This window comes from Novosphingobium sp. HII-3 (genome assembly GCF_002916655.1).
Classification (GTDB): domain Bacteria; phylum Pseudomonadota; class Alphaproteobacteria; order Sphingomonadales; family Sphingomonadaceae; genus Novosphingobium; species Novosphingobium panipatense.
Genome location: NZ_PPSM01000004.1, coordinates 54796 through 110825, shown reverse-complemented (window position 1 = coordinate 110825; position 56030 = coordinate 54796). Strand labels below are relative to the sequence as shown.

General features: G+C 61.0%; 56 protein-coding genes, 4 pseudogenes and 1 other annotated feature. Of the genes and pseudogenes, 25 read left to right on the top strand and 35 right to left on the bottom strand.

Features of this window, described 5'->3' with window-relative positions:
* Nucleotides 1-17: 17 nt before the first annotated feature.
* Nucleotides 18-395, top strand: coding sequence for a hypothetical protein (locus C2R25_RS00635; protein WP_146049588.1), 378 nt, complete (start codon nucleotides 18-20; stop codon nucleotides 393-395).
* Between the two features lie 473 nt (nucleotides 396-868).
* Nucleotides 869-1279, top strand: a complete 411-nt coding sequence (locus C2R25_RS21230; RefSeq protein ID WP_103727366.1) for a GFA family protein — start codon at nucleotides 869-871, stop codon at nucleotides 1277-1279.
* Between the two features lie 12 nt (nucleotides 1280-1291).
* Here C2R25_RS21230 and C2R25_RS00625 read toward each other — a convergent pair whose 3' ends face one another.
* From C2R25_RS00625 to C2R25_RS00575, 11 genes and pseudogenes are all read right to left on the bottom strand, one after another.
* Nucleotides 1292-1870, bottom strand: a complete 579-nt coding sequence (locus C2R25_RS00625) for a UPF0149 family protein (RefSeq protein ID WP_103727365.1) — start codon at nucleotides 1868-1870, stop codon at nucleotides 1292-1294.
* 30 nt (nucleotides 1871-1900) lie between these two features.
* A complete protein-coding gene (locus C2R25_RS00620; RefSeq protein ID WP_158250590.1) occupies nucleotides 1901-2338 on the bottom strand; it encodes a hypothetical protein in 438 nt (145 codons plus the stop codon).
* A gap of 48 nt (nucleotides 2339-2386) precedes the next feature.
* Entirely contained in the window at nucleotides 2387-3388 is a 1002-nt protein-coding gene (locus tag C2R25_RS00615) for a tyrosine-type recombinase/integrase (protein WP_103727363.1), read from the bottom strand.
* Nucleotides 3389-3390: 2 nt separating this feature from the next.
* On the bottom strand, nucleotides 3391-3783 hold the full coding sequence (locus C2R25_RS00610; protein ID WP_233203688.1) for a type II toxin-antitoxin system VapC family toxin: 393 nt from the start codon (nucleotides 3781-3783) through the stop codon (nucleotides 3391-3393).
* Nucleotides 3767-4015, bottom strand: coding sequence for an AbrB/MazE/SpoVT family DNA-binding domain-containing protein (locus C2R25_RS00605; RefSeq protein WP_103727362.1), 249 nt, complete (start codon nucleotides 4013-4015; stop codon nucleotides 3767-3769). Before C2R25_RS00605 ends, C2R25_RS00610 begins: the two co-directional genes overlap by 17 nt.
* Before the next feature lie 388 nt (nucleotides 4016-4403).
* Nucleotides 4404-4517, bottom strand: a sequence feature (AL1L pseudoknot).
* A pseudogene (locus C2R25_RS21225) lies at nucleotides 4446-4588 on the bottom strand (IS3 family transposase); the annotation flags it as partial. It overlaps the preceding feature by 72 nt.
* Before the next feature lie 234 nt (nucleotides 4589-4822).
* The gene (locus tag C2R25_RS20105) at nucleotides 4823-5212 is read right to left on the bottom strand and encodes a hypothetical protein (RefSeq protein WP_146049586.1); all 390 of its coding nucleotides are present in this window, start codon (nucleotides 5210-5212) and stop codon (nucleotides 4823-4825) included.
* Between the two features lie 16 nt (nucleotides 5213-5228).
* On the bottom strand, nucleotides 5229-6455 hold the full coding sequence (locus C2R25_RS00590) for a hypothetical protein (protein WP_103727360.1): 1227 nt from the start codon (nucleotides 6453-6455) through the stop codon (nucleotides 5229-5231).
* Between the two features lie 2 nt (nucleotides 6456-6457).
* The gene (locus tag C2R25_RS00585) at nucleotides 6458-8665 is read right to left on the bottom strand and encodes a GumC family protein (RefSeq protein WP_103727359.1); all 2208 of its coding nucleotides are present in this window, start codon (nucleotides 8663-8665) and stop codon (nucleotides 6458-6460) included.
* 11 nt (nucleotides 8666-8676) lie between these two features.
* Nucleotides 8677-9294 carry a polysaccharide biosynthesis/export family protein gene (locus C2R25_RS00580; protein ID WP_233203687.1) on the bottom strand — a complete coding sequence of 206 codons (618 nt, stop codon included), beginning with the start codon at nucleotides 9292-9294 and terminating at the stop codon, nucleotides 8677-8679.
* Between the two features lie 168 nt (nucleotides 9295-9462).
* A complete protein-coding gene (locus C2R25_RS00575; RefSeq protein WP_158250589.1) occupies nucleotides 9463-10827 on the bottom strand; it encodes an O-antigen ligase in 1365 nt (454 codons plus the stop codon).
* Between the two features lie 412 nt (nucleotides 10828-11239).
* Between C2R25_RS00575 and C2R25_RS00570 the strand changes: the two genes are divergently transcribed.
* From C2R25_RS00570 to rfbA, 16 genes are all read left to right on the top strand, one after another.
* Nucleotides 11240-12322, top strand: coding sequence for a sugar transferase (locus C2R25_RS00570; protein ID WP_158250588.1), 1083 nt, complete (start codon nucleotides 11240-11242; stop codon nucleotides 12320-12322).
* A gap of 88 nt (nucleotides 12323-12410) precedes the next feature.
* A complete protein-coding gene (locus C2R25_RS00565; protein ID WP_103727356.1) occupies nucleotides 12411-13454 on the top strand; it encodes an SDR family oxidoreductase in 1044 nt (347 codons plus the stop codon).
* Entirely contained in the window at nucleotides 13451-14734 is a 1284-nt protein-coding gene (locus C2R25_RS00560) for a nucleotide sugar dehydrogenase (protein WP_103727355.1), read from the top strand. Before C2R25_RS00565 ends, C2R25_RS00560 begins: the two co-directional genes overlap by 4 nt.
* A gap of 130 nt (nucleotides 14735-14864) precedes the next feature.
* Nucleotides 14865-16106, top strand: a complete 1242-nt coding sequence (locus C2R25_RS00555; protein ID WP_158250587.1) for a lipid II flippase MurJ — start codon at nucleotides 14865-14867, stop codon at nucleotides 16104-16106.
* Between the two features lie 26 nt (nucleotides 16107-16132).
* Nucleotides 16133-17050 (top strand): glycosyltransferase, encoded by a 918-nt coding sequence (locus C2R25_RS00550; protein ID WP_233203686.1) that lies wholly within the window; start codon nucleotides 16133-16135, stop codon nucleotides 17048-17050.
* Nucleotides 17050-18966, top strand: coding sequence for an asparagine synthase (glutamine-hydrolyzing) (gene asnB, locus C2R25_RS00545; RefSeq protein ID WP_158250586.1), 1917 nt, complete (start codon nucleotides 17050-17052; stop codon nucleotides 18964-18966). Before C2R25_RS00550 ends, asnB begins: the two co-directional genes overlap by 1 nt.
* An 11-nt stretch (nucleotides 18967-18977) precedes the next feature.
* Nucleotides 18978-19727 carry a hypothetical protein gene (locus tag C2R25_RS00540; RefSeq protein WP_103727351.1) on the top strand — a complete coding sequence of 250 codons (750 nt, stop codon included), beginning with the start codon at nucleotides 18978-18980 and terminating at the stop codon, nucleotides 19725-19727.
* Nucleotides 19712-20710: an EpsG family protein gene (locus C2R25_RS00535; protein WP_233203685.1), complete on the top strand. Its 999-nt coding sequence runs from the start codon at nucleotides 19712-19714 to the stop codon at nucleotides 20708-20710. Before C2R25_RS00540 ends, C2R25_RS00535 begins: the two co-directional genes overlap by 16 nt.
* Nucleotides 20707-21498, top strand: coding sequence for a glycosyltransferase family 2 protein (locus tag C2R25_RS00530; RefSeq protein ID WP_103727349.1), 792 nt, complete (start codon nucleotides 20707-20709; stop codon nucleotides 21496-21498). Before C2R25_RS00535 ends, C2R25_RS00530 begins: the two co-directional genes overlap by 4 nt.
* Nucleotides 21438-22556 (top strand): glycosyltransferase family 4 protein, encoded by a 1119-nt coding sequence (locus C2R25_RS00525; RefSeq protein WP_103727348.1) that lies wholly within the window; start codon nucleotides 21438-21440, stop codon nucleotides 22554-22556. The genes C2R25_RS00530 and C2R25_RS00525 overlap by 61 nt, the downstream gene beginning before the upstream one ends.
* Before the next feature lie 2 nt (nucleotides 22557-22558).
* Entirely contained in the window at nucleotides 22559-23284 is a 726-nt protein-coding gene (locus C2R25_RS00520; RefSeq protein WP_103727347.1) for a glycosyltransferase family 2 protein, read from the top strand.
* Between the two features lie 31 nt (nucleotides 23285-23315).
* Nucleotides 23316-24533, top strand: a complete 1218-nt coding sequence (locus C2R25_RS00515) for a hypothetical protein (protein ID WP_103727346.1) — start codon at nucleotides 23316-23318, stop codon at nucleotides 24531-24533.
* Between the two features lie 65 nt (nucleotides 24534-24598).
* A complete protein-coding gene (gene rfbC / locus C2R25_RS00510) occupies nucleotides 24599-25156 on the top strand; it encodes a dTDP-4-dehydrorhamnose 3,5-epimerase (protein ID WP_103727345.1) in 558 nt (185 codons plus the stop codon).
* A gap of 14 nt (nucleotides 25157-25170) precedes the next feature.
* Nucleotides 25171-26223, top strand: a complete 1053-nt coding sequence (gene rfbB, locus C2R25_RS00505; protein ID WP_103727344.1) for a dTDP-glucose 4,6-dehydratase — start codon at nucleotides 25171-25173, stop codon at nucleotides 26221-26223.
* 33 nt (nucleotides 26224-26256) lie between these two features.
* Nucleotides 26257-27153, top strand: a complete 897-nt coding sequence (gene rfbD, locus C2R25_RS00500) for a dTDP-4-dehydrorhamnose reductase (RefSeq protein ID WP_103727343.1) — start codon at nucleotides 26257-26259, stop codon at nucleotides 27151-27153.
* Entirely contained in the window at nucleotides 27150-28019 is an 870-nt protein-coding gene (rfbA, locus tag C2R25_RS00495) for a glucose-1-phosphate thymidylyltransferase RfbA (RefSeq protein ID WP_103727342.1), read from the top strand. Before rfbD ends, rfbA begins: the two co-directional genes overlap by 4 nt.
* Nucleotides 28020-28022: 3 nt before the next feature.
* Here the strand turns inward: rfbA and C2R25_RS00490 are convergent, their stop codons facing one another.
* The 11 genes and pseudogenes from C2R25_RS00490 to C2R25_RS00440 form a co-directional block, all read right to left on the bottom strand.
* On the bottom strand, nucleotides 28023-28316 hold the full coding sequence (locus tag C2R25_RS00490; RefSeq protein ID WP_103727341.1) for a ribbon-helix-helix domain-containing protein: 294 nt from the start codon (nucleotides 28314-28316) through the stop codon (nucleotides 28023-28025).
* A pseudogene (parA, locus tag C2R25_RS00485) lies at nucleotides 28313-28978 on the bottom strand (ParA family partition ATPase). Before parA ends, C2R25_RS00490 begins: the two are co-directional and overlap by 4 nt.
* Before the next feature lie 212 nt (nucleotides 28979-29190).
* The gene (locus tag C2R25_RS00480) at nucleotides 29191-30063 is read right to left on the bottom strand and encodes a helix-turn-helix domain-containing protein (RefSeq protein ID WP_233203684.1); all 873 of its coding nucleotides are present in this window, start codon (nucleotides 30061-30063) and stop codon (nucleotides 29191-29193) included.
* A gap of 426 nt (nucleotides 30064-30489) precedes the next feature.
* On the bottom strand, nucleotides 30490-31461 hold the full coding sequence (locus tag C2R25_RS00475) for a replication initiator protein A (protein WP_103727340.1): 972 nt from the start codon (nucleotides 31459-31461) through the stop codon (nucleotides 30490-30492).
* 192 nt (nucleotides 31462-31653) lie between these two features.
* The gene (locus tag C2R25_RS00470; protein ID WP_103727379.1) at nucleotides 31654-31968 is read right to left on the bottom strand and encodes a hypothetical protein; all 315 of its coding nucleotides are present in this window, start codon (nucleotides 31966-31968) and stop codon (nucleotides 31654-31656) included.
* 376 nt (nucleotides 31969-32344) lie between these two features.
* Nucleotides 32345-32797 (bottom strand): hypothetical protein, encoded by a 453-nt coding sequence (locus C2R25_RS00465; RefSeq protein ID WP_103727339.1) that lies wholly within the window; start codon nucleotides 32795-32797, stop codon nucleotides 32345-32347.
* Between the two features lie 355 nt (nucleotides 32798-33152).
* On the bottom strand, nucleotides 33153-33425 hold the full coding sequence (locus tag C2R25_RS00460) for a hypothetical protein (RefSeq protein WP_103727338.1): 273 nt from the start codon (nucleotides 33423-33425) through the stop codon (nucleotides 33153-33155).
* A 12-nt stretch (nucleotides 33426-33437) separates the two neighbouring features.
* Nucleotides 33438-33728: a type II toxin-antitoxin system RelE/ParE family toxin gene (locus C2R25_RS00455; RefSeq protein WP_103727337.1), complete on the bottom strand. Its 291-nt coding sequence runs from the start codon at nucleotides 33726-33728 to the stop codon at nucleotides 33438-33440.
* Nucleotides 33721-33966, bottom strand: coding sequence for a type II toxin-antitoxin system ParD family antitoxin (locus C2R25_RS00450; protein WP_103727336.1), 246 nt, complete (start codon nucleotides 33964-33966; stop codon nucleotides 33721-33723). The genes C2R25_RS00455 and C2R25_RS00450 overlap by 8 nt, the downstream gene beginning before the upstream one ends.
* Before the next feature lie 108 nt (nucleotides 33967-34074).
* Nucleotides 34075-34509 (bottom strand): hypothetical protein, encoded by a 435-nt coding sequence (locus C2R25_RS00445; RefSeq protein WP_103727335.1) that lies wholly within the window; start codon nucleotides 34507-34509, stop codon nucleotides 34075-34077.
* A gap of 594 nt (nucleotides 34510-35103) precedes the next feature.
* Nucleotides 35104-35328 carry a hypothetical protein gene (locus C2R25_RS00440; protein WP_103727334.1) on the bottom strand — a complete coding sequence of 75 codons (225 nt, stop codon included), beginning with the start codon at nucleotides 35326-35328 and terminating at the stop codon, nucleotides 35104-35106.
* Nucleotides 35329-35452: 124 nt separating this feature from the next.
* Between C2R25_RS00440 and C2R25_RS00435 the strand changes: the two genes are divergently transcribed.
* Entirely contained in the window at nucleotides 35453-35773 is a 321-nt protein-coding gene (locus C2R25_RS00435) for a transposase (RefSeq protein WP_369825679.1), read from the top strand.
* A gap of 206 nt (nucleotides 35774-35979) precedes the next feature.
* On the opposite strand, the gene C2R25_RS00430 is transcribed toward C2R25_RS00435, so the two are convergent.
* Entirely contained in the window at nucleotides 35980-37005 is a 1026-nt protein-coding gene (locus tag C2R25_RS00430) for an IS110 family transposase (protein WP_103727333.1), read from the bottom strand.
* Nucleotides 37006-37100: 95 nt separating this feature from the next.
* Here C2R25_RS00430 and C2R25_RS00425 point away from each other — a divergent pair.
* Nucleotides 37101-37529: pseudogene (locus tag C2R25_RS00425) on the top strand (IS5 family transposase); the annotation flags it as partial.
* Complete coding sequence (locus C2R25_RS00420) at nucleotides 37499-38632, top strand: acyltransferase family protein (protein WP_369825678.1); 1134 nt, start codon at nucleotides 37499-37501, stop codon at nucleotides 38630-38632. The pseudogene C2R25_RS00425 and the gene C2R25_RS00420, both read left to right, overlap by 31 nt.
* A gap of 155 nt (nucleotides 38633-38787) precedes the next feature.
* Here the strand turns inward: C2R25_RS00420 and C2R25_RS00415 are convergent, their stop codons facing one another.
* The 4 genes and pseudogenes from C2R25_RS00415 to C2R25_RS00400 all read right to left on the bottom strand — a co-directional run bounded on the left by C2R25_RS00415 (nucleotide 38788) and on the right by C2R25_RS00400 (nucleotide 43452).
* Entirely contained in the window at nucleotides 38788-39336 is a 549-nt protein-coding gene (locus C2R25_RS00415; RefSeq protein ID WP_255400285.1) for a LysR substrate-binding domain-containing protein, read from the bottom strand.
* 67 nt (nucleotides 39337-39403) lie between these two features.
* Entirely contained in the window at nucleotides 39404-39853 is a 450-nt protein-coding gene (locus tag C2R25_RS00410; RefSeq protein WP_103727331.1) for a hypothetical protein, read from the bottom strand.
* Nucleotides 39850-40500, bottom strand: coding sequence for a UPF0149 family protein (locus C2R25_RS00405; RefSeq protein WP_103727330.1), 651 nt, complete (start codon nucleotides 40498-40500; stop codon nucleotides 39850-39852). The genes C2R25_RS00410 and C2R25_RS00405 overlap by 4 nt, the downstream gene beginning before the upstream one ends.
* Before the next feature lie 43 nt (nucleotides 40501-40543).
* Nucleotides 40544-43452 (bottom strand): annotated as a pseudogene (locus tag C2R25_RS00400) (Tn3 family transposase).
* Nucleotides 43453-43547: 95 nt separating this feature from the next.
* Between C2R25_RS00400 and C2R25_RS00395 the strand changes: the two are divergent.
* From C2R25_RS00395 to C2R25_RS00385, 3 genes are all read left to right on the top strand, one after another.
* Nucleotides 43548-44177, top strand: coding sequence for a recombinase family protein (locus tag C2R25_RS00395; protein WP_103727329.1), 630 nt, complete (start codon nucleotides 43548-43550; stop codon nucleotides 44175-44177).
* Nucleotides 44174-44734: a hypothetical protein gene (locus tag C2R25_RS00390; RefSeq protein WP_103727328.1), complete on the top strand. Its 561-nt coding sequence runs from the start codon at nucleotides 44174-44176 to the stop codon at nucleotides 44732-44734. The genes C2R25_RS00395 and C2R25_RS00390 overlap by 4 nt, the downstream gene beginning before the upstream one ends.
* A gap of 107 nt (nucleotides 44735-44841) precedes the next feature.
* Entirely contained in the window at nucleotides 44842-45411 is a 570-nt protein-coding gene (locus C2R25_RS00385; protein WP_233203683.1) for a hypothetical protein, read from the top strand.
* Between the two features lie 185 nt (nucleotides 45412-45596).
* On the opposite strand, the gene C2R25_RS00380 is transcribed toward C2R25_RS00385, so the two are convergent.
* The 7 genes from C2R25_RS00380 to C2R25_RS00350 are packed head-to-tail and all read right to left on the bottom strand — an operon-like array spanning nucleotide 45597 to nucleotide 53786.
* Nucleotides 45597-46367 (bottom strand): CsgG/HfaB family protein, encoded by a 771-nt coding sequence (locus tag C2R25_RS00380; RefSeq protein WP_103727327.1) that lies wholly within the window; start codon nucleotides 46365-46367, stop codon nucleotides 45597-45599.
* A gap of 34 nt (nucleotides 46368-46401) precedes the next feature.
* The gene (locus C2R25_RS00375; RefSeq protein WP_103727326.1) at nucleotides 46402-47196 is read right to left on the bottom strand and encodes a hypothetical protein; all 795 of its coding nucleotides are present in this window, start codon (nucleotides 47194-47196) and stop codon (nucleotides 46402-46404) included.
* Nucleotides 47186-47707: a DUF2726 domain-containing protein gene (locus C2R25_RS00370; protein WP_103727325.1), complete on the bottom strand. Its 522-nt coding sequence runs from the start codon at nucleotides 47705-47707 to the stop codon at nucleotides 47186-47188. Before C2R25_RS00370 ends, C2R25_RS00375 begins: the two co-directional genes overlap by 11 nt.
* The gene (locus C2R25_RS00365; RefSeq protein ID WP_146049581.1) at nucleotides 47700-48029 is read right to left on the bottom strand and encodes a hypothetical protein; all 330 of its coding nucleotides are present in this window, start codon (nucleotides 48027-48029) and stop codon (nucleotides 47700-47702) included. Before C2R25_RS00365 ends, C2R25_RS00370 begins: the two co-directional genes overlap by 8 nt.
* 11 nt (nucleotides 48030-48040) lie before the next feature.
* Nucleotides 48041-51070: a MobF family relaxase gene (mobF, locus tag C2R25_RS00360; RefSeq protein WP_103727323.1), complete on the bottom strand. Its 3030-nt coding sequence runs from the start codon at nucleotides 51068-51070 to the stop codon at nucleotides 48041-48043.
* Nucleotides 51071-51073: 3 nt separating this feature from the next.
* Nucleotides 51074-53497 carry a type IV secretion system DNA-binding domain-containing protein gene (locus C2R25_RS00355; protein ID WP_103727322.1) on the bottom strand — a complete coding sequence of 808 codons (2424 nt, stop codon included), beginning with the start codon at nucleotides 53495-53497 and terminating at the stop codon, nucleotides 51074-51076.
* Nucleotides 53490-53786: a hypothetical protein gene (locus C2R25_RS00350; RefSeq protein WP_103727321.1), complete on the bottom strand. Its 297-nt coding sequence runs from the start codon at nucleotides 53784-53786 to the stop codon at nucleotides 53490-53492. The genes C2R25_RS00355 and C2R25_RS00350 overlap by 8 nt, the downstream gene beginning before the upstream one ends.
* A gap of 522 nt (nucleotides 53787-54308) precedes the next feature.
* On the opposite strand from C2R25_RS00350, the gene C2R25_RS00345 reads away from it, so the two are divergent.
* Nucleotides 54309-54563, top strand: coding sequence for a hypothetical protein (locus tag C2R25_RS00345; RefSeq protein ID WP_103727320.1), 255 nt, complete (start codon nucleotides 54309-54311; stop codon nucleotides 54561-54563).
* A gap of 80 nt (nucleotides 54564-54643) precedes the next feature.
* Here C2R25_RS00345 and C2R25_RS00340 read toward each other — a convergent pair whose 3' ends face one another.
* The gene (locus tag C2R25_RS00340; protein ID WP_103727319.1) at nucleotides 54644-55207 is read right to left on the bottom strand and encodes a hypothetical protein; all 564 of its coding nucleotides are present in this window, start codon (nucleotides 55205-55207) and stop codon (nucleotides 54644-54646) included.
* Nucleotides 55208-56030 lie beyond the last annotated feature (823 nt).

The window sequence follows — 56030 nt, the reverse complement described above, 5'->3', positions numbered from 1 at the left end:
GTCTCGGTGCCGTCGTCATGGTGGTGATGGTCGCCTTTCAGATGACCATGGAGAAGTTCATCCCGAGCGAGTTTAACAATGTCGACATCTCCTCGTTAGGGACGGACATCATAGGCTTGGTTGGGTTTGGCGCCATCGCACTGCATGCGCGGCGCATGTGGCCACTTTGGGCAACTGCATTGCAAATCGTCTGCTTAGGCGCGCACTTCTCGCGGTGGGCCTCGATCACGATGTCTCCCGTCGCCTATGCCCTGATTAGGAGCGTGCCGACAGCTGTCATCTTGCTGCTTTTGCTGGCAGCGACGGTTCGCTGTGTTGTGGCAAGGCGGCGGGGGCAGGTCGATGTACCCTGGCAAGATTGGTCGATGCTCGCGTGGCATCGTGGTAGGAACTAGGCAGCGCGTTTGCTGGCGGAGGTCTTAATGCGCAGGGTAGGGCTCATAGTTTCCTTGGCGCTTTTAGCCGGGATTGTACCAAGGGCATCATACGCTGCTTCCGTCGATGATGATCCTTGCATCAATAGCATCGACAAGGCGAACGCTCGCCTGTCTGAAATCATCGCGGAACTTAAGGCGGAAAACGCCTATCAACTCGCAAATGGCGGCCGACTATCCCCTGCGATGGAGCGCCAGTTCATACGTTGGTACGTGGTGGAACAATCCAGGCCAGGTAGCCTTTTGCCAAGCCTCCAGGAAACCGCTCCGACCCCAGCTCAACTCAGGCTAAGGACTCAGGCTGTCGAGCGGTTTCACAAAGATTGGACAGCCCGTATGAAAGCCGAAGGCAAAGCTGCTTTTGACGACGCCAACCGCACTTGTGCTTCCCAGTGACTCCTGAGGTCGTAGGCGCCAGTGGTAGAGTTTAGGTGATGATCGAAACCCAATGTCTATGCGGCGAAGTGAGCCTGCAGATCAGCGGGGAGCCAATGGCGCAGGTTTACTGTCACTGCAGCGATTGTCAGATCGCGCAGGGTGCCGCCTATGTCGTCAATTCCGTTTATCCGGCCGAGGCTGTGAAGGTGGTTAGCGGAGAGCCGGTAAAGATGGCGGTCAAAGGGACGCCGAGATTGCGGTGTGCCTCGTGTGGAATAGCACTTTTCACGGAGGTAGCGGCAGCCGGCTTGCGAAGCCTCAATGCATATCTTCTACCCAAGGGCTCTGTCGCTCCTCAACTGCATATCCATTGCGCCGACGCGGTGATGCCTATTGTGGATTCACTGCCCCACTATGCCCGCCTTCCAGCATCCTTCGGGGGCGATGATGAGTGTGTCGAATGGTAGGGTCGATGTGCTTTAGGCGGCAAGCATTCCGAGCGCAGATCTGCGTGCATATAGCGCGGCAACGAACTGGCCGATGTACTCCCATGCCTGATCTTTAAGGCTGGCCAGGTCCGCTGCCTTCGCATGGCTCGAAAGTAAGGATCTGGCGGCGTCTCCTATGGGACCGGCTGCGTGCGCTCCCAGGACCCCAAAGAGACCGGCTTCGCGCGTGCCGGCAAGGTGATAAAGCCATATTTCGAGGTCGGGGCCCGTCGCTTCGACGAACCCTGTTGCCCAAGCGGCGACGTCGAATTCGCCCTCTGGCGAGACGCTCAGAACGGGAGCATACGACGTCTGCGATGAGGCCAGTTGTTCGCGGGCTTCGGCTAACCGGACTTTCAGAACGTCGCGGGCCTTGCTCCGTTCGTCAGGCTCGACGGTTCGATCCCTGCTCCAGGTGCTGGCATCTCCGAGGATATCGGCGATCCAGAGATCGTCGGATTTCTCCTGTAACGACACCACGGCGCCGGCAAGGTAGCCGTCTGCGAGAGAAACCTCAGGTCGATGCTGCGGGTCCTGGGACTGCCAGTCGCAATAGGAGCTCCATTCCATGCCTTGGTCTCGCGGCGGCAGCCCGGACGGTCAACCCCCGGCGGGGTCCCGCTCCAGCTTTCGGCGTAACCATCGAGTGGCTTGGTCGCGCAGATCATCCCACGGCGTCTTCGTTGCGAAGGCGATCAAGCCGACCCAAAGCACCAGAATCCCGTGCACCAACTGCTCATCCTCAGTGCCAACTGGGAAGGATCCTACTGCGCTCTTCAAACCGTCCAGCATGACCATTCCGACGACGATGATCGTGATTCCCATCAAAGCATCGCTGAACCGCCCATGCGGTTTGATCCAAGCATTCCAAATTGCCGAAGCAAGCAGCGAGCACGCCATCGCGAGCAGAGCCACAGCAGCCACTCCGGCAGCGACAGGCAGGTTATAGTGGTCGAAGAACTGGAGAATATACGGGGGTGAGATGACAAGCATTGTGTAGGCTATGAGAAAACCAACCAAGGGCAGGAGGCCATTCACCCTGTCGGACCTACCGAGTCTCTCCAACACGCGATTGACCTCCCCGATTTACAGAAAGCCGTCGCCGGCGTGATCGTCGAACAGTGCCGCATCGCGGACATAATCGGCAACCGTATCGAGCGACTTGTGCCGGCTATGATCCTTCATCTTGAAGAGGTTAGCGCGGCGCGCCGCCGCCTCGGTGAGGAACCCGGCTCGGAGCGAATGCGCGGAATAGAGGGCGGGATCGAGGTCGGCCGCGGCGGCGGCCGTCTTGACCAGGCGCGCCACGGTCTTGTCGGTGACTGCTTGGGTCGTGGGGACGTCCGAGCGGGTAAGCCGCAGAAACACGGGCCCGGTGCGCGGCTTGCCGGTGGCGGGGTCCGCAAGGTGGAGATCGGCCGCATGAAGCCAATGCCGCAGTAGGTTGACCGGGCGAATGAACCGTCCTTCGGGGATGGCGATGACCTGGCCCTGGCGCTCCTGGTCGCGCTTGGATTTGGGAATGGTGATCCTCAGCCCTGTATTCGTGAACTTCAGATCCTCGAGGCGCAGCGCCGCGAGCTCTGAGCGCCGAAACGCGCCTGCCATCCCCAACGCCAGGATCGCCCGGTCGCGCCTGGCGCGCACCCCCATGCCCTCGATCGTCCCCAACATCGCCTTCAACACATCGGCCTGGACCGGCGACTTCTGCTCTTTCTTCCGCGCATACTTTCGCCGCACGCCGGCGAGCATCGCCGCGATCACCCCGGCGCCGTCGCGTGCGCTCGGGGAGGCAAGACCGGCATCGCGATGATGGTGGGTGATCGCCGCGATTCGGCGGCCGATCGTCACCGGCGCGATGCCCGCTTCAGCCTCGACGTGCACGAACAACGCCACCACGTCAGGGTGCGCGGGCAGCGCCTCGACATTGCGCGCATCGCAGAAGTCGCAGAACCGCCGCCAGTCCGAGGCGTAGGCTTTTTGCGTCGACGCCGCCTTGGCCGCCGCAAGAGTGTCGCGCGCGCCCTCGATCTCGGCGCGCAGATCCGCAGGCAACTGCGGGGAGATCGGCAGCAGGTCGCGCGCCATCGTCAGCGGATCAGCTTGATCGCGGCGGCCACGTCGAGCTTGATCCAGTCGCGATCGGCCGTCCACACGGTCAAACCGGCGACCAGCCCGGTCGCGATGCACGCGCAATCGCCAAGGCCAATGCCATGCGGCCGCGCGAGGGGAATAAGGCGGCCGGCCGCATCGGCTTCTGCTGCTCCGAACGGCAGCACCTTGAGGTTGAAATCGCGCAAGGTGGCCTCGACCTCCTCGGCCGGAACGGTCTTCTCAAGCAGCTTGGAGCGAAACTCCGCGACACTGACGGCCGAGACCGCCGCGCGCGACAGCAAGGTGTCTTCGTCGACCTGGTGGCGTTCGCCTTGTGCGAAGGCGAGCAGCACGGACGTATCGAGGATCGCATCAATCACGCTGCGCATCCTCGATCCGCTGCGCTTTCAATTCGGCCACCAGATCGGTGCCCGGCTCGATGTATTTGGACAATCGGGCGCGAATGCGCTCCAAGGCCTTGGAAGGACGGCGCACCACAAACTGGCCGTCCTGCATTTCGAGGTCGACCGTATCACCGGGCAATAAACCCAACTCACGGCGTAGCTGCGCAGGTAACTGGATGCGCCCGTCAGCGGTTATCCGGGTGCGATGTATCGTCATGCGAAATCCTTTGCGACCGTCGGCGATGGAGCGAACGCGGCATCTTAGCAACTCGGCTCTGATCGTGCTATATGCACTCCGGATTCAGGCCCCCTTCTATGTCCGAGAATCCATCTTATCGGACATTATGTTGATCAATGCAGATGGTATGCCGAGTAGCCAGTTGCAGGGCAGGTCGCGTTGTTAAGGGAGGTTGCGGATGGCTAGCAGGTACTAGTAGATGAGCGGCCACCCCGTTCACTTATGCTACTCTGGGCCTTGATCGAGCGCGCAACGCATGATCAGCTTGCTCGTGTGTGCAGATACGTAAGATCGACCACCCACAAAGCGTTTGGCCGGGCGACACGAAACTCCCGATTGATCTTCAAGCGGGTGCGGTGCCTTGGGACGGCGCGATCGCCAGTTCGCGGCAGATCGGCTAGATACCCTATTCCGCGCGATGCGCGTCGATGAACGACATCATCTCTCGCGGCGGTCGAGCTCCGCCATCGCAAAATACGTCAAGGCCTTGCGCAGTATTTCGTTCATGCATAGCAGCTTCTTGATCTCGTGCTCGAGCAGCTTGATCCGCACCTACTCATCGGCGATCTGCTAGAACGTCATCGCTCCCATTCCAATGCGTGGTCGACGCGATGCTCATGCGGCCAAGTTCTTCAGATTGCCAACTTCAGCACCGCAAGCCGAGCGACCTTTCCGCGGATCGCCACGTTCTGTAACCGGTCCGAGCTAGCGAAGTTGATAAGCCGGATTGGTGGTACGATCAGAAGGTACAGCCGATTGTACGGGGTTCACTCCCGATCATGTTGATCAACGGAGGGGGACACCCGTACGTGCTTGGTCCTCGGCGACGACCAGAGAGTCGGTCGCGTTGCTCTGCGGATCGTAATATCGATCGATCCGGTTGCGGATGCGGTTCTGAACACGGTTCTGGATTCGATTTGAAACCCGTGCCATCGGCTTTACGCCGGTTTTCTGCGCAGTGGTGTCTCGCGTCATCCGCTGGCCGGCCTCGCCTACAGACGACTTTGCTGTACGACCGGTTGGGTTAGTTTCTAGCGGGGTTTGCGTCCATTGTTGGGCGCCAAGTTGGTCGTCATTTTGGCTGTCGGCGGTCGATGTCGCGCTTTGTGACGCCCGCGCGTGAGCAACCGCGGGCGACATTGCCAGCACCAAGCTTAGGCCGATCAGTTCTGACACGCGCACTCTCATCTCCTTACCGCGCCGGCATCAGTTCGATTTGATCGATCTGGCCCGCGCCCCCCCCGACCTTGTACGATGGTCGAACCACAAGCATCAGAGTCTGAACCGGGCAGTCAGCCGGAACTATCAGTTGGCCAGTGAAGAAGCCACCTGCCTGATCGGAATTGGGCACATCGACGTTCCCACGTTCTTCGCCGTCCCCACAAGCCAGCGCCCAATAAGGTCGGGCATCCTCGGGCAGATCGATACCGATGCTATGCCCTTTCAGATGATAGACACCCGGGGCAAGCAACTGCCGCTGGCTCAGCACCACGCCTCCTACACCGGAAGACACCACGAAATCGAACAAACCAGCGTCATTATTGCGCTGGATTGAGCTGGAGATCCCGGTGCCATTTACGGGGACCCAATCGAATGGCGTGGGGTGATCGAGCAACAGGGCAAAGCGCGGGTCTCGTGCGCGATCGCGCCGAGCGGATGGGCGTATCTCACGATACAATTGCCATGCTGCATCATGATTGCCCCGGGCAATTAACGTATCGATCACCTCCGCCTGCGCCCCTTGTGACGCTTCGACGCCGATGCGGTGGAGCGCTACATAGAGCTCGGCCGTGGCGGCCTGGTCCGGCGCGGTGCCTGCAATATGATCCAAGAAGGATGTGCTCCATGCCGGCCGCGCGGCCAATGTCCGAACCAGTGCGGCACGAACGGTCGGATCAGCAATCGACTTCTCAAGGACAGGAAATAGCAGATCAGGCGCTTGGCGCGACGTTCGCAGGGCGATGTCGTAATGTCGCAGAGCTTGGCTGATATCACCCTTTGCTACTGCTTCTTCTATCGCCCAGAGTTGGGTCTGCAAATGCCGGCGCGACAGACGCTCGGCATAAGCAAGCATGCGCTGAGCCCCTGCGGCGTCGCCCCGCGTCTGCTTGATGATGCCCAATGCCGACGCTGCGGCTACTGCTGTCGGATCCTGCCGCAATGCCTGGACAGCGAACCGTTCGATCGTGCGCACATTGTCAGCGGTCACGCCCGACTGAAGCAACGTTTCTGCCTTCAAAGCGGTAATGCGACCGTCGCTCGGCGCCATGACATGAGCGAGCGCAAGGTCTTTTTCACGCAGTGCATAGGCCGTGGTGCGCGCAATACCGAAGAACGCAATTGCCGCGAGCAGCAGCGCCAAGACAACCCGCACGCCCCATTCCGCCGCCGATCGCTGCAGAAGCGGTTGACGGGACATTGTTAGCCCCGGCTCGCGCTATCGTTACGGCCATAGCCGTAGCCATATTCATAGCCATAGCCGTGGTGCGCCCGCTTTGCTTCAAATTTGGTCAGGACACCGCCAATGATCCGGGCATTGGCGCTCATCAGGCGAGCTAGGGCGGTCTTGACCATACTCGATCGGATACTGTGCGACTCAACGGCGTAAACCACGCCTTCCACCCTGCTCGCGATCAGCGGCGCGTCCGCCAATCCCATGACTGGTGGAGAATCGATCACCACATGATCATAGGTCTGAAGCAGCCGCTCCACTAGCACTGAAAGGCGATTGCCCGTCAGGAGCTCCGCCGCGTTAGGCGGGATGGGCCCGGCCGACATGGCGGTGAAACCGAAGTCGGGCATTGGAAATGTCAGGATCTCGAGATTGTCTTCGCCCGACAAGAAGTTACTGAGGCCACGGTCGTGATCAACTCCCCCCAAGTGATGCACTGACGGCGAACGCATATCGCCGTCCACAAGGATGACCTTCTTCTGGCCACGGGCCAGCGTCGTTGCGAGCGCCAGCGCGGTGGTTGACTTGCCTTCCGCAGGGCGCGTCGAGGTGACCACGAACGATCTAGGAACCCCATGCTCGGTGGTGAACGCTAAGTTGGTCTGCACCGATAGATAGGCGTCGACTATAGCTGACTTGCGATCAAGCAGCGCCTCCTTAGGCGTGCCCTCACTCAGCTTGGGAACCGCTCCAAGCAGCGGCAAGCCGAGACGGCGCTCCACCTCCACTGGATCGGCGATCGCCTCGTCGATCTGCTCCAAACCAAGCGCAACGAGCCCGCCCAGGCCTACGCCCAGCACGAGTGCTACCATCACGTTGATCAGCATGCGCGGGCTAGACGGGCGCTGAGGTGTGTCGGCCGGATCGACGATGGAGACGTTGTTCACGCCCACGCCACCTGCCACGCCAATCTCTTTGAAGCGCTGGAGAACTCCATCATACAGTGAGCGATTGGTATCCACTTCCTGCTGATAGATATTGTACTGGATGCTCCTGCGGCGGAGGTCGAGATAGCTGGACTTGAGTTGATTCACGCGCGCTTGCAGCGCATCCTCGCGTTCTTGCGCTTCCCGGAATTCGGCGAGAAGGGAGCCCGATACCCGTCCCTCTTCCCGCCGGATTGACCGGTCGATCTGCTCGAGCTGCGACTGGACAGCCTTAGCGGCCGGATATTCCGGTTCGAACTGCGACATCAAACGCTGATATTCCGCAGCAAGCTCGGCCCGCTTCTGCCGCAAGCCATTGATAGCAGGGTTACGCAACGCCTCCGTCGAAGCCCCGGCCCGGCCCGCCTGCTCATGGCGCGCTCCCGCCTGAATGCGATCGGCCGTCGCTTGCGACAGCGCGGCATTAAGCGCAGCCAGATCATCCGCGACAATAGACCGTTCTGATGCCGATCGCCCGTCGCCTGATTGAGACGGCAAATTGATGATACGCTGCGCTGACGCATAAGCGACTAGCTGCCGCTGGGACTCATCTAACCGCTGTTTCAATTGCCCAAGCTGCTGCTGCAAAAGATTACGGCCATAGGAGGTGGCTTGTATCTTCCGCTCGAGATTAGCTTGGATGAAGTTATCCGCCCATGCGTTCGCGACGTTTCTCGAAAACTGCGGGTCCGAACTGGTGAAATGGATTTTGACCAGCCTCGACAGACGAACCGGCTCGATGCTGACATTCTTCAGCAGGATCTCCCCAGCCGTACGCAGCCGAATGGCGCGACCGGCTGCGGGATATCTACCCCCCACTAGCTGAAATGCGGGATTGCCGCTGCTGAATCCCATTCGCTCATAAAATTTAGGATCGTCAATCAGACGAAGCTGGGTTGCAACGCGTTCGGACAACGAACGCGCCTGCAGAAGCCCGTATTGCGTCTGGTAAAACTCCTGATCTGCAACACTTGCCTCGCGTTCCACGCCCTGGAAATCGGTAACCTTATTGGCTTCCCGCGTTATCTCGATTGTCGAGCTCGCGGTATATTTTGGCGCCATCAACAGGGTGACAATAAGGCCCAGCAGCACGCATGCCACCGTAACTCCAATAATGACATACCGCCAGCGCATCGCAATGCGCAGATATTGCCGCAATAAGGGGGTGCGGTCACCTCCTTCACGAGCGTCACTGTTAGCAGCCGATCCGGACAAAGGCAGTCCGCCCGGTAAGGTGTGAATAACGTTCATAATGGCACGCCTTACTGCAGGAACGCGACGAGCGGCGCTGCGAGCAGCGGCGACAGTGAGATGAAATCACGGAACAGACGCCGCTGTGGCGAGTCACCGACAACAACGACATCATTGGCGTAGATCGCCGGATCGTCATACATGCCGCGGCGGATCGCTGCGATGTTGTATAATCCTGCCATTTTGCGCCCGTTCACAGTGCGCAGAATAACCACGTCATCCTCCCGGGCAAATTCTGACAGACCCTTGGCCGAGGCCAATGCCCTCATGAGGGTCATCTGGTTGGTGACAGGATACAACCCAGGCTCAATTACTTGACCATCGATAGTAACAACTTGGCTGACCGAACTCTTGATGTTGACCGTCACCTCCGGATTGCGGACGTAGCGACCGCGCAGCGCGGCCTCGACGGCATCGGCAAGTTCTCCGGCAGTCTTGCCGCGGGCTTCAATCGTACCGGCCAGCGGCATGGAAATGCGGCCGCTAGCATCTACCTGCATCTCGCGGCTGAGGTCCGGAACGTTGAACACATCGACTTGGATCGTATCCAAGGGGCCAATCAATGACGGGCGGTCCGCCGCCGTCAGATCGTTGCGATCGGGTGCGGGCAACCCCGTGCTGTCGGGCACCACCGTTAGGTGCGCCGTCGACTGCAACGGCTCCCTACCGGCACATCCAGTTGCGAGGGCCACAATCGCCAAAACAAGGCAAATCTCACGCATGTACTTCAAATTCCGGGTGCAGTGGGAGGCGAGCCGCCGCTATAGGTGTAGATTGGACGGGGGTAAAGCTGACCACTAATGACCGACTGGTGCCGCGTCGCTAGTTTCCCCGCTTAGCCATATGGCGGCGATGACAATCATCACCATCATCATCGGCGTGCGAGCCGGATAATCAACGATACTGGCAAGGAAAATTAGCAACAGCATCACTGATCCGACGTGTGAAAGCCGATACCTATTTTTTGAAGGAGCACGCCAACAACGCACACTGGCCATCCCCCACCAGACCACTGCGCCGACCAGCAACAGCAGTCCTCCAATGCCAGCCTCAAGCACCACTTCCAGCCAGTCGTTGTGGGCGTGATTAAAATAGGTTAGCTTCAACAGCTCAAACGGCTCGCGCATGCGAAAAAGCGGATCAAACCCGCCAAATCCGGCGCCCATCGGGAAATAATCGCGCACCATCGCCAGCACGATCGGCAGCGCGCGGACGCGCATGTCCTGGCTTGGGTCGTTCTCGATCATCCGATCGATAGAGAGGGCGCGCCCTGCTATTATCGCCCCCAGCCCCAGAACTAAGATGACGGTGATCAAAGCCACGATCAAAGCCGGCAACACCCATCGTGGATAGCGCCGGAACACCTTCCTAATATCTTTGCGCGTCAGGAACACTCCTGTGGCCGTCGCGAGCACGCCCAACAACATACCTACTCGCGAACCACTGGCAAGGATGGTCAGCATGAACATGATAACCAGTCCCAGCGCCAGCGGCCCGCGCCATTGGGGCGAACGGCCGCCAAGGAAGGCCCAGACCGGCGTGAGTAGGCAGCCGAACGCCAGTAACAGGGCAAAGTGATTACGGTTCGCAAATGATCCGCTAATCTGGCCAGGCGTGTCGTTGATCAACGGATTGTCGAACCCGGCACCTGACAATTGCAGTAAGCCCAGCAGCATCGAAGCGGTGACCAGCCCCAGCACTACGCCGGGCACCCATAAACGCTCGCCAGGGCGGAGCGTCGCCAGCAGCACGAAAGCCGTACTTGGCACGATCAGTGATACGGCCGCGTTGAGTGCACCACCCGGCACGATTGCCAAAGGCCGCCACGGCTGCTCCGCTCCAGCAGCAGCAAGCGCAAACAATTCCCGACCGGCCAGGGCCTGCCAGATAACGGGCGGCAGCGGGATCAATTGCAGCAGCACCAGCATCAAGCTCATCAACAGGAATAACGGCACGACTCTGAATTGTAAGGGCAACGAGCGGTCGACCAGCAGAATGGACAGAATAAGGGCGATCGCGGACGCCACGCGAACGATCGCCTGTCCAGGCTCGTCGGCACGCGATGCGCCGCCTGCAAGCCACAGAATCGCGAGAAATAACACTAACAATATGAAGGAAAGACTGGGCCGGTGCAGCCCAACCGCTCTGTGAGACACCGACATTCCTCCCATCTACAGGCGCAACCCCGTTATCGCCTTCTTGGATGGGCGTCCACCTTCTCCAAAGCCCGGCAGCGATCTGCGATGCCGCGAATGGCATTCTGGATTGGCGATCATATTTACCATTGCCCCGTTCTTACCTATAGCTCCCGTCTCAACCGCTCGAGAGCATCACGCTAGGCCATTTGGTCAATTAAGGGAAGAATTGGATCAATTTATGGATGCAAATTATTGGTCCTCCAAAAACATCCCCTTAATTAGTCAAACTAATTTTCAAATATTTTTGGCAATTTTCATATTGCTTATGCAATCTATGTTTTTAGTTTGCATTTATCCTCCGGCCGCCAATCACGAAGAACTCATATATTCTACGACTGCAGGATGTCTTATTGCCACTTTATTTGGAATATTATTAATGAAGGGCATCACTAAATATCCTGGCGTAGAGCAAACCTCTTATATAGCCCCGGCTTTTTTTGCTTCTTATGGCCTGCTCCTGATCATCTATGTTCTAGGGCGGTTGGAATATAGCAGAATCTTAATAACCAGCAGCTTTCTGATTAACGTATTGCTGTTCTATTGTCTAAATTCGACATTCCTCCGGCGTAGAAAAATGCACATTGGCATCGTTCCGGAAGGAGAATACCTCGCGCTATCAAAAGTTAAGGGTGTTGAATGGACGATACTTCAATCGCATGATGCAAATGTCGCTCATCTCAATGCCATTAGCGTAGATCTGCGCTCTGACGTATCGAATGAATGGGAGCGCAGACTGGCGAATTTTGCGTTGGAAGGCCTCCCGGTCTATCACTCCAAACATCTTCTTGAATCGTTGACTGGCAAGGTCGCAATAGAGCACCTTTCCGAAAATAGTTTCGGAACGCTCAGCCCACTATATGCCTATATGCGGATCAAGCGGGTGGTCGATTTTATTGCCGCTGTGTTGGCGTTGATCGCCCTATTTCCTGCACTGCTGGTTATCGGCATTATGATCGCTGTAGACTCGCGTGGACCGATATTGTTTCGGCAAGTCCGCATCGGATACCAAGGGCGTCCGTTCCGCGTGTTCAAGTTTAGGACCATGGTCGCGGAACCAAAAAATGAGCCGGTCACAACGATCGAGGCAGCCAAGACGAAGGATTCCGACAAGCGGATCACCAGGATCGGAGGTTTCCTTCGCCAAAGCCGGCTTGATGAACTGCCGCAAATCTTGAACGTCATCAAAGGCGAGATGAGCTGGATCGGCCCCCGTCCTGAAGCGGAGGTCCTGTCCCGCTGGTACGAAAACGAAATCCCTTTCTATCGCTATCGCCATATCGTTTACCCAGGCATCACTGGTTGGGCTCAGGTGAACCAAGGGCATGTATCAGAAGTCAATGAAGTAACGTCAAAACTGCATTACGACTTCTACTACATCAAGAACTTCTCTCCCTGGATAGATGTTTTGATCGTCATGCGAACCATCCGTACGATGCTAACCGGTTTTGGGGCGCGCTAAGCGCGCCTCCTTGCACGAGATTGGGGCTAGCTGATGTGTCCGCAATCCTCTAGGGGCACCCGCGAACTGGCCTGTGGAGACGGCTGACATGAATACTGGCTTTGCCATTTATGATGACGGCGTTTCGTTTCACGATGGCGATCTATGGCTGATTACTGGCGTAGCGGGGTTCATCGGTTCCAATCTTCTGGAATATCTGCTCGCCCGCGGCCAGCGCGTGCGCGGCCTCGACAATTTCGCGACCGGGTACCGGGCCAACCTTGATGAAGTGGCGCGCACCGTCGGGCCAGAAGCTTGGTCGCGCTTCGACCTAATCGAAGGCGACATCCGCGACCCGGCGCAATGCCTGGCGGCCGTGGAAGGTGTATCGATCGTCCTGCATCAGGCCGCGCTTGGCTCAGTTCCTCGGTCCATTGCGGATCCCATCACATCACACGACGTCAATTGTACCGGGTTCGTGAACATGCTGGACGCTAGCCGACGCGCCGGCGTTCGGCGGTTTGTCTACGCTGCGTCCAGCTCCACCTATGGCGACGAACCTAATCTCCCGAAGATCGAGGAGCGCGTCGGACGACCATTGTCGCCCTATGCCGCGACCAAAGCTGCCAATGAAAGCTATGCCCACGCCTTCAATCAAGCATATGGCTTGGCATGCGTCGGCCTTCGCTATTTCAACGTGTTTGGGCCTAGACAGGATCCAAATGGCGCCTACGCGGCGGTAATCCCAAAGTGGGTCGATGCTATGATCGCCGGCCAACCGGTTGCGATCAACGGTGACGGCCAGACAAGCCGCGATTTCTGTTTCGTAGCCAACGCCATCCAAGCCAACGTGCGTGCCGCGCTCGCGCCTGCCGAGGTGACGCACGCCGTTTACAACGTGGCTGTCGGCGAACAGACGTCGCTAACGGAATTGTTCGACCTTTTGCGGGCCGGACTGGCAGAGCTCGATATCAACTACGCCCTGCCGCCTTGCTACCGCAGCGAACGGCCGGGCGACGTCCGCCATTCGTTGGCTGATATCGGAAAGGCAACTGCGGCGCTGGGCTATACTCCATCCCACACGATCCGGGACGGGCTTTATGCGGCACTTCCTTGGTACGTTTCACACCAAAAATCGGTTGCGCAACTATGAAAACCTCTGAACGGCCTGCAATCATAGGGCTGGGATATGTAGGGCTGCCGGTGGCAGTCGCCTTGGCCGCCCGCTACGATGATGTATTAGGATTCGACATTTCCGCCCGGCGGATCACGCAGTTGCGTGAAGGGCATGATGCCACGGGCGAGATTGATGACGATGTCCTTCAGGCCAGCCCCCTACATTATGCTTCCGATGCGACGGCACTCGCGGACCGTACATTCTTTATCGTCACGGTACCCACACCGATCGACAGCGACAAGCAGCCAGACCTCAGCCCCTTACGCTCCGCGTGCGAGATCATCGGTCCGGCGCTGCGTACGGGCGCAACCGTAGTCTTTGAGTCCACGGTCTATCCTGGTGTGACTGAGGATTTCTGCGGCCCGCTGCTGGAGCAACATTCCGGCCTCATACGGGGACGCGATTTTTTCCTCGGCTATTCACCTGAGCGCATTAATCCTGGTGATCGCGAACATCGCTTGGAAACGATCACCAAGATTATCGCCGCAGAGGACGAGGCCACGCTGGCACGTCTGCGTGAGGTGTACGGTGCCATTGTCGATGCTGGCCTACATGAAGCGCCGACCATCCGTGTTGCGGAGGCCGCTAAGGTGCTCGAAAACACCCAGCGCGACCTGAACATCGCGCTGATGAACGAATTGTCGCTAATCATGGACCGCATGGGCATCCGCACCCTCGATGTCCTTGAGGCAGCCGGGACGAAGTGGAACTTTCTGCCGTTCCGTCCCGGCCTGGTTGGTGGGCATTGTATCGGGGTAGATCCTTATTACCTCACGCACGCGAGCGAGGCGCTAGGCTACCGCCCCGAAGTGATCCTGGCTGGTCGCTCTATTAATGACAGTATGGGGCGCTTCGTCGCCGACAAGACTGCCACACTGCTGACGCAGGCCGGTATCACGCCGGAAGGCGCCAGGGTCGCGGTACTGGGCCTCACGTTCAAGGAGAACGTTCCCGACATCCGCAATTCGCGGGTACCCGACGTCGTTGACGGGCTTGCCGCGCACGGCATGCACATTCTAGTCCATGATCCGCTCGCCGATGCCGCAGAGACGGTACATGAATATGGCATCGAGCTGGTGGGAGACGACATGCTGACGGATCTCGATGCCCTGGTACTGGCGGTCAACCACCGGCAGTATGTTGACCAGATCACATCCTTTACATCGCAGTTGCGAGCAGACGGCGTGTTCGTAGATGTGAAGTCCGCGATCCACGCCGATCTCCTGCCCACGGGCACAAGCTATTGGTCACTTTGACCCCATGATCTGGCAGCTGTCGGAAACAGCCTAAGTGACACCGGTGAATACGCCTGTCCCCATGCCAGTTCGCGCTAGTCGGATTAAAGCCGTCTTGGCGCATGGCCGGCAGCTACGCACCGAAGGCGTGGTGGCGCTGCTCAACTTGGCAACGGTGGCGACTAGTTTCCTGCTTCAGATCATTGTCCTGCGATTCGCGGGCGATGTGCGCGATGCGGACGCCTATTTCGCCACCTCGGCCATTCCACAGGTCGCTTTATCTATTGCCGTGAATGCGGTGACCGGCGCCTTACTGCCACAGCTTGCTCGGATCGGAACGGACGAGCGCCCGGCCGCGGTCAGGGCGCTCGTCCTGCTGGTCATAGCAGCAGGACTACCAATCGCTACGGTGCTGTTCTTTCTGGCGCCTTGGTGGACCCTAGTGATCTTTCCCGGCTTCGTAGGAAATGCCAGTCAGGATGCCGTGACCCTGGCCGGGCTGGCCGCGCTTTCCACACCGTTCGCGATCACGACATCGGTTCTTTCCGGCTATCTGTACGCCGAACGCCGATTTGCCATCAACGAGGGGATTGCGCTCGGCTCGGCGAGCGGCCTTGCCATTGCCGCTGCCCTGCTGATCCCAGTTGCCGGCATTACGGCTCTAGGATGGCTTTTACTGGCACGGTTCGTCTTGCAGGGGCTGCTACAGGCGCTGTTCCTACCGCGTACGCCGGTGCGCCAGGGCTGGGCAGCGCTGGCACCGGTGTGGCGCCGCACAAGGGCGCTGCTGGCTGGTGCAATTTATTTCAAGAACGACATTTTGGTCGATCGCTACCTTCTGTCACTCGCCGCGGCGGGCGCGCTGTCCAAGGTTGTCTTCGCCCAGTCGATTTTCACTGCGGCAGCCGGTGTCTTGGGACAAGCGCTTGCCAATACCGCCTCACCAACCCTGTCACAAGCACACCATGTCCGCGACAAGGCGCAGTTCCAGGCGGCATTGCTCCGCAATCTTGTACTGCTCGGGCTTGCCTCAGTACTGCTGTTCTTAGCGGCAGTTGCGCTGGTTCCACCGATCGCTGCGCTACTGACGAAGCAGTCGGTCATGCACAACGGCGTGAACCTGCGCCTTGTTCTACTATTATTCGGCGGCGTCCCAATTGGTGCCTGCATAGGCGCGCTGCTGGCAAATGCCTTTTACGCCATGGGTGATACACGCACGCCGACCATGATGACCATCGGGACCTTTACCATATTCCTGGTCGCCAAGGTGATTGTGTTCAGCCAGGTCGGAATCTATGCCTTTTGCGCGCTAACTAGCGTTTATTACCTTGCCAATTGCGGGATCATGGCAGGGCTGCTGCGTCGCAAGATGCGCCAAGAGTTCGCCGCATGACGGATCAGGCACAAACCTCACCCTTGGTGAGCATCATCATCCCGACCTACGAGCAGGAAGAGCTGGCTTTCCAGGCAGCGATGAGCGCGCTGTCGCAAGATTATCCGCATCTCGAGGTGGTGGTCGTCGATGATGCTTCGCCAAGCGCTCGTTATGCCTCGATCCAGGCGATCGACGATCTGCGGCTGCGCTTCGTCCGCCGCGACAGCAATGTCGGTCGTACCGAGAACTACCGGCGCTCGCTACGTGATCTGGCGCAAGGCGACTGGGCCATGGTTCTTGATGGTGACGATTACCTGACAGATGCCAGCTTCATTTCCGCAGCGATTGCTGCCGCCGCTGCGGATCCTGGAGTCGTCATAGTCGCTGCTCGAACGGAAACCCGCACCAGCGACCGATCCTTTGTGACAGACCATCCGGGTGATAGAACGGTTACCGGGCTGGCATTGCTGAGCGCTTTGCCAGACACCCGCTACTTCTTCCAGCATCTGGCAGTGCTCTACCGCCGCCCTCAGGCTGTTGCGCTCGACTTCTATCGCTCTGCAACGATCAGTTCGGATTGGGAATCCCTATATCGGCTCGCTAGCCACGGCAACGTTCGGTTCCTAGACCGCGTCGTCGGCGTGTGGCGCATTCATAGTGGCAATGCGAGTGGCAGCCGCGAGCGGCAGGCCATGATCGACAATCTCGACATCTGGGAACCGGTCTATACCGAAGCTGTGGCACAGGGGCTGCCCGCTACCGTTGCGCAGCAGCGATGTACCGCCATGATCCGTTACATGATGCGGCAGCACATTCCTCGCGTCGCCCGATCTTGGGCAGACTTGCGAGATTATCTTGTCGCGCTTCGGCGACAGCATCCCTCGGCACTGATGGGTATGGCGCACTGTCCGACACTTGTGCGGCTGGCGCTCGCCATGACAGGCTACTATGGAAAACGCTGATGTGTGGCATTACAGGCATTTTCACGCCCTACGGGGGCAACCTGCCGCGGCGCGATGTCATCGGGGGGCAGATGGCCGCCCGGTTGCAACACCGCGGCCCCGATGCTGACGGGTTCTGGTCGGACGATTACGTCCTACTCGCGCACCGTCGACTCGCCATCGTCGAACTGTCACCGCTTGGGGCTCAACCCATGGCCTCGGACAGCGACCGCTACATCCTGTCGTTCAATGGCGAGATTTATAATTTCGTCGCTCTGAGGGACGCCCTAACGGCAGCGGGACACCGCTTCCGCAGTCATTCCGACACCGAAGTACTGCTGGCTCTGATCGATCGGGACGGGCTGGCAGGCGCGCTGTCTGCCTGCGTCGGCATGTTCGCCATCGCTTTGTGGGATCGTCAGGAACGTCGCCTCAGCCTGGCACGCGACCGCATGGGAGAAAAACCGCTCTATTATGGCTGGTGCGAGCAATCCCTGCTGTTCGGTTCCGAGCTGAAGGCGCTGACGGCGCATCCCGATTTCGATCGGCGGCCCTCGCCCGCCGCGCTCGAGGATGTGTTGGCCAAGGGGTTCGTTGGGCCGGCAGACAGCATCTATGCCGCAGTTTCACAGGTACCCCCGGCGACCATCGTGTCCTGGGACATGGCAGAGACCGGCGCCTCTGGCTGGAACGATGGGCGATTCCATTGCTATTGGGACCGCGAAAGCGTTGCGCGCGATGGCCTCGCCAATCCGTTCGCCGGTTCAATCGACGATGCTGCAGACGCCTTACATGCTACGCTGGCCGATGCGATCGCGCTGCAATCGCATGCGGATGTGCCTGTCGGCGTCTTCCTGTCGGGTGGGGTCGATTCATCGATTGTCACGGCATTGATGGCCGCTTTGGCACCCGATCGAGTGCGCAGCTATTCGATCGGTTTCCTCAGTAAGCAATATGACGAGGCGATCGCCGCGCGCGCGGTTGCCGATCATCTGGGAACGCAGCACCGCGACCGCTATGTCAGCGAACAGGAAGCGCTGGCCCTCGTGCCCGACCTTACCGGGATCTACGACGAGCCTTTCGCGGATTCCTCGCAAATCCCGATGGTAATCCTGTCGCATCTCGCGCGGGAGGACGTGACGGTCGCGCTTTCAGGCGACGGCGCGGACGAACTGCTGGGCGGCTACAATAAATACGCTCGCGGTGATCGGCTGTGGCACGCCCCAAGTCGGCCGTTTCTGGCGTCGGCGCTGCGCGGCGCTGATCTGATCGCGGGGCCGATAGCGACCATGGCGTCACGCATCGATGCGGCACGGCGCATCCCCTGGCACAGCCTGGCCTCCGCCTCCGACCTCTACCAGGCCGATGACCGCGATACGTTCATCCGCTCTCTCGGCACACTCAATCGCCGGGCCGCGCAGTTCATGGCGATTTCGCCCGCATCCGTCCCGGCCGGCCTCCCTTCTTCGACCGACTTTTCCTATCGTCGGGCAGCGATGCTCGACGACGTCCGTTCGTACCTGCCCGGCGACATCCTGACCAAGGTCGATCGGGCGACGATGAATGCTTCCTTGGAAAGCCGCGCTCCGTTCCTGGACCACCGGCTTGTGGAGCTATGCGCGCGTTTCCCCGACGCGCTGCTGTTCGATGGCGATGGTGGCAAGCGTGTCGCGCGCCACCTGCTCTATCGCCTAGTCCCGCGCCCGCTGGTGGACCGTCCCAAGGCCGGGTTCATGGTGCCGCTTGGCGAATGGCTGCGCGGCGACTTGCAGCCCTGGGCGCGCGATCTGCTGGCATCACCTGCCACGGCGTCGGTGCTGGACGTCTCGCGCTGCCGCAGCTTGCTCGATCAACATTGCCGTGGCCCGCATGACCTGTCAGCCAGGATCTGGCCGATCCTCTCGGTCGCGGCCTGGGCCGTCGCCACCTATTCGTGACGGGACGCTCCATGACCGAGCCTGCAGTCTGCTACACGTGCGTCACCAACGGTTATGATGCCGTCGCGCCAGTTTCCCCGGATTGGAAGACTCGCTTCATCCTGTTTCACGACAACAGCGTTGCGGTTCCGGAAGGATGGGAGGGGCGAGGTCTGTCGATCCCCGGCATCACCGGAGTCAGCCTCAATCGCTATGTGAAGATGCTTCCGCACCGGCTGGGCCTGCCCGCATCGCGATCGATGTACGTCGACGGCAACATGTTCTTCCGCCAGGATCCTGCGGATCGGATTGACTCGGTGCTGTCGCAGCACGCGATCGCCGCCATGTCCCATCCAGAACAGGATTGCGCCTATGCGGATATCGAACGCACGCTGCGGCTTGGCTTCGTCTGGCCGCTGGCGGCGCGCAAGGCTGTCGCGCTGCTGCGGAATAACGGCGTTCCCGCACATGCCGGCCTGTTCGAATGCGGGATCCTGTATCGTCGCCATGATGACCCTTCAGTAGTCACCTTGTGCGAGGCCTGGTGGCAGGCATGGCAGCTCGGCTATCGTCGGGATCAGGCGCTGATGATTGCCGCCGCGTTCCAGACCGGCATCATGCCCGTCTCGCTGGGGCGCAACGACGTTCGCGACCCAGATAATCCACTGATGGGAATGCGACAGCACAAGACCAATCGCGCAACGAACCGCGGCCGGTGGGAACGCCTTCGCCGGCGCCTCGCCTCGGAAGCGCTGCTATACCGCCAGTGGGTTCGGCCATGATGCCGGACGTGCTCCATGGTGATCCACCGCCGCGACAGGCTTCATTCGGGCACGGTGCGCTATGGCTGCTCGCTTATGTCATCCTCGCAGCCGCCATCTATGTCAGCGGCGTTAAGCCGATCGGCATTTCGGCAGACCTGCACAATTACGAGCTGCTCTACAACGCCTCGGCAATTAACGACTGGCCGACGATCCTCACAGGCGGCGACCTTGGCTATTTCGCCCTAGCTAAGCTGGCGGCAGCTGCAGGCTGGTCGTTCGATCTGTTCACATTCGTTCTCGCGGCCGGTACCTGCCTGTTGCTGTTTGTCGTTGCGACGCGCCTCGACACCAACCGCATTGTCCTTGTCGCGATCTACGGATCCTATCTGTTCTGGCTGCACGAATATACGCAGATCCGCATCGCAGCGGCGATCGCGATCGGCCTGTTCGCTATCTATGCCGCCCGCCCCGCAATTCGCTGGCCGCTGTTCGTCGTTGCGGTCCTGCTGCACAATTCTTTCATCCTTGCCGTAGTCCCTTATGCGCTGCTGAAGGCACGGCGGATCGATGTCGTTGCCGCGCTCGCGGTGGGTGTGCTGGCCCTCTTCCTCAGCCCGCTGGGCGCAGGGCTGGTGCAGCGGGTCGTGTCCTATCAGGATCTCGCCTCGTCCACTGGCCAGTTCACCGACATCAACCTGTTCAGCCTGATGCCGCTGGTCCAACTGTGCGGGATCGGCTGCGCCATCCTGCACTTCAAGGAACTGTCAGACCTGGGCAAGGAGGAGACGGTTCTTGCGGCGATCGGTGCGGTGTCCTTTTATCTGCTGTCGCCGATCCCGGTGCTGGCTTTCCGCACCTTTGAACTCTTCATGCCCTTTTTCGTGATCCTGCTGTCGCGCCTTTGGGGCGTGTCGGTGGTCATCCGGGGCATAATCTTGGTATGGATGATGCTTGGTTTGCGAAGCGCCTTCTTCACCGCTGACTCTACGGTGATCATGTGACCGAACGATCCCTCAACCTAACGATCTGCGTGGTGCTGTACCGCTCCGCAGAAGTCTCCCGGCGTTTCGCGCGCGAAATATCAGCGTCGCTGCAGGAACACAGCGATTGGGAGATCATTCTCTACGACAACTCCCCCACCGACGAGTTGGCGGATCTGGCCGCGTTTGGAACCTATCGCCACGATCCCCGCAACCTCGGCTTTTCGTTCGCGAACAATCAGGCAATCCTATCGGCCCAGTATGCAAACATCGCGCTCATCAATCCCGACGTCTTCGGCTTCAGCGCGGATTTCTGGGATCGCCTTGCCCAGCAAGCGCTCGGCCGGGGGGACGTCCGCTTCATCAAGCTGTTGAACGAGGACGGCAGCCACCAGGATTGCGTGGGCGAGGTATCGAGTCTGTCGCGTGCCTGGCGAGCCCCCGTCGATTACGCTTCGCTCACTACCGAACAGCCGGTCGGCATGGGGATCATGGCCTTCATGCTGACGACGCGGGAGATCTTCGCACGCGTCGGCCTGCTGGATTGTGACTATTCGCTATATGCCGAAGACATGGACTGGTGTTTTCGCGCGAACCGGAGCGGCATAGCCGTTCTATACGATCCCACCTTCGTCCTCACTCATCTGGGCGGGGCATCGGCAAGCGATCGCTGGGCGACCTATCAAAGCCTGCGCCGCAAATATGCCGCGGAGAAGGTGTTCATCGACAAGCATTACCGCGGCTTGAAATGGCTGGGGATGCGCGCGCTCAACAAGGTAAAGCCTGCGATCAGAGCGCGCCGCACATGAACCGGAATAGCGCGAGGCGTTTCTTCATCACGCCTTCACTCAAGATCACCGGCGGAAACCTCGAGATCATCCGGCTGGCACGCGAGCTTTCCGATCAGGGGGTGAAAACTGGCTTGATCGCGATGTGGCGCGCGCCTCACGAAGCCGACACGGGCGCCCTCCCGATCATCCGCTTGTCAGACGCGATCATATCGCCTCGTACCGTCGTGACGCAGCTTCCCTCCGTCGCACGCAGGTTTCGCCGCCTTATGGCGACGGGCGTCGCGGCAGTGGTATTCAGCCATTATGTGACCTTCGCTTTGTCATGGCTGGTGCCCCGGTCGGCGCGCTGGTTCTTCGTGCAGGACACCGAATGGCTGTTCGTCCACGGCGCGACGAAACAGGCCGTTCTCAAACGTTTCATCCTCTCAGCGCTGCGCAGCGGAAAGGTCATATCGGCCAATCGTTATCTGAGCCGCCAGATGCAGAACAACGACGTGCCCGTCGCCTGCGAGGCGCTGATCTGGGCCGACCCGCTGTTCACCTCAAATCGCGAAGCGGTCCGTGACATCGACGTCGCGGTCATGCTGAGACGCGGCGCACACAAGAGAGCCGATCTTACGCTGTCACTGATTGATGAACTGGTCTCGCAATCGCCGGGCGTGAAGATTGCAGCCATTTCCCCCGACGGCACGTATCGTGCGGCGATTTCCCCTGCCGTCCAGTACTTGGAGCGTGCGTCAATCGACGATATGCGATCATTGTACGAACGCACGAAGATCTTCGTGTTGCTCTCCGATCACGAAGGCTTTGGCCTGCCCCCTCTCGAAGCGATGGGAGCGGGCTGCGTTCCAGTTTGCCGGGATGCTGGCGGCATAAACAGCTACATGACAGGCGAACTGTCGGCGAATGTCGTCACGCCCGAGATGCCCATCAGGGATATCTCTGGAACTGTCCTGCAATTGCTGCACGACAAGGCGCGTCATCGCGATTTGTCGAAGGCGGCACGCGCCACATTTCTCCAAGGCCAGAAAGCCGCGACCGAACGCTTGGCGGCGTTGTTGGCGGCTGGATTTTGACCATGCAGGAAAGCCCCCGCGTCACCCTCTCGATCGTCAGCCACGGCCAAGGCGATCTAATCCGCCATCTGCTCGGCGACCTGCGTCGACTGAACTTGCGCGGCATATCGATCATCCTCACCTTGAACATCCCCGAGGACGAGGGCTGGCTGGCCGCGGCGGACGGGCTGCCGATCCGCATCATCCGCAACGAACGGCCGCTCGGTTTTGGCGCTAACCACAATCAGGCGTTCGCATGCAGCACGGACACTTTGTTCTGCGTCGTCAATCCGGACATCCGCCTGCCGGATGACGGCCTGGTGCGGCTACCGCCTTATTTCGCGGACCAACGGGTCGCCGCCTGTGCGCCGCTAGTGGTGGGTTCGGACGGAGAGGTTCAGGACAGTGCCCGACGGTTCCCTAATCTTTTGCGATTGGCCCGTCGGGTGGTGCTACGTCAGCGCGAGGCGGACTATGCACCCGATGCGGCAGCGGATGTCGATTGGGTTGCCGGCATGCTGGTGCTGTTCCGTCGTGAAGCCTTTGCGCAGGTTGGAGGGTTCGACGAGGGCTATTTCATGTACCTGGAGGATGCGGACATCTGTCGCCGCCTGCGCCGCGCTGGCTGGAAAACCGTATACCAGCCCTCCGTCACAGTGGTGCACGATGCGCGGCGCGACAGCCATCGCAGCCTGCGTCACTTGCGCTGGCACATGCGCAGCATGATCCGTTTCCTAACCGGTTTCTGACGTCGCCTTCGCCATGTCTGGAGAACCGCCGATGACTCTTGATCGCCGAACGCTGCTCGTCACCGTGGGTGCAGGTGGCGTTGCCTCCCCCATACCCGCGCCGCAAACCGCGCGTCCGTTGTCGGGCAGCACGCCCGACGCAAGCGAGCCACTGCGGTTAACCGATTTCATGACGCCTGAGATGCTGGCTGATGTGCGCAGCGGCACATTGCGCGTCGATTGCGCCCCTGCGTTGCAGGCGGCGTTGAACGTCGCGTCGGGACGGGATCGCTCCAGCCTGCAGAATGGCCGAAGGCTGCTTATCCCGGCCGGGCGCTATCTTCTGGCCCAACCGGTCGCAATGGAGTGGCGCAACGCGCAGAAAATATCCGACGATGGCGACATGCGCCGCCTGACCATAGAGGGCGAGGGGCAGGCCAATACCGTCCTATTCTATCGCGGCGATCCGACGCAGCCCGCGATCCAAATTCGCGGCTTCAAATCCGGGCCTGGTCAAGGCGACGGGGTCTCTCTGCGGCTGTCGATGCAGGGCTTTCAGCTCATCCGCGATCTGTCGACCCGCCATCGTGGCACCGGGCTGGCGCTCAATGGCGCCGCGCTGATCCGCTTCGTCGACATGGAGGTGTCGTCCTTCGATGTAAACATCGAGATGGTCGACGTGCTACGCGTCTATATGGAAAGCGTCCATATCAACGGCGGGAAGATCGGGCTGCGGGCGCGAGGAGGCAATTTTTCTAACCCCAACGTCTACAAGCTGGTGCATTGTTCGATCAGCGGCAACCTGACTCATGGTTGCCATGTGATCGGGGGCTGCAATATCTCGCTCGACAGCTGCGCGCTGGAAGGAAACGGCCATAGCAGCCTTCGCGGCGCTGCGTGTGTCCTGTTCGAAGATGGTCCCTCGCAGGGCGGCGCAGCCGGACATCTCGACAATTGCTATTTCGAGAACAATCATGTTGCAGCCGACGTTATCCTGGATTGGAAAGACGAAGCGCCGGGGACGATCAAGTTTACCGCCTGCACCTTTCAGCGCACAAGTGCAGCGCGGGCCGCGCTCCATCACATCATGCTACAATCCCAGAAGTCCGCGATGCTCGCTCATGTGGATTCATGCGCATTCAAGAGCTTCGGTGATTATGCACCGACTTCCAAGCGCAGCGCGGTGCAAGTCATTGGCCCGCACGTGACGGTGCACTGGACAGCCAATCTATTTCAAAACCCTGAAGAGGCCCCCACCCCCGGACGATAAGTCGCCACAATGACCCAGCTACAAGCTTGATTGCCGTTCTTCAAACTAACCGGTAAGCGCTATATATGCCCGTCCAACTAATCACTCCCAAACGCTTCGGCGACGCCCGAGGCTGGTTCACCGAGGTGTATTCGGAACCGACCTTTGCCGCGCTCGGCATCGACTGCACGTTCGTACAGGACAACCACTCCCTCTCGGCACCCGCCTTCACCCTGCGCGGCCTGCATTTCCAGACGCCGCCGCGGGGGCAGGATAAGCTGGTGCGGTGCATACGCGGCCGCATCTTCGACGTGGCCGTCGACATCCGCAAGGGATCGCCGACGTATGGCCACTGGGTAGGCGCCGAGCTTTCGGCCGAGAACGGCCACCAACTGTTCATTCCCATCGGCTTCGCGCACGGTTTCTTGACGCTCGAGCCAGACTGCGAAGTCACCTACAAGTGCTCGGACACCTATGCGCCCGAGCATGATGGCGGCATCCGGTGGGACAGCGTGGGGATCGACTGGCCGATGCCGGCCGGCACCACGCCCGAACTGTCGGCAAAGGACAAGGTGCAGCCCACGCTCGCCGAGTTCGACAGCCCGTTCCCTTATGACGGCCGCCCGCTGGCGCCGCTCGCCTGAAGGACCCAAGACCCATGCGTATCTTCGTCACCGGCGGCGCCGGCTTCATTGGCTCGGCCCTGGTTCGGCACCTGATCGAGAACACCGAGCATGAGGTGCTCAACTTCGACAAGCTGACCTACGCCGGCACGCTGTCGACGGTCGAGCGCGTGGCATCGTCCAACCGCTATCGCTTCGTGCAGGGCGACATCTGCGATGCCGACGCCGTTCGCGCCGCAATTGCCGAGTTCCGCCCCGAAATCATCACCCATCTGGCGGCCGAGAGCCATGTCGATCGTTCGATCGATGGCCCGGGTGCCTTCGTGCAGACCAATGTCGTGGGCACCTACACCATGCTCGCCGAGGCACGCGCCTACTGGCTGGGCCTGGAGGACGAAGCCAAGCAGGCGTTCCGCTTTCACCACATCTCCACCGACGAAGTCTACGGGACGCTGGGCGACACCGGCCTGTTCACCGAGGACACGCCTTACGATCCGCGCTCGCCCTATTCGGCATCGAAGGCCGGTTCGGACCATCTCGTCAGCGCCTGGGGTCACACCTTCGGCCTGCCGGTGCTGATCACCAACTGCTCGAACAACTACGGGCCTTATCACTTCCCCGAGAAGCTGATCCCGCTGATGATCGCCAAGGCGCTCGATGGCGAGCCGCTGCCGATCTACGGCAAGGGCGACCAGGTTCGCGACTGGCTCTATGTCGAGGACCATGTCCGCGCCCTGCAGGCCGTGTTCGAAAAGGGACAGCCGGGCCGCACCTACAACGTCGGTGGCCATAACGAGCGCCAGAACATCGAGGTGGTGAAGACGCTCTGCGCCATCCTCGACGAGCTGCGCCCCCGCGCAGACAGCAAGCCCTATGCCGAACAGATGACGGAAGTTGCCGACCGTCCCGGCCACGACAAGCGCTATGCCATCGACGCGTCGCGCATCGGTGACGAGCTGGGCTGGACCCCGGCCGAGACGTTCGAGACCGGCATTCGCAAGACGGTCGAATGGTATCTGGCGAACGAAGCCTGGTGGCGCCCGCTGGTCGCTGCCAAGGCCGCGGAACGTCGCGGTGTCGCCGCGTAGAACTGTCGACACATCGACGCGTCGGAGAAGTTCGTGACCTCACCTCGTACGATCCTCATCACCGGTGCCGGCGGCCAGCTCGGAACCGAGCTTCAGCGTTGCGCCTGGCCTGAAGGCTGGGAAGTGGTCGCGATCGGCCGCGACGAGCTCGATCTGGGCGACACGGCCGCGATCGCCGCCAAGATGGCGGAGCGTGAATGGGCCGCCGTCATCAACGGCGGCGCCTATACCGCGGTCGACAAGGCCGAGAGCGATGTTGTCACCGCCTGGACGGTCAACGCCATGGCCCCGGCCGCCTTTGGCGAGGCCTGCGCCAAGGCGGGCATCCCGCTCGTCCAGGTATCGACCGACTATGTCTTCGCCGGGGACAAGGCCGGGGCATGGGAGGTCGACGACCCGGTAGCGCCGCTCGGCGTCTACGGCGCGTCCAAGCTGGGCGGGGAGCTGGCGGTGCGCACGTCCGGCGCACGCCACGCGATCGTGCGCACGGCATGGGTCGTGTCGGCCCACGGCCACAACTTCATCAAGACGATGCTGCGCGTCAGCGAGAGCCGCGATACACTGAGCGTCGTTGACGACCAGCACGGCTCTCCCACAAGCGCGGCGGACCTCGCGCAGGCGCTGATGGCGATCACCATGCGCCTGGTCGAGGATGAGGCCGCCCCGAGTGGGACCTTCCACTTCAGCAACGCAGGCGCAGTCACCTGGGCAGGTTTCGCGGCCGAGATCTTCCGCCAGTCGCGCGAGCGCGGCGGTTCTACGGCCAGCGTGACGCCGATCACGACCGCCGACTACCCGACGCCCGCGCGGCGGCCCGCCAACTCACTGCTGAGCCACGACGCAATCGGCGCTGCCTACGGCATCACGCCCCGACCCTGGTCGGAAGCACTTAGCGACATTCTCGACGAACTTATCGGAGCACGTAAATGAAGGGCATCATCCTCGCCGGCGGTTCCGGCACGCGCCTCCACCCGGCCACGCTGGCGGTGAACAAGCAGCTGCTTCCCGTCTACGACAAGCCGATGATCTATTATCCGCTCAGCGTCCTGATGCTGGCGGGAATCCGCGACATTCTCATCATTTCCAGCCCGGAATTCCTGAACAACTACCAGCGCCTGTTCGAGGACGGATCGGCGTTCGGGCTGAACATCGAATATGCCGAGCAGCCCAGCCCCGACGGCCTGGCGCAGGCTTTCACCATCGGCGCGGACTTCATCGGCGACGACAATGTCGCGTTGGTGCTGGGCGACAACATCTTCTTCGGCGCGCACCTGACCGACCTGCTGGCGAACGCGGTCGCGCGCAAGTCCGGCGCCACCGTCTTCAGCTACCGGGTCGAGGATCCGGAGCGCTATGGCGTGGTCGAGTTCGGCGAAGGTGGCCAGGCCATCAGCCTTGAGGAAAAGCCGGCTCAGCCCAAGTCCAACCACGCGGTGACCGGCCTGTACTTCTACGACAATCGCGTCGTCGAGTTCGCCCGCAACCTGAAGCCCTCCCCGCGCGGCGAACTGGAAATCACCGACCTCAACCGCCTCTATATGGAGGCCGGCGACCTCTACGTGGAGCAGATGGGCCGCGGCTATGCCTGGCTCGACACCGGCACGCACGACAGCCTGCTGGAAGCCGGCGAGTTCGTTCGCACGCTCCAGCACCGCCAGGGCGTGCAGGTCGCCTGCCTTGAGGAAATCGCTTACGAGATGGGCTTCATCTCAGCCGACCAGGCACGCGCCGCAGGAGAGCGGTTCAAGAAGACCGCGTACGGCCGGGCGATCCTAAACGCGGTATCTGGACACTAAAGCCTACTCCCCGATCGGGCTTTCTCCGTGTTTGCGTAGTACGTCGTTGAAGGCTTCTGCCATCAGGGCCTGCAGGCTGCGGCCCTGACGGCGGGCGAGCATGTGCATGGCGAAGCTCATTTCGGGAGTGAAGAAGCCGGCGATCTGCTTGCGGCCGACGCGGCTTTCAGGGCGGCCTTGTGCGGGCTTGTCCTCGGCAGGCGCGGGCGCGGGTGCCGGTGCTGCCTGGGGCTCGTCGGGTACGGGGGTGGGCCTGGCGGCGGTACGCAGGTTGGCGAAGCTGGGCTTGCGGCTCATGCGGGGGCCTTTCGATTTTCCTTTGTAGACATGTCGAGTTGTTGGCATGTCCACTTGTACAGCTCGCGGATTTCCTCGGCGGCACGACCGGAGGGATCGGCTTCGGTGACGGTACGCCCCTCGGCGCTGGCGTGGCGATAGGCGGCACGATCAGGCAGGATCACTGGGCACGGCGGCGTACCGTAGCTGTCGACCAGTTCGCTCGCCTCGGCATAGATGCGCGGCGCATTGGGCGGACCGGCGGTGAACACGACAAAAGCGGGCTTGCGCAGCAGCTGCACCAGCTTGGCCGTGGTCTGGATAGCTGCCAGATCGAACGCGCTTGGCCGGCACGGGATCAGCACGAGATCGGCGACTTCTACCGCGGCGCGCGCGGCGCTGTCTGCATGGGGCGGCGTGTCGATCACGACGAGTTCCGCGCCTTGCCCCTGTGCGGCGGCGACCTTGGCGGCAAGCCGGGGCGGCGGGCTGTCGATCACTTCGGGCGGCCGGTCCTCGCGCCAGGCGGCCCACTGGCTGGCGGTCGCCTGAGGATCGGTGTCGATGATCAGCGAGACGCGGCCGGCTTACTGCGCAATCGCGGCCAGGTGCAGGGCCAGAGTGGTCTTGCCCGCCCCGCCCTTCTGGCTGATGACCGCGATGGTTCTAGGTGTGTTGGACATGACGACCTCCATACATGTCTACACGTCCATTTGTCGAGCTGTAAGCGCGATTTTCCAGGGCAGACCCCTTCCCCATGAATGCCGTCTGCCGGCAAGAGATGACGAAGCGACCTGATCCCCCTGGGGAGCATTGCGGCGGCGAAAGCCGACGCTTCGAGGCTGCGTCTTATGTGATGTTTCAGGTGCGAGAGGCATTTCAGGGCTTGTCGCCGTCAGGCGAGACGTGTCGGGCGGCTAGCCCGACGCCATATCGGCGTGAACGAAATTGAATCGGGTAGCGGTTGAGGCTGGATTTGAGACTCGCACTGAGGCTGCATGTCGCGACGGTCGAGAGCAGCACCCAGCTTGGCGAGAACGCGGCCAAGCGCGCCACCCACAACAGTTTCGGCGAGCTCTCGGCAGGTCAGGCTGCGATGCATCTGCTCCAGCTGCTCGGCGCGCTCGGTCTGGCGGTATGCGGCATCGTCGGGGATCGGCGCCGGGGTCATCCAGCGCGGCAGGAGGCGCAGCAGGCGCTGGGGCGCTGTCGGGCGATAGGCGTTGGAGGTCTGGGCATAGCGAGGCCCCTCCCCTTCCACGCGCTTGAACCGGCGCTGGCGGACCAGAAAGCCGGCACGCTCGAGCGCTGCAAGCGCGCGGGCCACCGTGGCCCTGCCCAGCGCAGTCGCTTCGGCAAGGCGGTTGTAGCTGGGAAACACGCGGCCGGCATTGAGCCGGGCCAGCGTGCAGATCTCCTCGAACACGCGCACGGCCGCGGCGGTCATGCCGGTGAGCGCGGCTTCGGCGGGCGAAAGGACGTGCCCTTGCGTCCGCACCGCGCGCTTCAGGCGCCGTCCGGTGTCGAGCGCCGTGCGCGCCATACGCAGCAGACGGTCGGTCTCGCCCTTGGCTGGCACCGCGAAGAACTGCTCCTCGAAGGTCCCCGCCTCGATGCTGTCGCGTCGCACGGGCGCGCCAGTGCGATGCGGAGCGCCGCTACGGCCAGGTGCGCGCGGGCGTAGGCCGGCGCGGGCTCCCGCAGGCGCAGCCGTCGGCACGCGACCGAGCGCAAGCGCCGCCGCTTCGCCCAGGGTAAGCATCGTCATCTTCCTTCCCCCTCAGGGGCCGGGACGCAGGCAAAAAGAGGGTGTGGCGCGAAACGCGCATCCTTGAACCGGCGCGGGTTCTGGGGTATCGGGAGGGAACGTGCTGCTTATTTCACGTTCCGGATCGGCGTTTGGCGACGTCGCTCCATCTACCCTTTTCAGGGATGCCCGGCCTTCGTGCCGGGCTTTCTTTTATGTGGTCACGGCCGCCTTCATTTCTGTCGAAATCACGGCACTGGCCCCACGCCAGTGCGGGGGCCATTTTCGCAGATAAAATCCAACACCGGAAGAACTTACAGTTCGTGCTTTCGAGTAGGAAATGCAGAAAAAGTTCGTGCTATCGAGTAGGAATTCGCAGTTTAATTCGTGCTTTCGAGTAGGAAATGGCTCGCAGTTCGTGCTTTCGAGTAGGAATTAACTGGCGGCTCAAGCCTCCTCGCCAAGCTCCTCTTCTCCTGATTCGCGCGATTCGCTTCCCTGCTCCTGCCCCGCTTCCGGCTCGGCCGCGCGGCGAGTGATGACGACGTTGACAGGCGCCGACTTGCGGCCGCGCCCGCGCGTCTCGACAGGGGCCTCCCCTTCGACCAGTTCGACATCGTAGTCGGGAATGCTCCCGGTGCCGGCGACCTGCTTGAGCGCCGTGCGGAAGTTCGACAGCGGGTTCTGATAGCCGATCTGCAGGCGGAAGGTCTCCAGATCGACGCAGAATTCGCGACCAGGGACATCAGGGCCGCTGGCGCGCGCAACCTCGTAGATCCGCCGCTCGATCGGCCCCAGCTGGAAATAGGTGGAGGCATAGTCCAGCACCTGCCGATCGCGCAGGATCGCGCGGTAGAGCCAGTCGCACAGTCGCACCTGCACGGCCTTCAGCCGCTTCTCGCCGGTCCGGGTCTTGGAATAGTGCAGCCGCGCCTCGGAGAGCCAAGAGAAGAAGCCCTCCTCCCCTTCCCCGCCCGCCTCGATGTTGGTCTTGATCTGCGTGCCCTGCAGCCGCTCCAGCGCGTCGGACAGGCGCTTGTAGGAGCGGGCAGACTGGTTCGACCCGGTGACCGCGAAAAGGTCGTGCGCGGTGAAGCGGAAATCCTGGCCTACCTGCTCCCCCGCCTCGATCTTCGCGGCCATCAGGCTGGCGATGTAGAGGACGATTTCCTTGTCGTAGATGGTGGCGACGCCATTGGCCGAAGGGCGCACCTCGATCGACACCGGGCCGTGGTGGTAGGACACTGGCTTCATCCACGCGCTCTTGGCCAGCGCGAAGAAGGGAAACGCCATCAGCGAGCGTTCGCCGCGGATCTCGCCGATCAACGGGCTGTCGAGCTGGAACAGGTCGCGCTGGGAGGCGTCCGCACGGCGCGAAACGGCAGTTTTGCGGGGGGTTTTCGAAGCAGGCTGGGTCATGTTGGATTTCCTACTCGAAAGCACGAACTTTGGGGAGGAAAAGCCGGTTTCCCGTGGTGGACAGGCGTTGAGCGGTGTTGGATTCGTGCTTTCGAGTAGGAATTCGCGCGCTGCCCGAGAGGGCATTACACGTGGATTGCCCGACGTGTCGGTGCGTCGATATGTCTACATGTATGCGGGTGGGGGAAGGGTCTAGTGGTCGTGCCGGGCCATGGGGCGCAGGCGCACCGCCAGGCTGATGACGAAAGGCCAGAACAGCGTGTTGGCGATATCGGACAGCGTGTCCTCCACCCGCAGGCCATAGTTCAGGTAGTCCAGCAGCTCGTTCCCGAACTCGGCCAGGACCACGACCGCGAAGGCGATGAAGGTTCCGAGCGATCGCCCGCTCACCAGGCGCACGAGGAGGAGGATCGTAAGCCCCGCATGGATGTGCAGGATGGAATCGGGGAGGCCTGTGCCATCGCCGATCCATATGATCCAGTCGTGATAGATGCGGGGAATGTCCATGGACCGCCAAATGCCCATCCGTGTGATGAACGCAAGCTTTAGCGCGGGCTCATCGTGAACACGCGCAGAGATGTCTACATGTATGATTTAAGACATAACGACATTTTGGGGGGTAACGCCTTGGGCTGCTTCCGCTGCTGCTGCGGCGGCGAGCCAGATGGAGGATCGGGGGCAGGAGACCTGCGCCACCGACCAACAGCCGCGCTCATCGGCCGCGACATGTCGACATGTGTAGGATCATACACCCGGGTCCGGATCGCACCATCAGGCAGTAGTCGCTAATCTGCGCTTCGTGGCTGCTTCCTCGCCGAGGCGAAATGGCACCGCCCGCTTTCCTACGCGAAGCGGTCTCGCCGCCCCGCCACCCCGACAGCCCTCAGAAGTGGATGTCGATGTAGTCCGTCAGGTCGTCGCACCATTCGAATTCACGCAAGCGATAGTAGTGGCGGTTCTGGGTGATCGCGAAGTGCCAGGTCTTTGTCTTGTCGCACGTTCGGCCGCGGTCTGGCGTGTCGGTGATGGCGATGCGGCCCTCGAACGTGAAGTAGTCCGCGCCGATCTCGGTTATCGTGCCCTCGAGGAACAGCCGGCCCGGTCCGCCGGCCTCTGCCTGGGTGCCCCGCAGCGTCCACACCTCGCCATCGCGCCGCACGACGGCGGTGCCTCGCGTGTTCCAGTCGATCCACTGGAGCGTCACGCCCTTGTTCGTCATCAGACGCTGCGCCCCCTTCGCGCTCAGGACGCGAGTGGGCTCGGCCGCGACTTGGGCGGGAGCGGGAACCGCGAGAGGGGCGAGCAGGGCTGCAAGGAGGAAAGGCCGGATACGCATGGCGCCACGGTATGGCACCGGGCCGCCCGATGGAAGCCGGATGTCTCACGCCGACGCACCGACGATCATACTTGTAGACATGAACACACGTAGAGGCGCAGACATTCCGACGTACCGTCACGCATATGGCAGCAGGACGCCATCCAGCGGCTTCGCTCGGGCGGGCGTCCGGCAGATCGGAAGCAGGGAAGGGGGGCGCGGTGCCGGCAGTCGCGCCGGTCTTATCGACGACACTGCGGGGCAAGGCTGGGCTGGGCAGCGCACCTTCGACCGAGCGCGCGATATCGTCGGTCGCGGCGAGAGTGTCGGGCTTGCCGGTGCTGTCCCGCCCCAAAGCCAATTGCCAGAGACCGGGCTACTTGCGGTGTCCCATCATGATGCGGACACCCGGGGCTTTCTCGCTTCCCGTCATTACTAACTCCACTATGTGGCCTTCGGGAAACCAGTACGCCGGTATCGCCTTGCCGTTCTCGACTTTCCGGTCCGTCTTGGGGGCGCGGTTCAGGGCCTTGGCGATCCCAAGGACAGCAGGAACAGGAACATCTGGAATTGCCGCCATGATGGCGCCGTGATTGTAGAATAATCCTGGGTTTGCCGCCTGCCACTGCTGGGTGACTGGCGCCTGCATGTTGGCCAGAGCCTACAGGTGACGGCTCGGATCCATGCGCTGATGCAGAATACGGATGACGGCGATCCCGTAGCTGGTCGGACGGAAATAGATGACGTGCTGCTCGACGCCGCGCCGTCGATAGCCGGGCCGAATATTCGCGCAGCCCTGCGCCTGCTGCGGCGCTTCAGCCAGATCGGCGCAAGCGGCTTCGATCAGGTCGGTGTAGCGCATCGCCTGGTCGAGATCCCAGTGCGCCACGGTGTAGTCGAATATCGCGTCGAGGTCGCGCTGCGCCCTCGGGCTAAGCCGGTATTCAGCCATGCTGCTCGGCTTTGCGTCGCTTGAAAGCGGCAAAGTCGAACAGCTCCGGATCTCCACTCTGCTCCCCCTCGATCAGCGCTTGCCGGATGCTCTCCACCTCAAGGCCTCGCTCCTGCTCTCGCCGGATGAGGTCGCGGATCGCCTCGCTGTCGTTGGTGTAGCTACCGGCCTCAATCTGCGCGGCGATCCACGCATTCTGCTGTTCGGTAAGGGTGATGGTTTTGCGTACGGTCGCCATAACAGCCTCCAGGGGTCGTCATACTATTGGTGCGTTTTAGCGCATCAGGAGTAGCAAGTGAAGCGGGCTGTGACAATCGATCCCTTCGATGACTGGCGGGAGTAGATCCTAGCCGACCCTGCCCAACCTGGCGGAATCGATGTGCCAATTTTGTTGGGCGGGTGGGGCGCCGACGCCCTCAACGACCCGGCGCAGCCGATAACGACCGCGGAAATGCTGGCGCTGGCCATTCTTCAGGACTGCGTAGACGTCCACCGGTACGTCGATCCACCGCTGGCTCATGCCGGCATCGCCGTCGACCGGCGCCCCAGCGATCACCTTACTGTGCGCCGTGGCGGCAAAGCCCTGACGAAACGCCGCGAAACTCTTGCCGCTTGCCTGACCGCCCCGATCCCAGAGGCGATACGCCGTGCGGAAGTCACCCCCTTCGATCGCCGCATAATAGCGCTGCACGACTTGGCGTGCGGCCGCCGGGCTGGTGTGCGGCGCGGCCTGGGCGGTCGCCGGCAAGGCTGCGAAAACAAGCAGAAGAGCAGGGCGCATGGTGATCCTCTTTCTAAGCAGGGGTGCCAACGCGTCACGCTTTCCTCTGGCACCATGGCCCCCCGGAGGAAGAGGATCGAAGCGTTCCAAAACTGCGGCTAACTGTTTGATCCCAAGGTTTCACTCGAGGGTGAAGTTGGCTTCGGCAGACTGGACAAGGCGCCGCGCGATGGTGCGATCCCTTCGATAGAATGGAGGGAAGCGCATGCTCGCCCGCTCCCGCTGCTGACACCTCTCGCCAGCAATAGCGCGCTCCCGGCTAGCCGCCTTCTTACTGCCTAGCGGTTGGCGGCAAAGGTGGCGTGTCGCGCCAAAGCGCACGCCAGCGGATTGCCGTCGAGGCGGAACGCCTACTCGCGCTGCCTTGAATCTGACCTGTTTCCCCCTTAGCGCCGCCAAGTCTGCGGGCTGATCTCACAGCCTGTCGGGGGAAAGGCCTGAATGTTTCTCATTTCGTTTGCTGTCGCTGCCGGGCTAGCGGGGATGATCGCCGTTCTTCTCGGTTATATTTTTGCTAGATCTGGATTCCCTCTTCCTAACGGCGGCAGACGACTAGGCGGCGTGGACAAATTTGCGGAGCCTGCCGGGTCGTTTTTACTGAAAGAGTAGCATGACGCCAGCACAGCCAATGAGCAGGCCCCAGCACAGCCCGAAGGCGGCCAGCGTCATTACGATCCAATACATGATCGGAGTGGAGGATCGCGAGTAAGCGATACCTTTGACGTTTATTTGCCGCTGGCCGATGCCGACGTAGAGGCGGTTCACCATGAAGGCGGCCAGACCGAGCCCCGTCAGTGCAAGCAGCAAATTTCCGAACATCGGCACTCCCTATAACGGTTGACGTAGCACATGCCGGTTGATTCAAGGCTGCTTTTTGGAGGTAGGCTTGAGCAGGGGCGATCTGACTGAAGCGGAATGGCGCGTTCTGAAGGCTCTCCTGCCCATTGAGCCAGAGAACCGTGGTCGAGGCAGGCCGCCCGAGCAAAACCGCTCAATCATCAACGGTATCCTCTGGCGGCTCCGTTGCGGCGCTCCATGGCGCGACGTGCCGCCCAAATATGGCAGTTGGAACACCATTTATCGGCGGTTCCGGCGATGGAGCGAAGCCGGGGTCTGGGAGACCCTCGCCGTGACGCTGGCCGAAATCATGGCAGATAGCGGTCACTACAGCATCGACAGCACCACGGTTCGCGCCCACGTCTCGGCAGCGGGCGGAAACGTATGGCTCGCCCCGTCGGCAAGCGGTTTGTTTCTGACGATCTGAGCAGTCTGCGAAAACGTATCCGGCCTTTCAGCATGGAGCCGTTGGCCAAGATGGAGATCCGCGCGTCCTGGTCCTCATAAAGGGGCCGGCATCAAGTGCCATTTTACGCCGTAGGGTTCCAGGACACCGGTCGACTGTCAGGCCATCTGTCACTCACCTCCCGCAGACATCATCCGGCCGGTGCACGCCGCATCAGCCGATCTCGCTCACGCCGCTTGCGCGACTGGTTCGTAGGTGCGTTCGTGACGCAGCAGCGCCCAGACGATGCGCGCCATCTTGGCCGCCAGCGCCACGACGACGGTGTTGGGGTGGGAGCGCGACAGCAAGCCCCGCAGCCAAGCGCCGAGCCGCGTATCGCTCTTGCTCATCGTCGGCAGCGACGAACGGGCGCCCTGGATCAAGTTCTTGCGCAAGTATCGGCTGCCGCGCTTGGTGATTCCGAGCAGCCGCGGTTTGCCTCCGGTGGTCGCCTGCCGTGGCACCAACCCCAACCAGGCGGCAAGATCGCGACCACGCCCGAAGGTCCGGGCGTCTCCGACAGCTGCCACCAGCGCGGTCGCGTTGAGTGCACCAATACCGGGTATGCTCAGCAGACGCCGCATCCGCTCATCTGAGCGAGCAGCCTCGGTGAACTCGGCATCGAGATCTGCAATCCGCTCATCGAGGGCGATCCAACGCAGACGCATATCGCTGACGAGCCGGTGAATGCGAGGACCAAGCACTGGCTCGTCGTCGTCCAGCATCTCGCCAAGGCGCGCGGCAAGCTTTGCGCGCCCTTGTGGAACGATATAGCCGCGCTCGAGGAGAAGACTTCTGATCTGGTTCATCAGCGAGGTGCGGTCGCCGACCAGCTGGTCGCGAATGCGGTGCAGCGTCTGCATGTCGAGTTGCTCTTCGGTCTTCAGCTCCACGAACCGCATCGTCGGGCGTGTTGCCGCTTCCGCGATCGCCTCGGCATCGCGATCGTCGTTCTTCTGCGCCTTGACGTAAGGGCGAACATATTCCGGCGACATCAACCGCACCGCATGACCTTGTCGTGCCAGCGCCCGGCCCATGTGATGAGCGCCGCAGCAAGCCTCCATCGCCACGACGCAGGCCGGCAGGCTCGCCGCATAGGTAATAACCGTCTCGCGCCGCATTCGTCGTCGCACAACGACCTTGCCCGTTACATCCAGCCCAACCACGCTGCAGCTGTTCTTGCCCAGATCAATCCCGAGAACCGATATGTCCATGACCCTTGCTCCATCCTCAAACGGCTTGCTGCCGTGAGGCAACAACGCTCAGTTAAGGGGCGAGCCATCCATAAAGGGGGACTCATCGACGCGCTCTTGGCCGCTCGCGGGGCGGGTTCACCAGTAAACTTCACTGCCTGGCCGATGCCCTTGGACGACCACTCGCCTTCCATTTGACGGTCGGCGAGGCAGCAGATTGCAAAGCCTATGATGCCCTGATCGGTCTGCCCGAGCGCGCACCTGACGCTTTGCTCGCTGACAAAGGTTACGACGCCGACGCGATCCGCGCCGACCTTGTTGAGCGGAAAATCGAGGCCGTCATTCCTGGCCGGTCAAACCGCCGCGTGAAAATCGAACATGATCGGGCGCTCTACAAACAGCGCAACCGCATCGAGCGCATGTTCGGCCACCTCAAGATCAACCGCGCCATCGCTACCCGATATGACCAGCTTGCCAATAGCTTCCTCGGAATGGTTCATATCGCCACCGCCAGATACTGGCTCAAATTTGTCCACACCGCCTAGGAAGCGTTGATGGACTGAGGGGTTGCCTGGCCCTATCCGTGATGGTTCATCATTTCTACATCTGGACTAACATCAAGTACTTCAACGGCACATGGGACGCGCCGGATGTTAATTTTATCGCACAGATGGGTGCCGGCGCCGTCGCATTGTTTTTTATGACGACAGGATTTGTATTTTATCCTAGAATCTTAAACGGATGGAAAAGTACATCCTGGATTACTGTTTATATAACACGAGTATTTCGAATACTGCCACTTACACTATTATCTGTAATCTTAATCACCGCCGTTATATATTATCGCGCAGGCGGAACGTTCAACGCGACCTATGCTTATGCCGCTGCCCATTGGCTGAGCGGCTTTGGTGAGCCGGATCTTCTCGGATACACTGACAGCGGACGAATAAATGCGTATGTCCTTTGGTCGCTTTGGTATGAGTGGGTATTCTACATCGCAGTACTACCGTTGTCCGCCATCGCAATGGATATAGTGAAGAACCGTAGGCTACCCTCTTGGACCTTGCCAGTCGCTCTTTTATGTTTAGCATTCGCAAGCCGCATTTTTAGCAAGGTCTTCAATCACGACCTCGAATTTCTACGTATGCTGCCGCTTTTTGGCGTAGGCATGCTCGCATACGAAATACAGGCACGCGAGAACCTTAAGAACCTTCTTTGCTCTAGAATGTGTTCTGTTATCGCAGTTGGCTGCCTCGTTATAGCAATGACAGCGACCAGAAATCCTTACGGCATCTCCCTGCCGCTATTTGGAATATTTTTTATCTGTGTTGCTGCAGGCAATAACGTGTGGGGACTTTTGGACACGCGTCCTGCTGGGGTTCTAGGTGAGATATCGTTCAGTATATACCTTCTTCATGGTATCGTCATCGATGTGCTGTTTGTTGACGCCAATAGCTGGATGAGCAAACTCGGCTTTGCTGAAGCAAATCTAACTCTTTGTGCCGTATCGCTGATTGTCGTTGCTGTATCGTCACTTTCCTTCCTGCTCGTAGAAAAAAGAGCAATCGCCATTGGGAAGGCAGTTGCCCGGTCGTGGGACGGACGCAAGCTGCGGTTGAGCGCCCATGAGCTAGATGTGGCACCGTAATAGTTGCAAGTGAAAGCCATCCCGGTTCGGCCTGGAATGATCGCCACGGGGCGCTCTCCGAACCGGCTGAGCTTTGCCCGTGAAAGGTGACAGCGGTCAGGCGGGTTCCGGGGTAGAGAACATATCGTCCTGCGGATGGGGCCAAGCGCTCCCGATCAGGCGAGCCGCGCTTTCAGGTCCTGCAGCAGCCAGCTGCCGGCGCGGCCGAGGACGCGGCTGCGCATGTGAGCGGCATAGATCGTCAGCGGTTCGGTGGGGCGCGCAGGGTCGCTTTCGATCGCCAGGGCGACCAGTCGACCGTCGGCCAGGTGCGGCGCGACGAGGGGCTCGGGCATCCGGCACCACCCCAGGCCCGCCAGCAGGAAATCCAGGCGCCGGGCAAGGTCCACGAAGCGCCAGGTCCTGGTGCCGATGATGCCATGGCTCGGACCGTCGGGCGCGGCAGGGTCCGAAAGGACGAGCTGGACATGCTCCTCCAGATCGGCCGGCGCCGCCGGGCGGCCCAGCGCCGCCAGCGGGTGGCTGGGCGAAACCACCGGCACGAGGTCGACACCCAGCAGCGGCAGCGCGGCGACGTCCTCGGGGACGCTGGGCAACAGGATACACAGCGCGAGCGCCGCATCGCCGCGGCGCAACCGCCGCTCGGCCCCGCCCAGCCCCTCGGTGGAGAAGCTGACGGGCAGGAAGGGAAAGGCCGCGCGCAGGGCATGGAGGGGGTCAGTTCCGGCAGGGGGCGAAATGACACCCTAAGCGATCGGTCAAGAATTTTTGCTATCGCAGCCGCGCAGGTTCAGCGATTTCATCAGCTTCTCCCGGCGTCGCATAGACCTCCTCGCGGATGATGCGATTGGTGATTTCGAGCAGGTGCGCGGAAAGGGCATCGCTGAGTTCCTCGAACTCGGGCCACAGAACCTGATTGATGAAACTGACGGGCGCATGGACGATCACGGTCTGGCGATGCATGCGTGAATAGCGGAACGGCTTGAGACCATAGCGCCTGCAGAGGGCGGTAAAGAGCTGTCGGGACCACGGGTCGGGAATGGAGAACTTGAACTCTTCCGACGTTTCGCGGCGGCTCGTTTCGGTGAACTGGCGCCTGATACGTTCTGCGGCGGCACCAGCTGCGGCCTTTTCACCTGCCGTGGCGGCGCCGGCGAACAGGGCTTCGATCTTGCGCAGCTTTTCGCGAAGACGCAGCTCCGCATCCGAATTCTGGTTCAATGCCGCGTTCCTAACGGCGTCGTGATACCGGGGAGGCCTTGGGCGCGCGCCCGCGTACAGGCCAGAACCGCTGCATGGATTTCGGTCTCCATGATCTCTGTCATCACACGCAAATGCTTGATCGTCTCTTTAATCTGCCTGCGATCTTCAGGTTCATCCTTCGTGCGTTCGATGAGATCGGCGACTCCGGCCATCATTGCTCTGATTTCTCCGAGGTGCGTAACCGCTTCATGTGCGCGTTCGGGTAGCCCGGCTTCCTTCTCGCCATTGAACAGCCCTTCGACGAAACCTTCGACTTCCTGCGCACGGACCATGCCCAGATTACCGAGATTGGCGCTGGTCGGTTCCAGCGGAACACGAGTAGCTCGAAATGGCTTCTTTGGGTCCTGATGGTCGGCCAGTTCATTCCACAAACCCATGACCAGGGCGTTTAGCAGCGTATTGGCGTCATCCACGCTGTCGAACTCGGGCAACGCTCCACCCCACAGGCCGGCGATGACCGCCATGGGTTGCACGGCGGGATCGGGACAGGCGATGTTGCCCAGCAACCGCGTCCTCACTTCGTGGTAAGGAACCGGACAGTCATGCTTGTCGAGCAGGGCGCGGATCGCACGTTCGGTTGGCGGTTTATCCTTGGACTGGCCCATCGTACTTTCTTGCAGATACAGATCATAGATTTACCGGACAATTTTATACCGGCTCAGCTCCCTTGGGCCAGCGGTATTCGCCGGTGAGAAGTATATGAGCCCATCCCAGCGGCGAGATGTGCGCGAGCAATTCAGGCGGAACATCGAGACCATCCCGGAGGCGCAGGTCGACAGCCTCACCAAGGTGGAGCGTGTTCCAGTAGATGATAATGGCCGCAAGCAGATTGAGCCCCGCGATCCGATAGTGCTGGCCTTCGCTGGTCCGATCCCGGATCTCGCCCTGACGGCCGATGCGCAGCGCATTCTTGAGGGCGTGATGCGCCTCGCCTTTGTTGAGGCCAATCTGCGCCCGCCGCTGCATGTCAGCGTCAAGAATCCAGTCGATCAGGAACAGCGTCCGCTCGACCCTGCCAACCTCGCGCAGCGCGAGGGCCAGATCGTTCTGCCGGGGATAGGACGCCAGTTTGCGAAGCAACTGGCTGGGGGTGATCCTGCCGCCGTTGACCGTTGCGACGCTGCGGAACAGATCGGGCCAGTTGGCGACGACGATGTCCTTGCGTATCTTACCGGCGACGAGTTTTCGCAGCTCCGTTGGCGTTGCCCTCGGGTCGAAAACGTAGAAGCGCCGGGAGGGTAGATCGCGGATGCGCAACACAAGCCGACGATCGAGAAGCGCGCTCAGTCCAAAAACATGATCGGTATAGCCTGCGGTATCCGCAAACTGTTCCGTCACCTGCCTGCCGGCCTCGTTCATCAACAGGCCGTCCAGAATGTAGGGAGCCTCGCTCACCGTGGCCGGGATGGTCTGCGAGGCGAAGGGCGCGAATTGGTCGCTGACATGGGTATAGGCCTTGAGACCCGGCTCTGATCCATACTTGGCATTGATCGTATTCATCGCCTCGCCATGCCGTGCGGTCGGGAAAAACTGGCCGTCGCTGGACGCGCTGGCGCCCATGCCCCAGTGCGCCGCCATAGACAGTTTGCCCTGCGCAGCGACGACCATGGCCAATGCCTGATTCATGGCCTCGCTTTCAACGTACCAGCGGGCAAGCCGCGACAGTTTCCAATAATCATGAGTGTTTGAAGCCTCGGCCATCTTACGCAAACCGAGATTCAGGCCTTCGGCGAGCAAGACGTTGAGCAGGCCTATGTTGTCCTCGCACGGTGCACCGGTTCGCAGGTGAGTGAAAGCCTCCGTGAAGCCGATCGCCGCATCGACCTCGAGGAGGATGTCCGTTATTCTGGCCGGAGGCAGACGGCGATAAAGGTCGAGGATGAGTTCCTCGGCTTCATCCGGGACAGCGGCGCTGAGCCGATCGATCCGAAGTTCACCGTCCTCGATACTTCCGTGGGGGATCGTGCCGTCACGGGCGGCGGCTCCGAGCCGCTTCAGGCCCTCTTCCAGTCGCCTCGTTCGATCTTCAAGCCACGCATGAGGATCGCGTGGCAAGGTCAATCGACCCATTTGTTCCTGCGCCATCGTCAAGGGCACCAGCACCTGCGTGATATCGCCGTAGCGTCGGGAATGCGCCAGCCACATGTCCCCGGACCGGAAGGCGTCGCGCAAATGGAAGAGAACAGCGACTTCCCGAAGGTGGCCATCCCCGGCCTCCTGAACCTTGAGGTGCCGGCGCCATTTCGAATTGGGGCGCAGAAAATCGATGTCAGGGTGAACTGACGACCGCGCATTGCCGATTGCCATTGCCGCCGCCAGAAGCGGCTTTGCTATCGGGGCGCAACCAATCCTGAGGCATCGTAGCATGCGCGGGGCATAGCGGCGGAAACGATGGTATCCGCGCCCGACATGGGCGAGCGGTTCTTCAGCCATTGTCGAACTCAACTGCGCTGCGATAGCCACCCAGTCGTCGAGCCTGGCCCATTCCGGCGATTGCGTCAGTGCCGTCTCTATCGGCACGCCATCGTTGCGGGCCTCGATCATGGCCGTGCCCAGCGTGGTGAACGCGCGCAGCGTATCGGTGACGGTTGTTCGGGCGTCGCCGATGCGGGCTTCGTGCACCTGTTTCGCTTCCCGCCAGGTTTTACCCACGATGCGGTCATGGGTTTCCACGACCGCATCGGCGATAGCCGCTTCCCATTCAATTACACAGGCGGCGAGGATAGCCAGGCGCCGGTTTACGCCGATATCGCGTACACCATCGGTGAAGTAACGTTCCCCCTGCCGGCGTAGCCGCGCAACCCGGTGGGTCGGAACCCCGGCCAGGCTCTCTACCGACAAACCTATGCCCTGCAGGAATTCAAGTCGGTCCAACAGACGGTTCGCTGCCGTCGAGTTATGACCCACCGCGAATTTGCGCAACCAGACGAACCGGCTGACATTGCCGGGCATGGTCTCGATCAGCAGCGCGTTCAGACGTTTACGCGTGTCGCATCAAGCCGACCAGCGATGCGCGTTTCAATGTGGCCCTCCGCTGCAACCAGTGCGTCAGCGCATAATCGCTCGATCGTCGATGTCGCCGGAAGGATGACCTTCGTTTCACGACAACGTGCAATGAATCGGCGCGCCAGATCCTCATTCGAATGGGCCTGCTCGGCTTCTGCGACCAGCCACTGCCGAAAGGCTCGTGCATGGGGGCCTCGTCCTGGGAACATGCGGTAGCCATAGATGCGACGCAGCGCTTCCATGTGTTGCTGCCGGGTCTGACGACGGGCGGCATAGTGAACGAGCGCTTCACCCGGGATGCCGAGCTGGGCACCCAAAAAGACCGAGATGGCCTGTGGGATCAGTTCGCCCGGAGCGAGGGCGCGTCCGGGATAGCGCAGCGCACATAGCTGAAGGGCGAAGCCGATCCGGTTCTCCGGCCTCCGTCGCCGGTCGATGTGGATCAGGTCATCGTCAGCCAAAATGTAATGGCGGAGCAGCGACGCATCGTCGGTCGGGAGATCGAGCAGAGCCGAGCGCTGACGCGCCGTCAGGATATGGCGTCTTGACACAAGCGCATTGTCCCAGTTGATCAGAAGTCTGTTTTGGACAACACTGACCCCACGCAAATCAAGGCTTTTCGGGGCCTGATTTCAGGAAGGTTCAATTGGGACAGCGCGCCGCAATCTATGCCAGGGTCTCGACCGGTGACCAGTCGTGCGAGCGGCAGTTGCGCGACCTTGCCGCCTTTGCCGAGCGGGGCGGCTATGAAGTGGTGGAAGTGTTCCGTGAGACAGCCTCCGGCATGAAGGCGAACCGGGCCGCACGGAACCAGGTCATGAAGCTGGCACAGGCGCGACAGATCGATGCGATCCTCGTTACCGAACTCAGCCGGTGGGGACGTTCGACCCAAGATCTGCTCGATACGCTCAACCGGCTGTCGGGCTGGCGCGTGTCGGTGGTAGCGATGAGCGGCATGACGTTTGAGGTCGACACGCCACATGGGCGGATGATGGCCACGCTGCTTGCCGGCATCGCGCAGTTCGAGCGTGACATGCTCAGCGAGCGTGTCCGTTCCGGCCTCGCGGCAGCACGGGCGCGGGGGCGCAAGCTCGGACGGCAAACGGGGCAGCGCCCCAAGTCCGATCGGCTTGGACCCAAAGTGCTGGCGCTGGTTGAAGAGGGACGCAGTTATCGTTGGATCGCTCGCGACCTTGGCCTGAGCAAGAATACAGTCGCTGCAATCGTCGGGCGGGCGAGAGCGGATGGCGCTCCTGACGAGGAAATAGCGGCATGACAAAAGCGCCGCCACGCCTGCCGCCTGATCCACGGCGCAAGGTACGCTTCCGTGAGATCGCTCGCGGCATCGTCGCCAAAGATCGCCATGACCGCAAATATGGTTACACTGTCGACACCGCTGGCGCTATCGCACAGGCGCTGGAGCGCGCCTATCGTGAAGGTGTGCGAGACGGTCCAACAATTAGCACCACGGTGCATGAGCAGCCCGATACAACGGGTCCTCTCGAATGGGCGATAATCCCTCCCCGACCCAGGGATGCCTTCTGGAGCATCTGCTTGTTTTTTCTTGGCCGGGAAGCCGATGACACGCGGAATGGGTATCTGGAGCCCGCGCTCACTGAGCGCGGAACGCCGGGATGGACGATGGTCGTGCCCGGGCGAAACCGGGAAAAAGTGATCGGTGATCGTACCATTGGCCCTCTCATCCGGCTTGGGCTCCTTGTGCATTCATCGGACGGGCCTGTCCGCCTTCATGTCACTGAGCGTGGACAGGACACATGGCGTCTTTTCTGTCGGCGGGGCGGGCGTTACCCCGAGGATCTGACCGACATCTGATCGCCGCCCGCCATTAGTTCGGCGTGACAGCTACCGCCCCGTTGCGGACATAACTGCAAATGATAGCTAACCACTATGTCACGCATCGATGGAGGGAATTTGCGAACATGCTTACGATCAGCCACGTGGTCGCGTTTGCCTTATCCGCAGCGGGTGCATCGGCCATGCCCGCAGACTGTGCGTTTGACCGCGAAGCCCTTCTTAAACTTGATTATCGGCAGTTTGACCAAGATCCTCGAGGTGGGTGGCGACCCTTGGCTAGCAAGGGGTGCGACAGGGAGGCTGCTGATCTCATCCGGGACTGGCGACTGCAAAATAAGGATCGCCGGTACATCCTGTTTTGGCATGAGGGCCAGAACCGTGCCTTTGACGGAGATTATGAGGCGGCCCTAAGCCTCTTTGAACAGTCACGCAGGCCTGCCGAAGATCGCATAGGTTGGAACTCCTACGTAGATGGCAGCGTCGCCTTCCTTAGAGGAGACATGGCCAAGCTGCAGGCTGCTCGGGCGAGCCTCGCGCAAATGCCGAAACCGCTCGACTGGGATACGATGAAGGGCGCTGACGGGAAGCCGCTGAACGCCAAATGGCCTGTAAATCTGAACGTGCTGGATGGTTTCATACGATGCTGGGGGAAGCGTTACAGAGACGCTTATGGCTGCCCCCATCCAGCACCTTGATGTCCGCTCCCCACCCAACCCGGCTATTCCGCTTAGGGTGTCATTTCGCCCCCTACCGGAACTGACCCCTTCCATCGGTGCCCTCGGTAGATGAGGTGCCTTGGCGATCAAGGTTGCCGGCGCGCGCTTCGACCGACAACCTGAGGCCACCCGCGGCACCCGTCTCGGATCTAACTACCCTGCTGTTATTGCTTAATCGGATGCAGCCGAGTTTGGGCATCGCTCGCGATTTTCCGGTAGGCGTCGAGCATTGCCAGCGACGTTATCTTTCCAATGTCTGTCGAGGTGTAAGCGCCGCCAAGTGCGCCAACGCCGATATCGAGGAGCAGACCCCCGCCCACGAGGCTTACATCCTTCTTTCGGGCAGATCCTGTGGCCACGGCGCGCTGCACACCCGTTTTTACATCGATCAGCGAGAGCATGATCTGACTCTCAAGGGTCTTGGTCTTGAGGCCCACGGCCGAACCGAAGGCTCCTCCCACGCCGCCGCCGCCTCCACGGCTATTGGCATCGCTGTAGAGCACCTGGGCTTGCAACAGGTAGTCGGCCGCCGTGAGCGTCGCTCCGGTGAGGGCTTGACCGTTAGCGACAGATCCACCGGCAGCGAGGGCCCGCTCACGCTGCAGCGCGTCCATTGCGCCGCCGCGCTCGACTACAAGGAAGCAGTTGGAGTGGGCGGCTAGAAGCTTCAGCAACGGCAAGGGGTCTACCTTGGCCGTCGATCCTCCATTCTGGCGCTCGGCCATCTGGATCAAGGCGCGCATACCCGGCGGTATCTGGTCGTCGACGCTGGGTGCCTTGTCTTCGATCAGCGCTACGGTTCCCAAAGGCTGGGCACACTGCGGCAATTCGCTGTTCTCATCGACGCCGGTCCCGCCCTTGCCGATTTTTTGAGCCGCTGCCGGCGAAGCGAGGCAGGCCGCCATGGTGAACGCAAGCAGGTAGGATTTCTTCATTAGTAGTCTCCATGCAATTTCAGATTGAAGGGTTTTAGAAGGTCGGATCGACCCACCGGTTTACGGTTTTCAGGTTTCCATCGAAGCGCCGGCGCAGGTCGATGGTGTGACCCATTGTCGAGAAGTCGAGTTTCTTTTGGGTGTCCTCGGTCACGGTGTTGGTGCCGAAAAGCTCGTCGTCGCCATGCCAGGTCTTTCCCTCGATCAGGCGAAGCGTCCATGCGCCGCGTGGCACCTGAACGCTGGCTGTGCCGTTCTCGCGGATGTAGACGGCAAAGATCGGCTCCGACTTACGATCAAGCAATTGAACCACTGCCTTCCGCTCGCCGGAAACGACTGTGAGCGGACTGGTCGGGCCTGACGCATACGCGCGCCGAACTTTGAACTCCCCGTTTTCGGGAAACGGCTCCGAGATGCTGAAATCCGGCAGAAAGTCCCAGCGCTTGGCATCAGTGTACATCCGCACACCGTAGGTGAGCAGGATCAGTGGGAGGATCAGCTTCCCGGCCCACGAGAACCGTGCCTTGGCCGCGCGACCGTTCCGCTTGGGCCTCCAGCGGTTCTTCTGGTAGTGGAAACCGTGGTTCTTCGTCTTGAACCATGGGCCGCTGGATTTCTTATCCTTTAGCGGGCTGGTAGTGGCGTAGCCTGGGTGTTTGCTCTTGATGGCGTCGCAAGGATCCTTGCCGATCCAACCGGCACTGCCCAGAGGAACGCCATCGTTGCGCTCCACGCGGCTCTTACGTTCGTTCCAACGAGTATTCCCTTCATCGGGGCTGCACCGTTTGCGATAGCGCTCTTTCATGTAGTCTCGATCATCAAGCCCCATGGCGAAGCTCCCGCGGCAGGAGTTCCGGCTGTTGCTCAAAGACCTGCCTGAGCATCCGGTGCACGCTTTCGCGGGTCGGCTGTTCGCTCGCCGGCAAGCGCAGCGTGGCATAGCCGGCGGCGGCCATCATTCTGTCGCGCCGGGCATCGTCGCCAGGTCGGTGGAATCGGTCGTCGAGCTCGATCAACATGACGACCTTTCCAGTCGCGCGATCCTCTACAACGAAGTCCACGCGCTTGCTGGAGAACCGATTGCGCACCGTCGTGGCCTTCGACCGGGTCAGTCCTTTCTTTGGTGCCAGTATGGCGCCCATGGACACCTGCGCGTGGATCCGCGCCCACGGAAGAGCGGTTTCGATGTAGGAGATCGTGCGACGCTCCACGTGCGTCATCAGCGGCGCAGGGCGGACGTCGAGCGTCGGCCCCGATGAACGCCGTGCCCCCATGCTCTTAGCGATGAGGATAACAGCCACCACGATCAGGATGGGCAGGATGAATTTGGGATCACCCATCGAGCAGGCCTCCCTCTGGAAGGTGGCAGTCGTGTCGGGATTGCCGCATCTTGGTGCGACGGCGCGCCAGTGGCCGTCCGACCAGGCCGACGAAGGTCACGGCGATGCGGCCAACGAGCGCTGCTACGAATAGGTCAAAGCCGATCGCGGCGACGTCTGCAAGCATCTGCTCGCGTTCGCTCGCTGCGGCGAGCTCATCGCAGCGAGCTTGCGTATGGATTTCAGCGATGCAGGCGGACTGGTCGATGGTGATGGCATCGGCAAGATCCTCAAGGCCTGCCTGGCGCACGATTGATGCGAGAGCAGTGGAAGGTTGCAGCATGGATTCGCTCCTCATCGGCTGCGCTCGATGTTGCGTTCGGGTAGGTCGATTTCCTTTGGAGGCGCTGGGATGTCCGCGCTCTTGGCAGGGCCGGTCTGCTCGAGACCGCTCTGCGGTTCGGAGGTCTTCGCGGCGATCTCCGCCAGGACGCTGGCCGGGATGGTTGGGCTGAAGGTGCCCGCCCTGGCCGGGTCAATCCGGTGAGAGTCCCCGAGCTTCTTCTCACCCGTTGTTTCCAGCGCGCTGACCTTGTCTCCTGAGTTGTGTGAGATCGTGTTCAGTAGCTGGTCGCGATCGTTGGTGAAGATCTCGACATCGAAACGAACGCGCGTGAGCATCACGTAGGACAGGCGCTGCGTGGCGAGGTTCTGCTCGGCCGAGTGCATGGCGCCGATGCCTTTGTCGGTGGTCATGCCCTGGGCCTGGTGCATGTTGATCGCGTAGGAGAGGCCGAGACGCTCGAGCATCTTGTCGCCGTGCTGGAGCTCGACGATCTCACCGCGGGCGTTCTCGATCTTCACCCCGTGCTCGCCGATTGAGAGAACTCGCGCCTGCTCAGAGTTGTCGAGGTTCCGGGTCTTGTCGGTGTCGGTCCAGCGGATCTTGTCTCCCTCGTGTATCGTCGTTTCCAGCTTCTCGGAGAGCTTCAGCGTGTCCTTCTTGTCGGCCGGGTTGATTTTCTGCGGATCGAACCGCACCTCGCGGCCGCGCTCGTTCCGAATGACGACGCGCCCCTTGGTATCTGAACCGAGCACCTCGTAGCGCCCGGGCACCAATCCGATGTCATCATTCCGCCGGGCGACCTCGAGGAGAAGACCCGCGCTATAGGTCTGGGCATAGCGCAGCTCCTCCCGGGTCGTGTTGACCTGTTGGAGGGTCGTGAGGCGCAGGCCCTCGCCGGTGATCGAGCCTTCCTGCTTGAGGCCTGCCTGCACCCTGTCGTTGAGCTCTGACCGCGCGACGCGGCCCGAGGCATAGATGGCCGTTCTTTCCCGATCCTCCGGCGTCAGGCTGAGCCAGCGCTCTGCGGCTTTTTCCAGATAGTCGGTGCCATGCGCCTGAACCCTTTCGCCCAGAACCTCGAAAGCTTCCTTGAAGCTTCCAGCACGGCTGAGGCTTGCCACCTGCTGCATGTGCTCGGTTTTCTGGCGCTGGCTCGTCTCTAGCCTCGCCATTGCAGGTTCGTGGCTTTGGACCAGGTGGTAAGCCTTACCCCAGTCGATCGATGGCAACTGCTTCACGTCACCAGTGAGCCAGAGGCCATCGACCTTGTAGGCGTTGGCGATGGTCACGAGGTTGTTCATTGCCTCGTTCGCGACGAGTGACGCCTCGTCCAGCACGATGACCTTGTTCTCGAGCGCGGCGCGCGAAGCCTCGAAGGCTGGCCCCTGCCCTGCACGCGCGCCACGGATATGTTCGTTCACGAACGATGAGACGGTTCGGGCATCGAGCTTAGTCTCGTCGCGCAGCATGGAGACCATCTTGTTCGCGAACGCGAGGCCGATGACCTGCTTGCCTTGCTCGGAAGCCACGGCGGCCATGGCCTCGAGCATGGTGGTCTTACCGGCGCCGGCGACACCCTGGATGACGACAACACGATCGGTGGAGCTTAGCGCAAGCGTTGCAGCTGCTAGCTGCTCGCCGTTAAGCGGACGATCGCCGGCAGCGGCTTGCAGCCGTTCGGTAACCTCGCTGGCCGGCACGATCGGAACAGTTGCGCCCCTGCCCGCGTCGACGCCGGCGAGCAACTGGCGTTCCTGTGCGATGTGCTCGGGTGTGGTGACATGCGTGAAGACACCGTCCAGCCTGTCGCTTGCGCCCTTGACCAACTGGCCGCTTTCCAGAAGCGCCTCGGTTCGTTTCTCGACACCTTCGACGGTCACGCCCGCAAGGCCCAGGTTCAACGCCGTCTTGTAGATATCCGTCAGGGAGAAAGCAGCCTCGCGCTGCCCCAACATGCGAACAGCGGAAGCGACAGCCATTTCCGTGCGGAGCTGCGCAGGTGACAGCGCCACACGAGCAAGCCCCTTGGTGGTCAGATCGTCGGATGGCCGCAGATAATCTCCGATCGCTCCCGCCACGCTGGCGATCACTTCCCTCAGCCTGTCCGGGACGCCGATAGGCCTGTCTGCATCACCGAGGCCGCCGCGTTCGCTCCGATCGAGCGCGTCTGCCATGAGGGATTTGCCATCGAAACCCAGCTCGGCCGCGCGTGCAACCCATGACTCCCCTAGCTTCGCTCGATCCTCGACTTCCAACTTCGCGTCGCGGGTATTGACCACAACCCGGTCCCGGCCCTGGTGAGTTGTGACCCCGATCTCACCAGCCTTGGCAAGCACCTCCTCACGCCGTTTACTGAACTCCTGGATGACCGCTCGAGGAACACCCTTGATCTCGAACTGTCCGTGCTTCCCGGTCAGTTGCGTCTCATATCCTATCTTTGCCAGCTCCTCGCGGAATGCTGCGTGGTAGGCGGAGCCAATCGTCGTGTTGTTCTTAAACAGTTGGCCATTCCAGAGCGCCTGCCACTTTCCGGCTGCGGTCTTGGTGATCGCAGCAATCACGACATGGATGTGGCCCTGAGGGTCGAGCTTGCGGCTCGTGTCGTGCTCGAACAGGGCGTAGACCAGGTTGCCCGTTCGGACCGGCTCGCCGTTGCGGCTTCGGCTGTAGTCGCGCGCCTCCGCCATGGTCCGCTCGACCCACCCCATGGTGGCTTTAACGGCGGTCATATGTGCAGCGAGGATGCGTTTGTCGCCGGCTATGTAAGCCATGACGCTTGCAGACTTCGGCATCGAGAACGTGAGATCGATGCCCGATCGGCGGTTCGCAGATTGATTGACCTGACTTCCGTCCGGAAGCTTGCCGTTCAGGAGGTTCTCGAAGTCCTCCTTCTTCACGTCGCCGGTCAGGCCGAGCTCATCGGATCCCTTACCGCCCCATCCTGTAGCTTCAGCGGAATGCTCGGCGGTGTAGTAGTCGTCCTTGGCGAAGTAGCTGGCTGCGCCGCCAGCGGAGCGTACAGATGCGGTGGAGAGCATGGTTTACATCTCCATCCCGAAATCATCGCCGGCATCGCGGTCTCGGCGATGCTCTTCTTCCTCAAGGCCGATGCCCTGCCGCTCCTCTCTGGCGATGAGACTTTCCTGCTCGTCCTTCCGGGAGTTTGGGCGATCACTCGTCTTGCGCTGGTCCGCATTCTGGAGGCGCTGCGCATCAGTATTGCCCCGCTGCTCCCGCTCAGAATCGGTTCTACCTTCTGGGTTGTCCGACCGAGCTGACGTGAGACCGCCAAGCCAGGATTTGGCTTCGGGAAGTGTCTGCTCAGCACTACCGTTTGGCGCAGGACCCGTGGGGCCGCCATCTGTCCGCACCGTCGATTGTGGAAACGCGCTGCGAAGGGCCTCTGCGCTCTCTTCAGCCTCGCTACGATCCTGGTCGTGCTCCTGCTCGGAATGTTCCTGTCGCTTGCCGAGATCCCGTACCTGCTGGGGCTCATTATCGGGACCATCAGTCTCACGTCCCTCCTCGCCCTTGGCGTCTGTGCCGTCCTCATCCGGGGTATAATCCGAAGCACGCATCTTGGTGACGCGGACGAAGCCTTCCGCGACCTTGGGATAGTTGACCCAGCTCAGCTTGATCTTGGCTGCGGGGAAACCATCGGGGAACTTTACGAAGCCATGCAGAGAGGGCAGCTCCTTGATGTCATCGGGCATGACCAGGTGCTGCACTTCCTTGCGCGGCGTGATCGTGGAGGCGTCGCGGGAGTTGTTGTAACCGTAGCTGTAGGCCTCATCCATCTGGCGGACCTCTCGGCTGCCGATGAAGTCCGAACAGCGCTTCGCGGTCTCGATGTCGGACGTCGTCAGGATGAGCTTGGTGCGAGCCAACGAGCCAAGGTTGATGGCGCCATTCTCGCCATAGGTCTCAGCCAATTTCCCGAAGGAGTGGATGCCCAGAACGAAGGCACCGCCAACGGCCCGCGCAGTCTGTAAGCCGTGCTCGATCGCCGGCAGACGATGTAGCGCATGGACCTCATCCAGTAGGAACCAGGTGCGTACATTGCGGGTGCGGCCGATCCGGAAGAGTGCGTTCACCGCAAGGTCCATCCAAAGGGTCAAGAGGGGCCTGTTCAGAACGAGATCGGGGTGGCTGGAGGTGATGAACAGGATGGCCCCCTCGTCGCCTTCCTGGGCCATCCATCGGTTGATCGAGAAGCCCTCTTCACCCGGCATCGGATCTGGCAGAAAGCGCAAGGCATTCGCATGGGTATTGAAGGTCGCCCGAATTGATTCAGCCATCTTGGCCGCCTGGGTTGCGACAAGCGGCGCAGCGACCGTGTTCTCGAGCTCTTCGCTGATCTTCTTGAGGTCCGCCTGCATGAGGTGATAGGCCAGGGCACCATTGCTGGTCGCACCCTTCTGGATGAGCTTCATGCACATCTCGACAAAGAGGGTTCGCGCGGCTTTCTGCCAGAAGTCGTCCTCGGAGTTATGACCGCCCGGAACGAGCGCTTCCGAAGCCGACAGAAACTCAGCGTAGTTGTCGCAATCCGAGAAGATCGTCCACGGCTTGCACCGCTTATCCATCGTGTTAAGGATCGTGTCGGTCTTGGGGTTGTAAAAGCTTTCCACAAAGCTTCCGGTGAGATCGAAGATGACGCACCGGTGCCCGCGGGCACGGGCCTGCGTGACAAGCTTTTTAAGCTCGGTTGTCTTGCCCGCGCCGGTCGTACCGATGAACATCGCGTGGCTCTGCTCGAGGCGCCAGGGATAGGGGATAGTCGCGAGACGGTAGGGAACGTGGAAGCCCTCGCTCACGCGTTCGGCTATCGGCAATTTGAGAACCTTCTCCGGTATTGCAGGTGGGTCTCTATCCGCGCACTCCTTTCGGAACTCGGCCCGATTATGAGTACCGATCGCCTCGGCTAGTTCATCCCTGGAAACGAGCAACGCACCGCGCTCATGCCGCTCGGTCAGGATCTCCTTCCCCCGCTTTTTCGAGTAGTCGATGAACCAAAGGGTCAGAGGGGCGCAGATGAAAACCGACCCCAGCCCTGAGGCCAGAAGCAGGCGCATAAACTTGTCCCAAGCGTCAACCACAGCCGAGTGGTATGGCACCCACGACATCCGCCCTACGACCACCGAACTATCGGGTAGCGTTAGGTGGACCTGCTTGCTTGGATTGAGCGCCACCCAGTTCCACAATTCCGCATAAATTCTCATCAGCACGAGCTGGATTTCATGCTCGGCGAAATAGAAGAACGAGACCACGGAAAGGAGGACAACGGAGGTCCCGACCCACGTCATCAACGGGACACGCACGCCCGCCCAGGTCATCGCAATCTGGTGGGAGAATAACTGAGATCCGCGAGTGAAATTGCCCGAGTTTCGGACCACCTTTCCGCGAGCGGAGTGGTGCTCGAGCGTAGCCGCTTTTTTGCTGAAGCGGATGTCCTTGTCAGACATGGAATGTCTCCACGTTTGTGGAGGCAGCCTTGACCAGGAGCTCGACGTCTTTCGGGTTGCTTTCCTCAGCCCGCCTGAGGCAATCGATCACGAGAATTTCGAGGCCTTGAAGTAGGCGATCGACATTTACGTTTCGAGCTTTGAGAACAAGTGGTGCGCCGACAAGAATGATATGGCGCACGGCATCTGACCGGTCGCACATTCGCGCGGCAGCGACCTCGTCTACGAGGCGCGCCAACTCGGGCGCAACGCGTACGCTGAGTTGCTGGCTTTCAGTTACTGACTTCATACCAAACTCCAATGGTGCGGAGTCTGGTTCGGTTATCGCGTGATTATTCTAGGGGGTGCTGAGTGCACTGTCTACCCGCTATGCGTCGTCAAACGAAACCAGCTAGACCACTGATTTTGCTCGGCATTTCATTCTAGAATGAACCTGTCACCATATGAAACCAGCGGTTTCATATGGTGACGCTTTAATATCAACGACTTAGACCTACGGCTTGCCGTGTAGGGTGTGCAAAAAATAGGGACTGAAAGCCCCTCCTGGTTCTGTAAGCCGAATGGGTGTTCTTGCGTCTGGCTCGGCTCCCTGTGGGACCAGGTCAGCCGATAGGCTGAACGCTCCAATGGTCCAGAGCATCGAAGGGTCACTGTTGTTTCGCATGGGCGAGTACCGGCTAACGCTCGGCCTTTCGATGCTGAAACCGTAGGGGTCTTTGAGCTCACTAAGCGGAGATAATTTCGGGGTCGATCTGGTGGCTGAATTGAGCAATTATCCGTCCTGAATTTGTAGTGACGGAAGGCTCTCTCTATGTCGAAGATTGAACGTGAACGCGCTGCCCTGAAGCAGGCCGAGGCTGAGCTAGAGGAGCGTCGGAAACGCCTTGAAGAAATGGAGCGCGAGGAGGTGGAACGGGAGCTCCAAAGGTTGGTGAAAAAGGTGTCCCCGGAGAAGGCAATTGCCCTCCTGAAATGTGCGGTCGATCTGGGGACGAAGCGGGCGCTAGAGGCTCTGCAATCTGCGTCTGTTGGTGCGCCGGAGAAGGCACAAGCAGAACCAGCCTGAGCGCGAGAGCAGAAGGCAAAAAAAGGGCGCCGGAAGCTTGCTTCCAGCGCCCTTCTCAGTTGGTGGAGTGGATGGAGGCTTTAAGCCCACTCCAGGTAGGGAAATTGTTCACCGCAATCCGTTGCCGCTAGACGCACCAGATACTCGTGGATATGCTCAATCCTCGCCGCCTCGAACCGTCGATGACATGAGACGTCCCGTAGAGCACTGCGGAGCCGATCTAGCGAGATCGTGCCTTCATCGCTTGGCGTATCTCCGATGCAATCCACGACCGCTCGAGCTTGCTTCCTTGAAAGCAGAATGTCCGGCGAGAGGGTGATATGTTGGCTGACATGGAGAGTTACCTCAGGGTCCTGAGGTGAGCGCGCAACGCGCAACGATCTGCCAAGGAATTGGGCTTCCTCGACCACGGACAGAATGTCGTCGCGATCGGGGAAGACTGTCGCGAATCTGGCCAACGCTATGCCGTTTGCATTGACCTCGAAGTTCAGTGCTGTCCCTTCGGACTCTCCCTCCTCAACCTCGACAAAGTGACCGGCGGACTGAAAGAGAAAGCGAAGCTTCGCGAGCTCACGTGCGTTGAGTTCAACGGGGCTTGTGTGAAGCCGCGTCTGGGTGTCGATAATGCGGAAGACAGTGGGCATTGCTCTCTCTCCATCTGAAAGCCTGCCCCTTCACCTCCCTCCTCTCTTTTCGCGGCATCTTGTGCCGCTGCTAATTGCCCACCAAGGCGATGCCGGTTGGCTCTGGTAAGTGGTCCTCAGGTCCATCCGGCGAGGCCGTGACCCGGCAAGGCAGACCGCGCGAAGCGAGACGCCCGAATGGGCGGCAGCGAGCGCGGGACTGACGCGCCGGCCACTGCCCTCACCCCATGCGGCCGACCTCTCGTAAAGCGGATCGCAGGCGAGCCGGGGCGATGCACCAGGACCGCGACGGCGGGCCGGTGCAAGCCCATCCGGCGAGGCCGTGACCCGGCAAGGCAGACCGTGCGAAGCGAGACGCCCGAATGGGCGGCAGCGAGCGCGGGACTGACGCGCCGGCCACTGCCCTCACCCCATGCGGCCGACCTCTCGTAAAGCGCATCGCAGGCGAGCCGGGGCGATGCACCAGGACCGCGACGGCGGGCCGGTGCAAGCCCATCCGGCGAGGCCGTGATCCGGCAAGGCAGACCGTGCGAAGCGAGACGCCCGAAGGGGCGGCAGCGAACGCGGGACTGACGCGCCGGCCACTGCCCTCACCCCATGCGGCCGACCTCTCGTAAAGCGCATCGCAGGCGAGCCGGGGCGATGCACCAGGACCGCGACGGCGGGCCGGTGCAAGCCCATCCGGCGATGCCGTGATCCGGCAAGGCAGACCGTGCGAAGCGAGACGCCCGAAGGGGCGGCAGCGAGCGCGGGACTGACGCGCCGGCCACTGCCCTCACCCCATGCGGCCGACCTCGCGTAAAGCGCATCGCAGGCGAGCCGG

What these genes read in the sequence shown, in the direction of transcription:
- C2R25_RS00340 (WP_103727319.1), bottom strand. Translation starts at nt 55,207, where the DNA reads ATGCCCACTGTCTTCCGCATTATCGACACCCAGACGCGGCTTCACACA.
- C2R25_RS00385 (WP_233203683.1), top strand. Translation starts at nt 44,842, where the DNA reads ATGCTTACGATCAGCCACGTGGTCGCGTTTGCCTTATCCGCAGCGGGT.
- rfbB (WP_103727344.1), top strand. Translation starts at nt 25,171, where the DNA reads ATGCGTATCTTCGTCACCGGCGGCGCCGGCTTCATTGGCTCGGCCCTG.
- C2R25_RS00625 (WP_103727365.1), bottom strand. Translation starts at nt 1,870, where the DNA reads ATGGAATGGAGCTCCTATTGCGACTGGCAGTCCCAGGACCCGCAGCAT.
- C2R25_RS00370 (WP_103727325.1), bottom strand. Translation starts at nt 47,707, where the DNA reads ATGGGTGATCCCAAATTCATCCTGCCCATCCTGATCGTGGTGGCTGTT.
- C2R25_RS00575 (WP_158250589.1), bottom strand. Translation starts at nt 10,827, where the DNA reads ATGTCGGTGTCTCACAGAGCGGTTGGGCTGCACCGGCCCAGTCTTTCC.
- C2R25_RS00380 (WP_103727327.1), bottom strand. Translation starts at nt 46,367, where the DNA reads ATGAAGAAATCCTACCTGCTTGCGTTCACCATGGCGGCCTGCCTCGCT.
- C2R25_RS00605 (WP_103727362.1), bottom strand. Translation starts at nt 4,015, where the DNA reads ATGACGATACATCGCACCCGGATAACCGCTGACGGGCGCATCCAGTTA.
- C2R25_RS00350 (WP_103727321.1), bottom strand. Translation starts at nt 53,786, where the DNA reads ATGAAGTCAGTAACTGAAAGCCAGCAACTCAGCGTACGCGTTGCGCCC.
- C2R25_RS00390 (WP_103727328.1), top strand. Translation starts at nt 44,174, where the DNA reads ATGACAAAAGCGCCGCCACGCCTGCCGCCTGATCCACGGCGCAAGGTA.
- C2R25_RS00430 (WP_103727333.1), bottom strand. Translation starts at nt 37,005, where the DNA reads ATGGACATATCGGTTCTCGGGATTGATCTGGGCAAGAACAGCTGCAGC.
- C2R25_RS00460 (WP_103727338.1), bottom strand. Translation starts at nt 33,425, where the DNA reads ATGCAGGCGCCAGTCACCCAGCAGTGGCAGGCGGCAAACCCAGGATTA.
- C2R25_RS00465 (WP_103727339.1), bottom strand. Translation starts at nt 32,797, where the DNA reads ATGCGTATCCGGCCTTTCCTCCTTGCAGCCCTGCTCGCCCCTCTCGCG.
- C2R25_RS00590 (WP_103727360.1), bottom strand. Translation starts at nt 6,455, where the DNA reads ATGTCCCGTCAACCGCTTCTGCAGCGATCGGCGGCGGAATGGGGCGTG.
- C2R25_RS00560 (WP_103727355.1), top strand. Translation starts at nt 13,451, where the DNA reads ATGAAAACCTCTGAACGGCCTGCAATCATAGGGCTGGGATATGTAGGG.
- C2R25_RS00565 (WP_103727356.1), top strand. Translation starts at nt 12,411, where the DNA reads ATGAATACTGGCTTTGCCATTTATGATGACGGCGTTTCGTTTCACGAT.
- C2R25_RS00455 (WP_103727337.1), bottom strand. Translation starts at nt 33,728, where the DNA reads ATGGCTGAATACCGGCTTAGCCCGAGGGCGCAGCGCGACCTCGACGCG.
- C2R25_RS00375 (WP_103727326.1), bottom strand. Translation starts at nt 47,196, where the DNA reads ATGGGGCTTGATGATCGAGACTACATGAAAGAGCGCTATCGCAAACGG.
- C2R25_RS00570 (WP_158250588.1), top strand. Translation starts at nt 11,240, where the DNA reads ATGAAGGGCATCACTAAATATCCTGGCGTAGAGCAAACCTCTTATATA.
- C2R25_RS00480 (WP_233203684.1), bottom strand. Translation starts at nt 30,063, where the DNA reads ATGACGATGCTTACCCTGGGCGAAGCGGCGGCGCTTGCGCTCGGTCGC.
- rfbA (WP_103727342.1), top strand. Translation starts at nt 27,150, where the DNA reads ATGAAGGGCATCATCCTCGCCGGCGGTTCCGGCACGCGCCTCCACCCG.
- C2R25_RS00440 (WP_103727334.1), bottom strand. Translation starts at nt 35,328, where the DNA reads ATGTTCGGAAATTTGCTGCTTGCACTGACGGGGCTCGGTCTGGCCGCC.
- C2R25_RS00345 (WP_103727320.1), top strand. Translation starts at nt 54,309, where the DNA reads ATGTCGAAGATTGAACGTGAACGCGCTGCCCTGAAGCAGGCCGAGGCT.
- C2R25_RS21230 (WP_103727366.1), top strand. Translation starts at nt 869, where the DNA reads ATGATCGAAACCCAATGTCTATGCGGCGAAGTGAGCCTGCAGATCAGC.
- C2R25_RS00475 (WP_103727340.1), bottom strand. Translation starts at nt 31,461, where the DNA reads ATGACCCAGCCTGCTTCGAAAACCCCCCGCAAAACTGCCGTTTCGCGC.
- rfbC (WP_103727345.1), top strand. Translation starts at nt 24,599, where the DNA reads ATGCCCGTCCAACTAATCACTCCCAAACGCTTCGGCGACGCCCGAGGC.
- C2R25_RS00615 (WP_103727363.1), bottom strand. Translation starts at nt 3,388, where the DNA reads ATGGCGCGCGACCTGCTGCCGATCTCCCCGCAGTTGCCTGCGGATCTG.
- C2R25_RS00525 (WP_103727348.1), top strand. Translation starts at nt 21,438, where the DNA reads ATGGCTGGGGATGCGCGCGCTCAACAAGGTAAAGCCTGCGATCAGAGC.
- C2R25_RS00520 (WP_103727347.1), top strand. Translation starts at nt 22,559, where the DNA reads ATGCAGGAAAGCCCCCGCGTCACCCTCTCGATCGTCAGCCACGGCCAA.
- C2R25_RS00585 (WP_103727359.1), bottom strand. Translation starts at nt 8,665, where the DNA reads ATGAACGTTATTCACACCTTACCGGGCGGACTGCCTTTGTCCGGATCG.
- C2R25_RS00635 (WP_146049588.1), top strand. Translation starts at nt 18, where the DNA reads ATGGTGGTGATGGTCGCCTTTCAGATGACCATGGAGAAGTTCATCCCG.
- C2R25_RS00515 (WP_103727346.1), top strand. Translation starts at nt 23,316, where the DNA reads ATGACTCTTGATCGCCGAACGCTGCTCGTCACCGTGGGTGCAGGTGGC.
- asnB (WP_158250586.1), top strand. Translation starts at nt 17,050, where the DNA reads ATGTGTGGCATTACAGGCATTTTCACGCCCTACGGGGGCAACCTGCCG.
- C2R25_RS00610 (WP_233203688.1), bottom strand. Translation starts at nt 3,783, where the DNA reads ATGCGCAGCGTGATTGATGCGATCCTCGATACGTCCGTGCTGCTCGCC.
- mobF (WP_103727323.1), bottom strand. Translation starts at nt 51,070, where the DNA reads ATGCTCTCCACCGCATCTGTACGCTCCGCTGGCGGCGCAGCCAGCTAC.
- C2R25_RS00405 (WP_103727330.1), bottom strand. Translation starts at nt 40,500, where the DNA reads ATGGGCCAGTCCAAGGATAAACCGCCAACCGAACGTGCGATCCGCGCC.
- C2R25_RS00470 (WP_103727379.1), bottom strand. Translation starts at nt 31,968, where the DNA reads ATGGACATTCCCCGCATCTATCACGACTGGATCATATGGATCGGCGAT.
- C2R25_RS00490 (WP_103727341.1), bottom strand. Translation starts at nt 28,316, where the DNA reads ATGAGCCGCAAGCCCAGCTTCGCCAACCTGCGTACCGCCGCCAGGCCC.
- C2R25_RS00445 (WP_103727335.1), bottom strand. Translation starts at nt 34,509, where the DNA reads ATGCGCCCTGCTCTTCTGCTTGTTTTCGCAGCCTTGCCGGCGACCGCC.
- C2R25_RS00540 (WP_103727351.1), top strand. Translation starts at nt 18,978, where the DNA reads ATGACCGAGCCTGCAGTCTGCTACACGTGCGTCACCAACGGTTATGAT.
- C2R25_RS00355 (WP_103727322.1), bottom strand. Translation starts at nt 53,497, where the DNA reads ATGTCTGACAAGGACATCCGCTTCAGCAAAAAAGCGGCTACGCTCGAG.
- C2R25_RS00365 (WP_146049581.1), bottom strand. Translation starts at nt 48,029, where the DNA reads ATGCTGCAACCTTCCACTGCTCTCGCATCAATCGTGCGCCAGGCAGGC.
- C2R25_RS00450 (WP_103727336.1), bottom strand. Translation starts at nt 33,966, where the DNA reads ATGGCGACCGTACGCAAAACCATCACCCTTACCGAACAGCAGAATGCG.